The sequence below is a fragment of the Vicinamibacterales bacterium genome (assembly GCA_035699745.1).
GTDB lineage: Bacteria > Acidobacteriota > Vicinamibacteria > Vicinamibacterales > 2-12-FULL-66-21 > JAICSD01.
Map to the genome: position 1 here is coordinate 113977 of DASSPH010000099.1, position 57671 is coordinate 171647.

The following is a 57671-nucleotide window of genomic DNA, read 5'->3' on the forward strand; positions in this document are numbered from 1 at the left end:
GCGGGGCTGGTGCGCGTCTCGCTGTTCGCGAACTACCTCGGGCAGCAGACGATCGAGGCGGACGCCTTCACGGCGGCGTTCCGCATTCCCAATCTGCTGCAGAACCTGTTCGGCGAGGGGGCGCTCTCCGGCGCCTTCATCCCGATCCACTCCGCACTGCGCGCCCGCGGCGAGGAACGGGCCGCGGCGCAGGCGGCACGGACGTTCTTTGCGCTGCTGACCCTCGTGGTCTCGACGATCGTCCTGATCGGCATCCTCGCGACGCCGTGGATCATCCCGGCGCTCGCGCCGGGGTTCACCGGCGCGAAGCGGGACCTCACCATCCGGCTGGTGCGGATACTGTTTCCCGGCGCCGGATTGCTGGTCGCGTCCGCGTGGTGCCTCGCCGTCCTCAACAGTCACCGGAAATTCCTGCTCTCGTACACGGCGCCGGTCGCGTGGAACGCGGCGATGATCGGCTGCCTGCTGCGGTTCGGCGGGCACACCGCGCTGGACACGCTCGCGGTCTATCTCGCCTGGGCGTCCGTGATCGGCAGCTTTCTGCAGTTCGCGGTGCAGGCGCCGCTCGCGTTCGCCCTGTCGCGCCACGACGGCAGCATGGCGCTGACCGATCCGGTACGGCAGGCGGTCCGGAACTTCTTTCCCGTGCTGATCAGCCGCGGCGCCGTGCAGCTGAACGGCTACATCGACGCGATGATCGCCAGCCTGCTGCCGACCGGCGCGGTGGCCGCGATCTCGAACGCGCAGCTGATCTACACGCTTCCCGTCAGCCTGTTCGGCGTCTCGATTTCCGCCGCCGAACTGCCGGCGATGTCGGGCGACGCCGCCACCGGCGACGGCTACGGCGCGCTGCGGTCCCGGCTCGAGAGCGCCCTTCGCCGCCTCGCCTTCTTCGTCGTCCCATCCGCCGTCGCCTTCGCCGCGCTGGGTGACGTCATCGCCGGCGCGCTCCTGCAGCGCGGGCGGTTCACCCCGGAGGACGCGCAGATCGTCTGGATGATCCTCGCCGGGTCGTCCGCCGGCCTGCTGGCATCGACGATGGGCAGGCTGTACGCGGTCGCGCACTATGCGATCGGCGACACGAAGCGTCCGCTGCGGATCGCATTGGTGCGGCTGGCGTGTTCCTCGGCGCTCGGCTACGCGATCGCCGTGGTGGTGCCGCCCCGTCTGGGGCTCGATCGGATGTGGGGCGCGGCAGGCCTGGCGCTGTCGTCCGGATTGGTGGGCTGGCTCGAGTTCATCCTGCTCCGCCGCAGTCTGAACGAACGGATCGGCCGCACCGGCGTCCGCGCCGGTTATGCCACGCGGCTGTGGACGGCAGCGGTCGCCGGAGCGGCCATCGGTTATTCAGTGAAGCTGCTGCTGCCGCCGCTCGATCCGATCCTGCGCGGCGCGCTGGTCCTGCCGGCCTTCGGCGTGGTGTACCTCGGGATGGCGTTCGCGATGCGGGTGCCGATGCCCGGACTCGGAAGGGGTCCGGGGCGGGTCTGAGCGCTTTTACCCGCCGGAGGTCACGCCCGAGCCCTCGACCCACCGGTGCCGCCGCGCGCGCGACACCGCGTCGAGCACCGTCTCCTGCGACAGCGGCTTGCGCAGCAGCAGGAAGACGCCGTACTCCTCGACGCGCTGCAGGCGCACCGGATCCATCACTCCCGTCATCAGGATCACGACCGGCGGGTGCGGCTGCCGCCGCAGCCGCTCGCAGACGGCAAGGCCGTCGGGCGGAGGGATCACGAGATCGAGCAGCACGATGTCGGGACGATGCGCGAGCGCGGACTCGAGGGCCTGCCGGCCGGACGTCGCCGTGACGACGTCGTAGCCCTCGTCTTCGAGCCACATTTCGATCAGCGACACCAGCTGATCCGAATCGTCGACGACGAGCACGCGCACCGGCGGTACGCGCGCGCGTCCCGACGTGCCCGCCGTCAGGTGCACCATCCACACGCGATTACACTTCTCGCACTGGTAGAACGCACGGGCATCCTCATGGCCCGCCGGCACCGCCGGAACTCCGCATCGCGCACAGCGAATGTCCATAAGACGACGGCTCCGGACCGCGTGTGCATCGGGACACTACGGCAGGGAGCGTGAAAGCTGGGGCACCGCCGGAGAGAGCAAGAAAGACGCCGTCGCCTCGATTACACTTGCGTTTCTCAGGAGACCGATCACATGCGCGTATCCAGACGAAAGTTCGTTCAGGCTGCGGCTGCCGCGGGCGCCGCGCTCGTCCCCGGCAGTGCCGCCGAGGCGCAGGGACGCGGCGGCGGGAATCCCGTGCCCACGTCAATCCTCGCGCTCCAGCCGCTGCCCAACCCCGCGCCGCCGATCGCGGATGACGAACGCCGCGCGCGCATCGCGAAAGCCCAGCGGCTGATGGCCGAGCAGGGCATCGGCGCGATCGTGCTCGAGAGCGGCACGAGCATGTCCTACTTCGTAAACGTCCGCTGGGGCCTGAGCGAACGCCCGTTCCTGCTGGTGATGCCGGCGAAGGGGGAACCGGCCTATATCTGCCCGGGGTTCGAGGAGCAGCGGGCGCGCGAGGTGATCCGCTTCTCGACCGACGTCCGCGTCTGGCAGGAGGACGAAGATCCGCTGCGGCTCGTCGGCGGCATCCTGAAGGATCGCGGCGTCGCGACCGCCAGAATCGGCGTCGAAGAGCGCGTGCGGTTCTTCATCGCGGACGCGCTCGGCAAGGCGCTGCCCGCGTCGCAGGTGGTACTCGCCACGCCGATCACCGCGGGCTGCCGCATGTACAAGTCGCCCGCCGAGATCGCGAACATGCAGTACGCGAACGACATCACCATCGCCGGCTTCAAGGCGGGACTCGCCACGCTGCGTGAAGGAATGACGCAGGGAGATCTTGCCGCCAACATCGGCGCCGCGTTCCGGCAGCTCGGCGCCAGCGGCGGCGTCTCGGTCTCGTTCGGCAAGTACACTGCGTTCCCGCACGGCAGCATCGAGCCGCAGCGGCTCAAGGACGGCGACTTCGTCCAGATCGACAACGGCGTCAGCTGGAACGGCTACCAGGCGGACATCACGCGCACGGCCGTCTTCGGCAAACCCACCGCACGGCAGACGGAGGTCTGGAATCTCGAGAAGAAGGCGCAGGCCGCCGCCTTCGCGGCGGCGCAGGTCGGCGCGACCTGCGAGTCGGTGGATGCGGCGGCGCGCAAGGTGATCACCGATGCCGGGTTCGGTCCCGGCTACAAGGTGCCCGGGCTTCCCCACCGCACCGGCCACGGCATCGGGATGGACGGCCACGAGTGGACGAACTTCGTGAAGGGAAACACCACGAAGCTCGCGCCCGGGATGTGCTTCAGCGACGAGCCGATGATCGCGATCTACGGCGAGTTCGGCGTCCGCCTCGAGGACTGTCTCTACATCACGCCGGACGGACCGAAGTTCTTCACGCCGCCCAGCCCGGCGATCGATCAGCCGTTCGCATGAAGCGGCGATTTCTGCTTCACGCGGCCGCCGCGCTCGCCGTGTCGGGCGCCGCGGCGTGCGCCTCTCTCCCGTGGTCGCGGCCGCAGCCGATCCGCGTGCTCGTGCTCAACATGCACGCCGGAAAGGATGCGAAGGGGGCGGACAACCTCGACGGAGTCGCGCGCCTGATCGACGCGGCCCGCCCCGACATCGTCCTGCTGCAGGAAGTCGATCGCGGCACGGCGCGGTCGGGCAACGTGGATCAGATCGCGCGGCTGGCGGAGGCCACCGGCTACGCCGCCGCGTTCGCGCCGAGCCTGGTGAGCTACCAGGGCGGTCAATACGGCATCGCCGCGCTCGCACGGGCGTTCGTCGGCTATCACTCCACGATCCCGCTGGCGGTCACGCCGGTGCAGACGCGCGCCGGCGGCTCGCGCGAGCCGCGGGTCGCGCTGCTCGCCTTCGTCACCGTCCGCGGATCGTCGTGGCGCCTCGTCAACACCCACGTCGATCCGTCCGACGCGGCGGCGCGCGCGCAGGAACTGAAGCAGATCGCGGACCTCGCCCGTCAGCAGCAGGCGGAAGGACGTCCGCTCGTGGTTGGCGGCGATCTGAACGCGACCCCGGACGACGCCGGTCTCGAAGCGCTTCGCGCCGCGGGACTGCGGGACGCGTGGGTGGAGTGCGGCACGGGGGACGGCTTCACGTACCCCGCGGACAAGCCGGCGAAGCGAATCGATTACCTGTGGCTTGCCGGGTCGCTGCATTGCGCGTCGGCGGCGGTGATCGACAGCACGATCTCGGATCACCGGCCGCTGCTGGTGACGTTGAAGTAGCTGAACGGTAACCGGTAACCGGTAACCGGTTACCGGTTACCGGTTACCGGTTGCCGGTTGCCGGTTGCCCGCCGGTTGCGGCTTCAGATGCCTGGCAAAGAAGTCGTCGACTCTCGTCCATGCGTCGCGCAGCACGTGCTCGCGCGTGAAGTAGTGGAGCTCGCCGGGATACGTCATGAACTCCACCAGCGGCCCTTTGTTGTTCTTCAGCAGCGCATCGATCAGCCGCACCGAGTGCAGATACGGCACGTTGACATCCGCTGTACCGTGCAGCACCAGCAGCGGCGTGACCAGCCGGTCCACGTGTGAGACCGGCGAGGCCTGCGCGTAGACCTTCGGGTTCTGCTCCGGCGTGCCGATGCGGCTCACCGTCCACCCGCCGTGATACGGGTCCTCGTAATACATCGCGTAATCGACGACGCCCGCGACGTTCACCGCCGCCTGGAATGCCGCCGGCCGTTCCGTCACCGCGAGCATCGTGAAGAATCCGCCGTAGCTGAGTCCCCAGATGCCGAGCCGGTTGGCGTCCACGTAGGGCAGCGTCTTCAAATAGTCCGCGCTCATCGCCGCGTCCTTGAAGTCGTTGCCCCCCACGTCCATGTAGACGCCTTCGCGCCACGCCGATCCGTAGCCGATGCTGCCGCGGTAGTCCGGGGCGAGGACGACGTAGCCCTTCTGCAGCAGGTACTGGTGGAAGCTGTAGTACACGGCGTAGTTGCGCTGCACGTGCCAGCCGTCGTAGTTCTGGTTCACGCCGTCGCCGTGCACCCAGACGATGGCCGGGTGCTTCCTGGCGCGATCGAGGTTCTTCGGCACGAAGAGATACGCCGGCACCGGTTTCCCGTCCGGGCCGGGATACTGGACCAGCTGCGGCTCGACGAACTGCGAGCGATCGACGCCGGCCGGCATCGAATCGGTCAGCCGTACCGGCCTGGCGTTCGGCGTTGTCGTGTCGATGACGTAGAGGTCGGCGGAGTTCTGTGGATCGGTGTGCTGGTACACCAGCCAGCGGCCGTCGGGCGACCACTGCGCATCCGTGTTGGTGCCGCGCCCGGATGTGACGGTACGGATCTCCTTCCCCGGCGCATCCCCGGCGAGCGACAGGATGCGGATGTGGCGCTGGCCGGGATTCGCTCCTTCATTGGAGTCGAACGCGATCTCCCGGCTGTTCGGGGACCACGAGGGACGCCACGCTTCATACGAGCCCTTGGTGAGCTGGATCGGCTCGCCTCCGTCCGGCTTCATCACGTACAGGTGATCCCACCCGTCGCGATCGCTGAGGAACGAAATCCACTGCCCGTCCGGCGACGCCTGCGAGCCGCCGCGCGCGTCGCCCGTCATGCTCCAGAACTTGTCCTTGACGTCCTCGGTCAGGACCTTCGGCTCGCCGCCTTCGGTCGACCCGAGCAGGATCGCGCGCCGCTTGTAGTCGGGGCTCTGGCGATCGAGGATGAACCGCGTCCGATCGACCCAGCGGGGCCCGCCGCGGCCGCCGAATCCGCCGCCCGGACCGCCGTCGTAGCGGCGGATCTTCCCGTCCGTCAGGTTCAGCACGTACATGTCCGGCGGCGGACCGGGGATCCGCTCGGTGATGGTGTAAATGATCTTCGACCCCGAGTACTCGGGCGTCTGCTCGTGCCGCTTGGTCTCCCCGCGGCCGCCGGCGCCGGTCAGCGCCAGACGGGTGTCGTCGATCCAGGTGATCGCCGTCGGCGGCACGTTCACAGTCGCGATCACGTCGTCGCTGCCCTCGGTGAGCGAGCGGACACGGATGGCGCCGCGATCGCCGACATAGGCGACGCGCGTGCCGTCCCGCGACACGCTCGGGCTGCGAAAGGTGACACCCGGCAGCGGCCGCGCCGCGCCCCCTTCGAGCGGAATCGTCATCAGCTCTCCCTGCTGGAAGAACTGGATGCCGTCGCTCCTGGCGCTCCAGAAATAGCCCTGCGGGGCGTCCGTGTCGGTGAGCGCCCGCGGTTTCGCGCTGCCGTCCGCCGGCACGACGTAGAGATTGGAGACGCCGGCGCGGTCCCACGTGAACGCAATCCACTTGCTGTCGCGCGACCACTGCGGGCCGGACGGGTGCCTGATGTCGATCAACTGATCGATGGTGAGGGTGCGGCTGGCGGGCCGCTGAGCGGCGGGCATGGCGGACACCGCCAGGGTCAGCGATGTCAGCGAGATCGCGAGCAGCGTGCGCATCGGATTCCTCCCGGGTCAGCGTCTACGGTACATCAAAGCGTAGTAACATCCCGCGGCATGAATCCCGAATCAGAGCGGCGCGGCAGTCCGGATCGGCGCCGCAGCCCGCGCGGCGGCCGGCGTCCAGGCGACACCATGGGCTACTCCCCCCTCGTCATGGTGGCGGATGACGACGCCAGCAACGGCGCGCGGTGCGTGGCGATCCTGGCGAAGCTGCGCTTTGCGGTGGCGCCGGCCCATTCCGTGGAAGAAGCGGTGAAGGTCCTGCACGCGCTCCGGCCGAATCTCATCGTCGCGCGCCTGGCCGACGAGCCGGAACTGCGCCGCCAGATGGCCAAGGACCCGGCGCTCGGCCAGATCCCCATCGTCACGATGACGGCCGCCAACGACGATCCCGAGATCCTCATCGAGGAGATCCGCGCCGCGCTGCGCCGCTGACTTCCCATCGGCACACGATGGGCGTTGACTTTTCCCGCTAACCTCCGCATGCTCCCATCGTCTAACGATGGGAATGGCGCACATCATCCGTCTCGTCCGCCGCGTGCGGTACTGGTTGGGCGCCCGCCGCCACGCCGCCGATCTCGCCGCCGAACTGGAAGATCACCGCGCCCGGCTGCAGGCCGCCCTCGAGGCGGACGGCGTGCCCGCGGCGGACGCGCGGGCCCGCAGCCGGCGTGCCATGGGCAACGTCACGCTGGCGCGTGAAGACGCCCGCCACGTCTGGATCGCGTCGGCTGTCGACCGCGTGTGGGCCGACGTGCGCTACGGCGGGCGCGCGCTGCGCCGCGACCCGTCGTTTGCCGTCACGGCCCTGTTGACGCTGACGCTCGGGATCTTCACGACCACGACGGTCCTCACGATTGTCGATGCGGAGCTGTGGAAGCCGCTGCCCTTCCGCGACCCCGAGCAACTCGTCGCCGCCGTTGGCAGGAAGCCGGGTCCCACCGGCGTCAGCGAGCTGATATCGATTCCCGACTTCCGCGACTGGCAGGCGCAAGCGGCGCTGGCCGAGTACGCCGCCGACAGGGGGTTCTTTCGCCGGGTGCTCCGGCGGGGCATCGCGGAATCGGTGATGGTGCGGCCGGTCTCGACCAACTACTTCACGGTGCTGCGGCACGTGCCGCGGCTCGGGCGTGGATTCGATCCGGCTGCCGATGCAGGCGCGGCCGTCGCGGTGCTGAGCGATCGCGGCTGGAACCGGCTGCTGAACGCCGACCCGCACCCGATCGGCCGGGTGCTGAACCTCGATGGCACCGACTTCACCGTCGTCGGCGTCGACGCCGGACACCACTCCCGCCTCGGCGACGAACCGGACGTGTTCGTCCCGCTGGACCACGCCGCGCCGGCGTTCGGCGATCGTTTCGCCCGCACGGTCAACGTCATCGGGAGGCTGCGGCCGGGCGTGACGGCCTCTCAGGCGCAGGCCGAACTGCAGGCCATCGCCGCCCGCATCGCGCAGCTGTACCCGGACGATCATGCCGGCCACCGCGTCGAGCTGACGTCGATGGATCTCCTGTACCTCGGCTACAGCTGGCGGCCATTACTCTTCTTCCTCGCCGCGGCCGCCGTCGTGCTCGCCCTCAGCTGCCTCAATGTCGCCGGCCTGCTGCTGGCGCGGGCGCTGCGCCGTCAGCGCGAGTTCGCCATCCGCGGCGCGCTCGGCGGCGGCCGCGCCGCGCTGGCGCGGCAGCTGATCGTCGAAGGCGCGCTGCTCGCGGTGCCCGGCGCAACCGCGGCGGCGCTGCTCGCCGGGTGGACGGTTCGGATCGTCGGCACGCAGCTGCCCGAGGACTACATCTCGCGCGGCGCGCCCCTGGCGCTCGACGGCCGCATCGTCGCGGCGGTGGCGGCGATCGCGGCAATCACCACGATCCTGCTGTCGCTCGCGCCGCTCTTCTTCGCGCACCGGCTCGATCTGAACGTGACGCTCAGCCAGGGGGCGCGATCGGGCACGTCGCCGCGACACGTCCGGGCGCGCAACGGATTGCTCGTCGCGCAGCTCACGCTGACGCTCGTGCTCGTCACCGCTGCGGGGCTGTTCGTGCAGAGCTTCATGCGGCTGGTCGCGGCGCCGCTCGGGTTCGAGCCCGACGGCCGGCTCAGCGTGCGCGTGACGCTGTCAGGGTCGCGATACGCCGGAGATGCCCCGGTGCGAACATTCGCCGCCGATCTGCTCGAGCGCGTTCGCGCGATCCCGGGAGTCGAGCACGCCGCGATCGACAGCTCGTCACCGCTCGACAGCGGGCCGATCGTCCGTCTCGCCGCCGGCGATGCGCCGCGGCCGCAGCCCGGCACCGAGCAGACCGCCATTCTGCGGGCGGTCTCGCCGGAGTATTTCGGCACGCTGGGCATCGGCCTCGCCGCGGGACGCGCCTTCACGCCGGAGGATCGCGATGGCGCACCCCGTGTCGCGATCGTCAACGAGTACCTCGCGTCGCGGCTGTTCCCCGGGGGGAACGCGGTGGGTCAACGGCTGGATCTCGTGCCCGGCGCGCGCGCCCCGTGGACGCGCCGTCCGGGCATCGTGCTCATCGTCGGCGTCGTGCCCAACATCAAGGACGTTGGCATCAACGAGGTGGAGTTCGGCAATCTCTACCTGCCGTTCGCGCAGGCGCCGGCCCCCGGCCTCGAAGTGCTGGCACACACCAGCATTCCTGCGGGACCCGTCGTCGACGCCATCCGCCGCGCTGTGGCGCAGGTCGATCCCGTCCTGCCGGTGACGCGGGTGCAGACGCTCGACGCGCGCGTCGCCGCAGCGCTGAAGGCCGACCGCTTCAACCTGATGCTGATCGGGTCATTCGCCGCGGCCGGAATCGTCCTTGCCGCCGTCGGCATCTATGGCGCGATGGCGTGTGCGGTGCGGGAACGGACGCGCGAGTTCGGCGTGCGCCTGGCGCTCGGGCAGCCGCCGCGATCGCTGATCCGATCCACCTTGTGGCAGTCGGCGCGGCTGGGACTTGCCGGCGCCGCGCTGGGACTGGGTCTCGTGTTCGTCATCGCGCGGCTCCTCGGCAACGCGCTCTATCTGGTGCGCGGCGAGCACAACGGCATTCTGTACGGCGTCACGACGACCGATCCCCGTTCGCTCGCCGCGGCCGCGGCCGCGCTCGTCGCGATTGCGACGGTGGCGGGGATCTTCCCGGCGCGTGAAGCGACGCGCGTCGATCCATTGATCGCGCTGCGACAGGAGTGAGGGGATCCGCATGGGAGTGACCAACCAGCCGCCCGACCTCCTTCCCGGCACGCTCGATCTGCTGATCCTGCGCACGCTGGTTGCCGGGCCGCTGCACGGCTACGGGATTGCGGATCGCCTGCGGCTGCTGTCGCAGGAGGTGCTGGTCGTCGGCGAGAGCTCGCTGTATCCGGCGCTGCAGCGCCTGCTGCTGAACGGCTGGGTGAAGGCGGAATGGGGCGCGTCCGAGAACAACCGCCGCGCGCGGTTCTACACGCTCACCGCCGCGGGGAAGAAGCGTTTGAGCGCCGAACGCGCCGAGTTCGAACGGCTGGTCGGCGCCATTCAGCGCGTGCTGAATACGGCGTGACCGCCAGCGCGACGCCTACTCGGACCGCAGCGCGATCATCGGATCGACCCGTGTCGCGCGGCGCGCCGGCACCAGCGTGGCGAGCAGCGACACGGCGGTAATCAGCGCAACCACGATCGCGTAGGTCGCCGGATCGGTCGCGCTGACGCCGAACAGAATGTTCTGAATCCCGGCGCCCGCGATTCTCGCGACCGCCAGGGCGAAGCCGAGGCCGAGCACGAGGCCGATGGCGAGCTGCACCGCCCCCTGCCGCAGCACCATCCGCAGGATCCGGCTGTAGTGCGCGCCGAGCGCCATGCGCACGCCGAACTCCTGGCGCCGCTGGTTCACCGAGAACGACATCACGCCGTACATCCCGACCGAGGCGAGCACCATCGCCACCAGTCCGAAGATCGAGAACATCGTCGCGATGATCCGGTTCTGGGCGACGAACCCGTCGAGCTGCGCCTTGGGTGTACCGACGAAGTAGAGCGGCAGGTTGGGATCCACCTTGGCCACCAGACGCCGCAGCGTCACGCCGAGCGCGTCGGCGCGCTGCCCGCCGCGCGGCCTGGCCACGATCGTGGCGAACTGGCTGACGAACGGCTCGGGCTGGACAGGGCCGAACGGGTTCGAGAAGAACGGCACGTAGAACCCGCTCTCGTCGACGTTGGGAGCGTTGAACGGCGGCATCATGCGGATGGTCGAGACGACGCCGACGATCGTGCGCCACGGCCCGGGCTGCTGGCCGTTGTTGCCGATCGTGCGGAACCGCCGGCCGAGCGCGCTCTCGCTGCCGTAGTGCTTCCTCGCGAACGCCGCATTGACGACGGCGACCGGCTGGCGGGCGTCGAGATCGTCGGCGGTGAACGCACGCCCCTCGAGGAGCTGCTGCCCCGTCACGGAGAAGAAGGTGCCGCTCACCTGCTCGAAGTTCGCGATCGGCCGATCGCGGTTCTCCCGGTATTGCCGGCCGTCGATCTCGATCGGTCCGTTGCCCGAGAACACCATCCGGAACCGGTTGGTGAGCGCCACGGACTCGAACTCGGAGACGCTCGCCAGTTCCTGCAGCAGGCGATCGTAGAAGACCTTGCGGGCCGCGGGTGACGGGTAGTCGCCGTCCATCAGTCCCATCCGCGCCGAGATCAGTCCGGCGGTGTCGTAGCCGTAGTCGATCGTCTGCTGGTTGGTGATCGAGCGCACCTGCAGCAGCGAGCCGACGAGGAGCACGCAGGTGACGACGATCTGGAACACCACGAGGCCGCGCGTGACCAGGTTGACGCTGCGGCTGGTGTTGCCGCGTCCCGCGTCGCGCAGCACGTCGACGGCGTTCGCCCGCGAGGACATCACCGCGGGCAGCAGCCCGGAGACGACGGCGGCGGCGAGCGTCGCCAGCACGGTGAAGGCGAGCACCGGCGCGTCGACGTCGAAGGTGATGTAGGCCGGCGGCGGGTTCTCGAGGTTGCGGACCGTCGCCGACAGCCAGTCGATCGAGAGATACGCCAGCCCGATACCGACCACCGCGCCGATCCCGGCGACGAGCAGGCTCTCGGTCAGCATCTGCCCCACCAGGCGTACCCGCGACGCCCCCAGCGACGACCGGACGGCCAGCTCTTTGGCGCGCAGCGTCGCCCGCGCGAACTGCATGTTCATCACGTTCACACAGGAGATCAGCAGCACGCCGACACAGAACGCCAGCATCGTCCACAGCGTGCCGCGCAGCGGCCGCGGCGTGAACGCGTCGAGCAGCGGCTGCACCTGGCCGGTGTTGAACTGCTTGTTGCTCTCCGGGTAGGCGTCGGCGAACCTGCGGGCGAGCGCGCTGGCTTCGGCGTTCGCCTGGTCGAGCGACACCCCCTCGCGCAGGAGCCCCAGCACCGCCGGGCTGTTGGCTGCGGGATCGTTCCTCTGCCGCGGCGGATACTCGTTGAACAGCGCGCTCCAGATCTCCTCGTTGACCGGGAAGGCAAACCCTTTCGGCATCACGCCGATGATGGTTGCGGGCTTGCCGTTCAGGCGGACGCCCTTGCCGACGATGTCGGAGGCGCCGCCGAAGTCGCGCTGCCAGATGCCGTAGCCGATGATGGCGACCTTGCCGGCGCCGGGCCGGTTGTCCTCCTTGGTGAAGTCGCGGCCCATCATCGGCGACACGCCGAGGATGCGCAGGAAATCCTCCGTGACGTAGGCGCCGGTATAGCGCTGCGGGTGGCCGTCGACGGTGACGTTGACCGTCGAGCCGTTGAGATACGCGGCCATCATGGCGAAGGACTGCTGCTGCGGCCGCAGCTCCTCGAAATCCATCGAGGAGACCTGGCCGTTGACCCCGAACAGGTTGGAGCTCGAGGGGTCGATGAAGTTGAAGCTGGCGAGCCGCGGTGCGTTCGGGAACGAGAATCCGCGCAGCATCACGCCGTTCACGACGCTGAACATCGTGGTCACGCCGCTGATCCCCAGCGCGAGGACGATGACCGCGAGCGTGCAGAAGGACTTCTCCTTGACGAGAACGCGCAGGCCGATTTTCAGATCGCGAAGCAGGGTGTCGACTGGCATGACTCATGTTTAGACGCGCGGCACCCGCCGATGTTCCTCCGGGGTGGTACCATCGCCCGCTATGCGCACCAGCAGCAGGCCGATTCTGGCCGCTTTCCTGCTCGTCCCCTCGCTGGTCACCCTCGCCCGGCAGCCCGCCCCGGCGCCCATCACCATCCGCGCCGGCCGTCTGCTGGACGGCCGCGGCGGGTCACAGGAGAACGTCGTCGTGCGCGTCGAGGGATCGAAGATTGTCGGCGTGGGCCAGGCGGCCGGTCCCGTGACCCACGACCTGTCCGGCTACACGCTGGCCCCCGGGTTCATCGACACGCACGTGCACATCCTGTGGCACTTCAACAAGGACGGGCGGTTCGACACGCGCGGCGAGACGCCCGAGGACCGGATCAGCGCCGGACTGGTCAACGCCCGCGAGACCCTGATGCACGGGTTCACCACGGTGCAGAGCCTTGGCGAAGCCGGAGACCTCGCCCTGCGCACGGCACTCGATCGTGGCCCGCGCCTTCTGACCTCCGTCCGCCAGATCAACGAGCGCACCGGCGGCCGCGGCAATCCGGGCGGGGTGGCGACGCCCGATCAACTGCGCCAGGCCGTACGCGAGGCAAGGGCCGGCGGCGCTGACGTCATCAAGCTGTTCGCGTCGGGCAGCATCCGCGACGGCGGAAAGCAGACGATGACGGACGAACAGCTGCAGGCGGCGTGCGGCGAAGCGACGGCGCTCGGCGTGCGCACCGCCGTCCACGCGCACGACGCGGCATCGATCCGCGCCGCAGTTCTCGCCGGCTGCACCCAGATCGAACACGGGACGTTTGCCACCGACGCCGTGCTGCGGCTGATGGCGGAGCGCGGCACCTACTTCGATCCGAACGTGGGGGTCGTCCTGCAGAACTACCTGGAGAACAAGCCGAAGTTCCTCGGCATCGGCAACTACACCGAGGAAGGCTTCGCCTCGATGGAAAAGTCGATTCCCGTCGTCATCGAGATGTTCAGGCGCGCGGTGAAGACGCCGAACCTGAAGATCGTCTACGGCACCGACGCCGTGGCCGGGGCTCACGGGCGCAACATCGAGGAAGCGGTCGTCCGCGTGAGGCAGGGCGGGCAGGCGCCGATGGACGCGATCGTCTCGATGACCTCGCTCGCCGCCGAGTCGCTCGGCTTGAAGGATCAGATCGGCGCGATTGCGCCGGGGCTCGAAGCGGATCTGGTGGCCGTCGAAGGCAACCCGCTCCGCGACATCACCGCGCTCAGGAAGGTGAAGTTCGTGATGAAGGCCGGGGCGGCGATCCGGACGGAATAGGCAGCAGAGCCGGCCGCCGATCAGGTCTGATCGATGAAATACGGCACCGATCGCAGCGACACTGCGGCGACCAGCGCGACCAGCGCGGGAATCGCGAACCACTGGTAAACCGGGACGTCGCGGACGTAGACGCGGCTGACCAGCAGCCCCTTCTCGATTCCGTCGATCGCGCGGGACGCGGCGGTCAGCTCGCGCTCGGAGTCCGCGTCGAAGTACCGGCCGCCGTTGTCCTCGACCGCCTTCATCAGCATCTGAACGCCCGGCCGCTCCTTGACGTCCGACTCCAGATCGACGCCGATCACGTGGACGCGGATCTCGGCCTCGTCGGACTCGGCCAGCACCTCCACCGGCTCCCGCCCGCGGTTGCTCTCGCCGTCCGTGAACAGCACGATCACCTGGTGCCCGCGGGAGTTCGCCGTCGCCTGGCGCGACAGCACGTAGTTCGACAGCGCCAGCCCGTCGCCGATCGCCGTCTGCCCTTCCCCCTGCAGGATCTTGTCGTCGACGAAATCGATGTAGTGCAGCAGGTATTCGTGATCGAAGGTCAGCGGACTGATCACGTAAGGGTTGTCGGAGAACACGACCAGCCCGATGCGATCGTCGCGGCGCATGCGGATGAACGTCTTCACCGCGTCCTTGACCGCGTCCAGCCGCGTGCGCGCGCCCGGCACGACCGTCGTGCTCGTCGTCCGCTGGCCCGATCCCATCTCCTCCTGCATGCTCGACGACAGGTCCATCAGCAGGACGATGTCGAGCCCTTTCGACTGGAGCGTGGCCTGGGAGTACGGGATCACCGGCTGCATGATGGCGAGGGCGGTGAACGCGGCGGCACACGCGAGCACGAGGAACGGCAGCCGGCGCGCCATCGAGGCGCGGAACGGGAAGCGCCGCGACGGCAGCACCGCGGTGAACGCGGCGAACCGCCAGCGGACGCCCGATTTCAGCAGCGCGATGACGAGGAACGCCGCGAGCAGCCACCAGCCCAGCTCGGGGTAGAGAAAGCGCACGTCACCGCCCCTCGAGGATCGCCTCGGCGGTGTCGAGCGCCTCGCGGCAGTCCTGCGCCGAAGGCACTGCGGCGGGCGGACCGTACCGCGCGCGATCGGAGGCGGTGAGCAGCGACAGCACCGCTTCGCGCGGCAGCCGTCCGCGCGCCCCCGGCCTGCGCGAGCGGTGCGGCCCGGCCGCCTCCAGCACCGCGTCGAGCTCCGGGGCGGTGAGGCTCGACGCGGGCACATGGGCGGCGGCCTCGACGTGGTGGCGCACGGCGGCGCTGATTTCGTCGTAGGCGCGGCGGCGCTCCTCTTCGGTGCCGATATCCAGCCGGCGCAGGCGCTCGAGCGTGTCGCGCTTCTCCTTCCGGACCTCTCGCGCCGAGCGCCGGCCGGCCGTCCGGGCGGTGCGGCGGCGCACCGCGGCCGCGGCGATCACGACGGCGGGCGCCAGCGAGACGACGATCAGCGCCAGGCCGAACGACCGCATGCGGACGAACCAGGGACTGCGCTCGGACGCCGCCCGCCGATCCCGGAGGCCGGGCGCCGGCGGCGCGTCCGGCAGCGTGCTGCGGTACGCCACGGCGGCGCCGGGCACCACGACTTCGCCGGCCGGCGCCATGTCCTGCAGCCGCTGCCCCGGCCGCCGCTGATAGTAGCGGACCGGGATGGGCTCGATCGACAACGACGGCGTATCGACGCGATAGGTCGTCAGCACGTAGCGCAGCCGGTGCGACGTCTTCTCGTTCGCATCGGTCGTCTGCGCCGAGTCGGTGCCGACGACCTCGAGCCCGTTGACGCGCAGCTTCTCCTTCGCGAGATCGTCGAGCAGGATGTCGACGCCGCGATCGCAGACGATGTCGACCGTATACGTCAGCCGGTCGGCGACCCACATCGCGGTGCGGTCGACGGCGGACGAGACGCGCACCGGCGGGTCGGCGGCGAAGACAGGACGGGCGGCCAGCAGCACCACGGCCAGCACGAATAGACGGGGCGTCACGCTTTCCTCCTGGCAAACAGCGACAGCACCGGCAGCACCGGGCTGCCGGCCGTCGGCACGAACACGTGATCCATGGGCACGCGATAGAACGCGCGCGCCAGCTCCTGCCGGCGCTGCTCGATCGCCGCCGTATAGCCGGCGCGCGCCTGCCGGCCGAGGCCGACCGCGACGCGGCGCCCGGACTCGACGTCGCGCATCTGCACGTAGCCCGCCCCCGCAGGCAGCTCGGTCTCGGACCGGTCCTCGGGCACCACGGCGATGACGTCGTGCCTGGCGGCGAGCAGCGACAGCTCCGGACTGGTCAGCGGCTCGTCGCCGGTGACGAAATCCGAGACGATGAAGATGACGCTCATCCGCTTCAGCGCGGTGATCAGATGGCGGATCGCGGGCAGCATCAGCGTCTGCCGCGCGGGCGATTTCAGCGCCCAGGCCTGCTCGAGCGCCGTCCACGCCGATTCGCGGGTGCGTTTCGGCGGCGTCGACAGCAGCACCCGATCCGCGAAAGCCAGGAACCCGGCGTTGATCTGGTCCGCGATCGCCGAGAACAGAATCGAGCCCGAGATGTAGGTCAGCGCCTCCCGCTTGGCGTGCGCCGCCGATCCCAGCGTCATCGATCGCGACACGTCCATCACCACCATCACGTTCATCTCGCGCTCGGCGTGGGTGTGCCGCACGAACGGCGCCCCCATGCGCGCGGTCACGTTCCAGTCGATCCGCCGCACGTCGTCGCCAGGGCGGTACGGCTGGTGCTCGTCGAAGTCGAACCCGGGGCCGCGCATCGGACTCTGGTAGGTCCCGACGCGCTGGTTGCGGATCTTGCGGGCGGTCGCCACCTCGATGTAGCGCAGCTCGCGCATGACGTGCTCGGGAATCATCTTCTTCCGATGTTCGTCATGGGATCGGCACCGATCGCAGCAGCTCGTGGACGATCTCGTCGGCGTGGACGTTCTCCGCCTGCGCCCGCACCGTGCGCGCCAGGCGGTGGCGCGTGGCGTCGGTGAAGACTTCCTTGACGTCCTCCGGCAGCGCCCAGGTGCGGCCGTGCAGGAACGCGGTCACCCGGGCCAGCGCGAGCAGGTGCTGGTACGAGCGCGGCGAGATGCCGAGCGCGAGCAGCTCGCGCAGATCCCCCCGGCCGACGCTGCCCGGATCGCGCGTGGCGCGGCCGAGACGGACGATGTACTCGAGGATCTTCGGATCGATGTACACCGCCTGCCCGATGAAGTCGCGCAGCACGGTGACGTCGGACGGCGAGACGCGGTGCGCGATGCTCTGGCTCATGCGCTTCTGCAGCATCTCGACCTCCTCCCCTTCGCTCGGGTAGCCGACGCGCAGCATCATCGAGAAGCGATCGAGCTGCGCTTCCGGCAGCGTGTACACCCCCTCCTGCTCGACCGGGTTCTGCGTCGCGAGCACCCAGAACGGGTCGTCGAGCGGGAACGTGGTGTCGGCGAGCGTGACCTGGCGCTCCTGCATCGCCTCGAGCAGCGCGCTCTGGGTCTTCGGCGTGGCCCGGTTGATCTCGTCCGCGAGCAGGATGTTGGTGAAGACCGGCCCCTGCTCGATGCGGAAGGTCGCCGATTTCGCGTCGTAGATGCGCGTGCCGATGATGTCCGCCGGCAGCAGGTCCGGGGTCAGCTGGACGCGCTGGAACCGCGCCGAGATCGCCTTGGCGATCGTCGTCGCCGTCAGCGTCTTGGCGACGCCGGGCACGCCTTCCAGCAGCAGGTGCCCGCAGCCGGTGCGGGCGCGCCCCTCCGAGACCGCGAAGGGAATCGCCGCGAACAGCGCCGTCAGCATCCGCCGGATCAGCACGTGCTGTCCGACGATCACCTTGCCGATCTCCTGCTCGAGACCGGTGACGATCTCCGCCGCCGTCTGTGCGTTCAACAAGGTCTGTTCCGTCATCTGATCGCCATCGGGGGTCATAAGAGCAGCCAGAGGCCGGCGATGCCGAACGCCGCGAGCGCCAGCGCAGCGGGAAACAGGTCGCGATACTCGGTGGTGGTGCGGTAGCCGACCAGCGTGCGCTCTCCGGCCTCGATCTCGTGGAGCGCCCTGGCGAGATCGCCGCCGCTGCGCGATCGCAGGTAGCGCCCGCCGGTCGCGGCCGCGAGATCGCGCAGCATCGACTCTTCGAAGCGGGTGCGGACGATGCGGCCCCCCTCGTCGCGGAGCGGAATCTCGCGGCCGTCCGGCAGCAGTTCGGGGACCGGCACCTCGTTGTCCGACCCGATGCCGATGGTGTTCACGTGGTGCCCCTCCTGGCGGTAGACGCCGAGCTGGCGGTTGACTTCGCCGCCGTAGTCCTCGCCGTCGGAGAGCAGCACGAAGATCTTGCGGGTCCGCCGATCGTCCTTGCGGGCGACCTCCAGCGCGTTGCGCAGCGCCGCGCCGATGTTGGTGCCCATCAGGTTCTGCGGATCGTTCTCGATCCAGTCCAGATAGAACGCCACGGTGTCGAGGTCGCGCGTCAGGTACGACAGGATCAGCGAGCTCCCGGCGAAGCCGACCAGCCCCACGCGATCGATGTTCTCGGGCTTGTCCTTGAGGAACGTGCGGATCTCCTGGGTGGCGCGCGAGAACCGCGACGGCGCGACGTCACGCGCCCGCATCGAGGCCGAGCGGTCGAGCATGATGATGAGATCTTCACGCTCGTACTGCGGCGTGCGGATGCTGAGCGGCGCCTGCGGCCGGACCAGCGCGAACACCAGCGCGCCGCCGGCGATCGCCGCCAGCAGCAGCGCGCCCGCTTCTCTCTTCCAGGTGGATCGCCGCGACAGCGGCCTGAAGCGCGCCGCGATCGGCGACAGCCGACGCTGCCGCTGCAGGTAGAGAAACCGGACGGTCAGTGCCGCGAGCAGCACCGGGAGGATCTGCCACCACGTCGCGAGCTCCGGCCGGAGGACGCGCACGCTAGCCGGTGCGCCGCGGAGTCTTGCTGCCGGGCGTGGGCGGCCGCAGCAGCTGCATCAACTGCCTGGGCGGAGTGTTCGGCTGCTTGCGCAGCTCGGCGGACAGCCGCGACGTCAGCTCGAAGTTGTACTTGGTGTCCCAGTCGCCGGGCGCGGCTTCGACCGCCTGGCGAAACTCCTCTTCGGCGCGGCTCAGCCAGCCGAGCCGCGCCTCGGGCTTCTCTTCGACGCTCGCCTTCTGGAAGAATGCGCAGGCCGACCAGAAGTGGGGCGCCGCGTCGGCCGGCGCCTTCTGCGCCAGGTCGATCACCTCGTCGAAGCGCTGCAGCCGATAGAGCGCCCAGAGGTGGTTCGAGACGACGCGCGCGTGCTCGCGCGGCACCATCTGCTTGACCGCGGGCAGCGCCTCGAACCGCGCTTCCGCGATCTGATAGTTCGCCACCGCCGACTGCAGCTCGCCGTTCGCCAGATCGCGATCCGCGGCGCCGATCGCGCCCGACCAGCGTGCGTAGCCGAGCAGCGCCAGTCCCGTGGCGAGCAGAATCACGACGACCGTGGACCCGAGGACCTTCATGGGAGGAACGACGATTCTACCGTGACGCGGGCGCCGCCGCCTTCGGAACTTTGCCGAGGCTGATCAGATTCGCCATCAGCTGGTAGGCGCCGACGGTGCCGTACGGGAGCTGGCGCCAGAGACCCAGCCCGACATACAGCCACCGGCCCTTGCCAAACCGCGCTTCGACAAGCGCCCCGCCTTTCGTCCCAGGGTTGTACTCGAACGGATCCTGGAGCTGGACGAGGTCCTTGTATTGCGCGTCCTTCTCGCCGAGGAAGTAGAGGCCGCGCTCCTGCACCCAGCCGTCCCAGGCATCCTGCCGGATGCGGTTCGGGTAGGTGAACGCGTGGTGCTCCTTCTCGAGGATCTGCACCGGCGCGGTCTCGTCGGTGACGCGGTTGCTGCTGACCAGCGCCGGATAGGGACCGTACTGCGCCTGGTTGAACTCCGCCGTCTTGTTGTACTGGACGATCAGCGTGCCGCCGTCCTGCACGTACTTGATCAGGCGGTGGTTGTAGGCCTTGAGATCCTCGCGGCGCTCGTAGGCGCGAATGCCCAGCATGATCGTGTCGAACCGCGACAGGTTGCCGTAGGCGAGCTCGTCGCTGTCGATCATCGTCACCCGCACGCCGAGCTGATCGAGCGCCTGCGGCACGAGATCGCCGACGCCCATCACATATCCCATGCGGATGTTCGGCGCGACGCCGACGTCCACGACCTTCACCGTCGTCGCCGCCGGGATCACCTTGTGCCGCCGCTGGATGTGCGGGTACTCGATCACCTGGTACCCCTCGGTGAACTGCTCGGCGCCGGTGAGGTCGGGCGCCTTCGCCCCGGTGGCGCGCGCCTTCAGCGCGAACTGCCCCGGCGCGGGCCCGGCGGGCGGCGTCACCGTGAAGCGCACCGTGCTGGTCTCCCCTTCCGCCGAGAGCGAGATCGGCGCGGAGGCCGGCGCGACCCGCCAGCCGGCCGGAACCTCGAGCGCGATGCTGGCGGTCGCCGCCCCCTTGGTGTTGTTCTCGACCGTGACACGCACGTCCTTGCGCCGATCGACGCCCGCCGCGACCTTCACCGGGACGATCATCACGTTCGGGGAGACGGTCAGCGACAGGCCGGGCACGACCTTCAGCTCCATGCGCTTCTCGCCCGTCGCGAGATCGCCGGCGTAGCGATACTGCACCGGCATCTCGTGCGTCACGCCGACCCCCTTGACGTCGAACTCGAACTGCGCGCGGAACGGCGTCGGCCGGAACGGCAGTCCGTACGGCGAATCCGGCTCCAGCTCGGCGCGCCCGGACTCGGGCAGCCGGACCCAGTACGGGTTGGTCAGCTTCGCGTTCGCCGGGATCCTGACGTCGGACGCGCAGGAGAACGCCGGCGCGCTGCGCAGCGGACCGAGGTTCTGGCACGCCGCGCCGCCGTCGAAGCCGGTGAGCGTGACGCTCTTGATCGAGGCGCCTTCCGGTCCGCGATTCGCGACGCTGGTGGTGACGCGAACCGGCTGATTCCCCATCACGATCCCGTCGTCCGCAATCGCGTCGATGCGAAGTCCCTGCGCCAGGACGATCGCCTGCTGGTACTGCTGCTCCTTCTGCGCCAGGCGGAAGTCGATCTCGTACCTCGCGAGGTCGCCCAGGCCCATCCCGCCGAGCCCCGACCGCAGCGCCCGCACCGCGGTCAACCCCTGCAGCAGCGAAGGCAGCGTCACCGACGGATCCTGCGAGCCCATGAACGCCTTCTGCGCGTCGAGGCCGTGATTGGTGATCTGCGCCAGTCCCTCGCGCAGACCCGCCGGGGCGTTCGCGCCGGCGTACTGGGAGAGGCTGGCAAGCGTGGTGTCGATCCCCTCGAACAGCGACGTCTCGTCCTTGTTCCTCTGCGACTCGATCGTCGTCAGCGCCAGGCGGTAGCGCGCGCCGCTGGCGCCGCCGAAGTTCTGAATCGGCGACCGCCCCTGGCACTTGTGCATGCTCGCGGCCACGCTGCCGACCTCGCCGATCGTGCAGCCGATCAGCGGGTCGTACATCGACGTGTCGATGGTCGCGTACTTCGCGTTGGGATCCGGTGGAGGTGGAGCCGGGAGATCACCGCCAGCCGGCGGCTGTCCCGCCGCAGCCCGACCCTGGCCGGCGGGCGGAGGCGGACCGCCCCGTCCTCGTCCGCGTCCCCCAGGCCCGCCGGGCCCGCCCAGCCGGCCGCCGAATCCACCGCCGCCCGGCTGATACAGCTTCTTGATCTGCCAGGGGCGCAGTCCTTCTTTCAGCTGCTCCGGATACTTCGTGGGATCGGCCGCCGCGGCGAACGCTTCCGCGGTGAGCGTCGCCGACACCATGTGGTGCTGCCCGCCGCCGGTCCCCGTCGGGTTCAAGGTGACGACCACGTCGGGGCGGATCGTGCGGATCATGCGCACGAAGTCGCCGAGGATCTCGTCGTGCCCCCACTTCTGGAGCGTCTCCTGCGGGCTGAACGAGAAGCCGAAGTCGACGGCGCGCGTGAAGTACTGCTCCGCCCCGTCCCAGCGGTGCGCCTGCAGCAGTTCCTCGGTGCGCAGCACGCCGATGGCGTCGAACAGCTCCGGGCCGATCTCGTTCTGGCCGCCGTCGCCGCGCGTCGCGGTCAGCAGCGCGACGCGCATGCCCTGGCCGCGTGCGTGGAGGGCGAGGATCCCGGTGTTCTCGTCGTCGGGATGCGCCGTGGTGTGCATGAAGGTGCCGACGGTGGTGAGCCGCCGCAGCGCCAGGCCGAGCCCCACCTGCCCTCGTGCGTCCGTCAGCGGCTCGACGAAGAACTGCGGCGAGCGCTGCTGCGCTCTCGCACCGAAAGCCAGTGCCGAGACGGAAAGGGCCAGGACGCCCGACGCCAGAACGGACCGGGGAGCTTTCATGAGCATGCCTAGAACGCGAACTTGAACCCGAGCTGGAACTTCCGCTGCTCGTAGCCGTTCAGCGGCAGGAAGTCCTTGCCTTCGGCCGGCAGGCTGGTCAGGGACGAGACGACGGTGCCGAACACCAGCGGCGAGAGCACGTTGCCGGCGGTGTCGACGTTGACGCCGTTGCGGACGCCCGAGGTCTGCACGATGTTGAAGATGTTCTTGAACTCGCCGAGGATCTCGACGCGGCGGGTGCCGCCCAGCGGAATGAACCGCGACAGCCTCGCGTCGACGTTCCACCGCGCCGGCAGATAGTACGAATTGCGTCCGACGTTCAGCGGTCGATCGTTGTTGTTGCCATCGCCGTTGAGGTCGCGGTTGCCGGTCAGCGTGAACGGCAGCCCGCTGTTGAACTGCAGGATGACGCCGACCTGGTTGTCGCTGAGCAGCCGGCGCAGCGCGCCCGGGCCGCGGGTGACGCGCGACATCGCGACGATGCTGCCGTTGAACGAGTGGCGCGTGTCGAGGGCGTTCGGACCCTTGTCCCGCTCGAGGTTCTGCGGATCGGAGCGCGGCTGATCGCCCTGGACCGACAGCGTGGCGCCCGCGAGCGGCGCCGTGTCGATGCCCTTGCCGAGCGTGTAGTTCAAGTCCCACTGCACGCCGCTGGCCGAGCGCTTGCCGAAGGTGAGCAGCAGCGCCTTGTAGGTCGACTCGCCCGGCGACTGGACGACGTTGATGTTGTTGAACCGCGGATCGAGGCGCGTGCCGGCGTTGACCGTCGTGCTGTAGATGCCGCGGCCGTCCGCCAGCGTGCCGATCGGGTTGATCGGATTGATATTGGTGATGACCGGCAGGTTGTAGCCGCGGTTGTAGACCACGCCGATCGAGCCGTTGTACGCCTTGCCAAACCCGCGCGCGTACTGCGCGCTGTTCTGGATGTTGTAGGCCAGCTCGAGATCCGGATCGGGCGCGAAGATCGACTGCGCCGGGAGCACCGCGCCGGCCGGCAGGTTCGACAGCGTGCCCGGGAACGCCGGCGCGCCGATGCCCGTCGCCGCCACCGAATACGTCGTCCGGGCCGGCAGGCCGTTCTGCTGGATCGCGTTCTCGTAGACGGCGAGCAGCGGCTGGTCGTACATGATGCCGGTGCTGGCGCGCACGACCTGGTCCTTCTTCTCGCCGAGCGTCCACGCGACGCCGAGGCGCGGCCCCCACTGGTGGGTGTGATCCTTGAAGCTTCGCGAGTACGCAAACGGCGCGCTGCCGTTCGCCTCCGGGTAGAAGTAGGAGTCGTAGCGGACGCCGTAGAGGACCTTCAGATCCGACGTGAGCCGCCAGTCGTCCTGCCAGAACGCGCTGAACAGCTGACTGTTCATCTTGAAGTTCGGATCGCCGATCACCTGCGCGAACGTGGTGTAGCCGCGCGGATTGGTGCCGTTCACGGCCGCCAGATAGGCCGCCACCGTCGGGAACGTGTAGGTCGTCGTCAGCGCCACCGCGCGCGTATCGGCGACGAACTGGTAGTCGATCCCCGCCTTGAAGCTGTGGCGCCCGCGGATCAGCGTGAAGTTGTCGAGCACCTGCGTGATCCCCTGGACGAAGTCTTCGCCGTCCGACGTCGGGCGCCCGAAGTTGATCGCGTTGCTGATGTTCACCGAGATGCCGGTTGGCGCCCCTTCGTGCGCGGTGCGCGACTGATGCCGCCGCGCGTACTGCACCCGGAGCTCGTTCAGCCGGTTGGCGCCCCAGTTCGACACGAACTGCGCCGCCGTCGAGCTCATGCGATCGGCGAAGTCGAAGCCGCGCTCGATCGCCGTGATGCCGCCGGCGCCGCCGTTGTACGGATTGTTGTTGGAGAACAGATTGGTGCGGAGGGTCAGCCGGTGTCCCGCGGCGAGCTGCGCGTCGATCTTGCCCAGGAAGAACCGCACGTTCTGATACGCCGGCACCGAGTTCGGCTGCGCCGGCAGCCCCACCTGCGCCACCAGCGCCGGCGTGAAGGTGAAGGTATTGGTCATGTCGCGGTACGTCCGCTCGAACCCGGCGTAGTAATGCACGCGATCCCGGACGACCGGCCCGCCCGACGACGCGGTGACCGTATTGACGACGTCTTTCGGCTTGTTCTCGGCGGTCCGCGGGGTGATCGTGGTGTAGAAGGGATAGGCGCTGAACGGCGTGCGGCGGAAGCGGTAGCTCACGTCGCCGCGCAGCCTGTTCGTGCCCGACGGCGTGATCGCGTTGTAGACCAGCCCCATCGTCTGGCCGAATTCCGGCGCGTAGCCGCTGGTCGTGACCTTGACTTCGCCGATGGCGACCTCCGACATCGGCATCAGGCGCAGCCCGGCGCGGTCCTTCTGCGTGTTGGTGTTGCCGTCCATCTGATAATTGATGCGCAGCAGCGAGCCGTTGGCGCTGAAGCGCGGCACGCCGAACTCGGAGTTCTCGAGGCCGCTGACGCCGGGCTGCAGCAGCGCGAAGTTGTACGGGTTGCGCGACACCAGCGGCAGATTGTGGATCTCGCGCTCGTTCAGATTGCGCCCCACGTCGATCTTGCCGAGATCGACGACCGCGGCCTCCGACTGCACCGAGACGACCTCGGTGATCCCGCCGATCTCCATCTTGATGTTGACGACCGCCGCCGCGCCCGCGGTGATCGGGATGCCGGTCTGCTCGTGCTTCTTGAAGCCGGCGAGTTCGGCCGCCACCGTATACGCGCCGAGCGGCAGGAGCGGCGCGCGATAGAGCCCGTTCGCGTCCGTGACGACGACGCGCTCGGCGCCGGTGTCGGTGTTGCGGATCGTGACGGTGACGCCGGGAAGCAGTCCGCCGGATGCATCGGTAATGGTCCCCTCGATGGTGCCGTTCACGGCCTGCGACTGCGCGCCGGCGGTGCCCGCCAGCATGAGCAGCGACAGGACCAGCACGGCCACTCGACGTGTTCCGCCTGCGACGTTCATTCGTCCTCCCGATATCCGGAATGGGTGTGCCGCCCGTTACGACCACTCGCGGCGAATTGTTTACCCTTTTTCGCGAGCCCCGGCGCGCCGCGGTGCACGCGCGCGGTGGACGAACGGTCCGAATTCGAGAGTGTAGTCGATGCGCGGCGCGCACGGGGCGCAATCGCGGGGCAGGAACCAGAAGGAAGGCGGCGACGCACGCATTGCGCGTCGCCCGGAGTCGACGATGCGGCGGGTGATCCCGCGGACCGCGTCAGCGGCGCAGCAGCGCGACGATGCCGACGACGACGACCGCCGCGATGACGATGCCGACCCAGAAGCCGGCCTTGAAGATCCCGCCGACCACCTCGCAGCCGGCCAGCGAAACGGCCAGCAGCACGACGAGCAGCAAACGAGCGCTATAACTCAACATTGCAGCACCATCCCCGCTCCGGTTCTTTCACGACTCGTGCCGTGGCGGGCGCGCCGTTTGCGTCCGGACACACCGATGAGCGACTTCAACCATCGCATCCTCGACGACACCTCGCACCGGCCGTGGCCGATGCCGGCGGGACCGTGGCTGATGACGCAGACCTGGAACGACCTGCTCTTCGCGCACTGGCCGGTCGACGTCCGGGCGCTGCGCGACCGGGTCCCGCCGTCGTTCGAGCTGGATCTGTTCGACGGGCAGGCCTGGCTGGGGATCGTGCCCTTCCACATGACCAACGTCGCCCCGCGCCTGGTGCCCCCCCTGCCGTGGGTCTCCGCGTTTCCTGAGCTGAATGTCCGAACCTACGTTCGGATCGGCGATAAGCCCGGTGTGTACTTCTTCAGCCTCGACGCCGGCAACCGGGTCGCCGTGGGGGCGGCCCGTACGCTCCTGAACCTGCCTTACTACACGGCCGAGATGGCGGTCACGGCCGACTCGGGCCGGATCCGGTACGAAAGCCGCCGCCCCGACCCGCCGGCCGAGTTCCGGGCGACGTATCGCGGGCTCGGAGGTCCCCGGCCGCCGCAGCCGGGCACGCTCGAATACTTCCTGACCGAACGCTATTGCCTCTACGCGGTCAATCACCGGCACGTCGCCTACCGTCTCGACATTCACCATCCGCCGTGGCCGCTCGAAGCAGCGGAAGCGGAGATTCCGCTGAACACGATGGCCGGCGCCGCAGGGATCCGGCTGCCGTCGATGGCGCCGCTCCTCCACTTTGCGAAGCGCCAGGACATGGTCTGCTGGGCGCCGGAGATGCTGAGCCGGGACCGCGCGTTCTGATAAGGTTCGCCGATGGTACGAATGGTCGGCATCGCGGCAGCCGTCGTCCTCGTCGCGCAATCTGGAGCCGCGTCCTCTACGACCGTGCCGCGATGGTGACGCGATGACGACGATGTTGTGCATTGCGACGTACCGAAAAGGAGACGAGTTCCTGAAAGAATGCCGGCGCCAGGGCTGCCGCGTGCTCCTGGTGACCGACGAGACGCTGCGCGACGCGGACTGGCCGCGCGAGGCGATCGACGCCTTCTACTACGTGCGGCGCGACATGCCGGCCGGCGACATTCGCAAGGGGGCGGCATATCTGGCGCGCACCGAACGGCTGGATCGCATCGTGGCGCTGGACGACTTCGACGTCGAGACCGCCGCCATGCTGCGCGAGTACCTCCACGTGCCGGGCATGGGAGAGACGACGGGCCGTGCGTTCCGCGACAAGCTGGCGATGCGGTCGCGGGCGCGGGCGGCGGGGATTGCCTGTCCGGATTTCGTCCACGCGGTGAATCAGGATGCGATCCACGAGTGGACGGCGCGCGTCTCCCCGCCGTGGGTGCTGAAACCGCGCGCCCAGGCCGCGGCGATCGGGATCAAGAAGATCGAATCGGCGGACGAACTGTGGAGCATCCTCGACACTCTCGGCGACGCGCGCCCCGAGTTCGTGCTCGAGCAGTTCGTGCCCGGCGACGTGTATCACGTCGACTCCCTCGTGCTCGATCGGACGGTCGTGTTCGCGCAGGCGAGCCGCTACGGAACGCCGCCGTTCGCGGTGGCCCATCAGGGAGGCATTTTCGTGACCCGCACGCTGGGCGCGGACGATCCGGTGGCGATCGCGCTCGAGGACATCAACGCGCGGGTCCTCGTCTCGTTCGGGCTGCAGCGCGGCGTGTCGCACACCGAGTTCATCCGCGCCGCCGACGGCACGATCCACTTCCTCGAGACGTCCGCGCGCGTCGGGGGAGCCTACATCGCGGACGTCGTCCATGCGGCGACGGGGATCAACCTGTGGCGCGAGTGGGCGAAGATCGAGATCGCCGGCGAGCACGGCCGCTACACGGTGCCGCCGGCGGCGGATCGATACGCGGGCATCGTGCTGTCGCTCGCGCGGCAGGAGCATCCCGACATGCGCGCGTACGACGATCCGGAGATCGTGATGCGGGTCGACAAACGCCATCACGCCGGCCTCATCGTCGCGTCTCCCGACGAGGCGCGGGTGCGCGCGCTGCTCGACGCCTACGCGTCGCGGTTCTATCGGGATTTCCACACCTCCGCGCCGGCCCCCGAGAGAGCGCACGATTGACGCACGCCGCTACTTCGCGGCCGGCAGGAACTCGAGCGCGACGACGCGCCTGGTCGAGGGCGTCCAGGTCAGATACACGCGGTCCGGCGGCGTGCGGCCGCCGCAGCTGACAGGGCCGCGAAACGACGGGGTGTGCGCGATGTATTCCACCGAGCCGAGGGTGGGAGCGGTGAACTTGACCGGCGTCTTGTCCGGTTTCTGCAGCACGAAGGTGACGGGGCGCCCGGGGGGACACTCGATGCGCCGCAGCAGCCCTTCGACGCGCACCTCCCCCGCCTTCGGCACACGATAGATCGTACGCGTTTCCGGCTCGGCGCCCGGCGTGACGCGCACCGGATCCTGACTCGTCAACAACGCGAGCACCACGGCGGCAATCATCGGCAGCATCCTACTCCCCTAGACGTCCGACAAGGAACGCGCTAAGCTCGAGCCGCGGTGCCGGATGCGAACGCGGCGAAGGCGCTGCTCGCGAACGATCCGTTCGTCAAGGCCGGCGTGATGGTCCCGGACCGTGTCAAGGACGTCGCCGCCGCGACCGCGCTGGCGGCGGAAGATCCGTCGGTGAAGGCGGGACGGTTGAAGCTGGAAGCTTGTCCGTGGATGACCTTCAAGGGCATTCTCAAGTAGGCCGCGGCGCGAGCACGAACTCGAACTTCGGCAGCGTCCGATCCCTGGCGCCCGGCATCGGCGCCGGCACTTCGCCAATCCGCCGTGCGCCGAGCCGCTCGTAGAAGCCGCTGGCGAACGGGTCGGACAGCAGTTCGACGGCGCTGACGCTGCGGCGCCTCGCCTCCGTCAACGCGTGCAGCACCAGCGCGCGGCCGACGCCGCGGCCGTGCCTCGCCGGCTCCACCCAGACGTGCTCCAGGTTGCAGCGGTCGCCGCGGTCCTCGAGCGCGCACATCCCGACCACCGCGCCATCCTCTTCCGCGACCCATACGTCGTGCAGATCGAGATACCCGGGAATGATGGTGAGCTGGGCGTCCCATTCGCGCATCCAGTGTGCCGGATAGCCCCAGTGCGCCTTGGCCCGGTGCGCCAGGTCCGACAACGCGTCGGCATCGTCCGCCGCGGCGCGCCGAATGAGCATGCACCAGTTGTATCATGCGGGCCTGCCTCTCCTCCTCCTGGGCGTCTTCATCGTCCTCGCCTTTATCGCGCTGATTCCGTTCTCCCTGATCCAGCGGTTCCGGATGGGGACGATGCGCCGGCGCGCGCTCGGCTGGGTGATTGGCCTGAACGCGTTCGGGACCTTGCTGTCGGTGCTGTTCTTCCTGGTCAGCGCAGCGATCGCGACCCGCTGGGTTCCCGGCACGCTGACCTACACCGCCGCCGGCATCGGCGGCGGCGCGGCCGCGGGTGCGCTGGGGCTGGCGCTGACGCGCTGGGAGGCGGCCGCGGGACGGCTGTACTACACGCCCAACCGGTGGCTGGTGCTCGCGATCACGCTCGTGGTGACCGGACGTTTGTTCTACGGCTTCTATCGCAGCTACGAGGCGTGGCAGGCGACGCTGGATCGCATGACGTGGGTGGCGGTCTCGGGCGTGGCGACGTCGATGTCCGCCGGCGCCATCGTGCTCGGGTACTACCTGGTCTACTGGTTTGGCGTGCGGCGGCGCCTGCGGCGCGTTTCGTGATATAGCCTCAGGTCGATGAGCTACACTCCCGACCCGTCTCACAAGTTCACGTTCGGCCTCTGGACCGTCGGCAACCGCGGACGCGACCCGTTCGGCGAAGCGGTCCGTCCCGCGCTCGATCCCGTCACTTCCGTGCACAAGCTGGCGGAACTCGGCGCCTACGGGATCAACCTGCACGACAACGACCTCGTTCCAATCGACGCGACACCCGCGGAGCGGGACGCCATCGTCCGGCGGTTCCGCCAGGCGCTCGAGGCGACAGGACTGAAGGTGCCGATGGCGACGACCAACCTGTTCACCGATCCGGTGTTCAAGGACGGCGCGTTCACGTCGCACGATGCTTCGGTCCGCGCCTATGCGGTTCAGAAGACGATGAGCGCGATGGACCTGGGCGTGGAGCTCGGGGCGCGGACGTACGTGTTCTGGGGCGGACGCGAGGGGGCGGAGGTCGACGCGGGCAAGGATCCCATCCAGGCCATCGCCCGCTTCCGTGAAGCGATCGACTTCCTCTGCGAGTACGCGATCGATCGGAAGTATCCGCTGCGGTTCGCTCTCGAAGCGAAGCCGAACGAGCCGCGCGGCGACATCTACTTCCCCACCACGGCGGCGTATCTCGGCTTCATCCCGACGCTGGCGCATCCCGACATGGTCGGCGTGAACCCCGAGGTCGCGCACGAGCACATGGCGGGGCTGAACTTCTATCACGCCGTCGCCCAGGCGCTCGAGGCCGGCAAGCTCTTTCACATCGATCTGAACGATCAGAAGCCCGGCCGGTTCGACCAGGATCTGCGCTTCGCCTCCGAATCGATCAAGCCGCTGTTCTTCCTGGTGAAGCTCCTGGAAGAATCCGGCTACGACGGGCCGCGCCATTTCGACGCGCACGCCTACCGGACGGAGGACGAACAGGGCGTGTGGGACTTCGCGCGCGGCTGCATGCGCACGTATCTCATCCTGAAGGAGAAGGCGGAGCAGTTCCGCGCGCACGCGGAGATTCAGGCGCTGCTCGCGGAGCTCGAACCACAGGGGCAGGAGCCGCTCGGTCCGTACTCGGCGGATCGGGCCGCGGGCTTGAAGGTGCGGGTATTCGATCGTGAGGCGCTGGCGGCGCGCCGGCTGCCCTACGAGCGCCTCGACCAGCTCGTGGTCGAGCTGCTGCTGGGCGTCTGAGCCGGCGGAGCCCGGCCCGGCATAGAATCCAGCGCATGTCGACGCACCTTCGCTTCGCGGCGGCCATGGCCGGCCTTGCGTTCCTCACTGGCGCGGGCGCACTCGCGCAGTCCCGCGCCGGCGACTGGCCAAGCTGGCGCGGCCCCGACGGCGGCGTCTCTCCGGCCGCGTCGCTGCCGACGCGCTGGAGCGCGACCGAGAACGTCGCGTGGAAGGCGGCACTCGCCGGTGCGGGCGTGTCGACGCCGATCGTCAGCGGCGACCGCGTCTACGTCACCTCGCAGATCGGCGCCGGCGTCCGCCGCGAAGGCAACCACCCGCGCCTCGTGCAAGGCGCGGATGCCGCCGCCCAGGGCGAGCGCCCGCTCGGCGCGGCGAGCGCGCCCGACCCCGGCAGGACGACGTTCGTCGTCGAGGCGTTCAATCGCGCGGACGGCACGCGCGTGTGGGAGCGCCGCATCGACGCCGAGGGGGATCTGACCCCCGTTCACGACAAGCACAACCTGGCGACGGCGAGCCCGGCCAGCGATGGCTCGATGGTCGTGGCGTGGTTCGGCACCGGGCAGGTGGTCGCGCTCGATCGCGCGGGCGGCGTGCTGTGGCAGCGGAACCTCGCGCGCGAGAACGGGGCGTTCGACATTCAGTGGGGACACGGCAGCTCGCCGGTGCTGCACGGGGACACGGTGCTGCTGCTCTGCGACCAGCCCTCGCGGTCGTATCTGCTGGCGATCGACAAGGCGACGGGCAAGGATCGGTGGAAAGCGGATCGCGGCACGGGACGCGCGTCGTACAGCACGCCGCTCGTGGTGCAGGGGCCGTTCGGCACCGAGATCGTCGTCAACTCCACCGAACGGATCGACGCCTACGACGCCGCCAGCGGCACGCTGCTGTGGCACGCCGGCGAAGCGAGCCGGTTCGCCGTGCCGACGCCCGTGTTCCATGGCGGCGTGATCTATGCCAGCCGCGGCTACCGCAGCGGCCCATACATGGCGCTGAAGCCGGGCGGGCGCGGCGACGTGAACGGCACGCACACACTCTGGCGCGTCGCCACCGGCGCGCCGTACGTCTCCTCGCTGCTCTTCTACGAGGGGCTCGTCTATATGGCCAACGACGTGGGCGTGCTCACCGCCGTCGACGCGGCGAGCGGCCAGCGGGTCTGGCAGGAGCGGGTGGACGGCGTGTTTTCGGCCTCCCCGGTGGGCGGCGGCGGGCACGTCTATTTCGTCAGCGAGAACGGCGAGACCGTCGTCGTCAAGGCGGGACGCACGCCGCAGATCGCCGCGCGCAACCCGCTCGGCGAGCGCGCCATTGCGTCGCCGGCGATCGCCGGCGGTCAGATCTTCCTCCGCACCGACCGGCACGTGTTCGCGATCGGCCGCTAGCGTGACCTGGAGCGTGCGCTCGGCGGTCGTCATCGCGGCGTGCGCGGCGCTGGCGCCGCAGCCGCAGCCGCCGGCGCCGCGGCCGTCCCCATTCGCCGCGCAGATCGCCGCCCTGTCGGAGGCGCCCGGCTACTTCGACACCGACAACCTGATCTCCAACGAGCGCTCGTACCTGCAGGTCCTTCCGGAACTGCAGCGGCGCAACATCCGCGGCGGCGCCTACATCGGCGTCGGCCCCGATCAGAACTTCTCCTACATCGCCGACCTGCGTCCCGCGCTGGCGATCATCGTCGACATCCGCCGCGACAATCTGCTCCTCCACCTGCTCTTCAAGGCGCTCTTCTCGCTGTCGCGCACGCGGGTCGAGTACCTGGCGCTGCTGACGGGGCGTCCGGTTCCCGCAGCGCTCGACGGCTGGCGGACCGCGCCGGTCGAGCGGCTCGTCGCATACATCGACAACACTCCGGCCGCCCCGAGGCGAGTGGATGACGCGGTCAACCGCATCGGCGTGCCGCTGTCGGCGGACGATCGGGCGACCATCGGCCGCTTTCACGGGCGGTTCATCGCCGAGGGGCTGTCGCTGCGCTTTCAGAGCACCGGACGCCCGCCGCAGTCCTATAACCCCACGCTCCGCGATCTGCTGCGTGAGACCGATTCGGCGGGACGCCAGGCCAATTACCTCGCCTCGGAGGAGGGGTTCCAGTTCGTCAAGGATCTGCAGGCGCGCGATCTGGTGATTCCGGTGACGGGCGATCTGAGCGGCCCCTCGGCGCTGATCGCCATCGGCCGGCTGATTGCGGCGCGCGGCGAGCGGCTCTCGGCGTTCTACGTCTCGAACGTCGAGTTCTACCTGTTCGGCGCCGGGACGTTCGGGCGCTTCGCGGCCAACCTGGAGCGCCTGCCGCGGACGCCGAACAGCGTGCTGATCCGGTCGGTCTTCGGACGCTTCGCCGCGCCGGCGCGCAGCGGCGACGCCAGCAGCCAGCACCTGCAGCCCGTGGTCGAGCTGCTGCGCGAGCACGCCGCCGGACGGATCCGCAGCTACGGCGACATCGCGGCGCGCTAGCGGGTTACCATGAGGGCATGCCCCTCGACGAGCGCTCGCTGTTCACCGACAAGCACGAGACCAGGCCGGGACGTTTCCAGTGCCCGAAGTGCCGCCGCACCGGCGAATACAGCATCCGGTGGGTGCGCCGCACGAAGAAGGACCGGCTGCCGCCCGGGGCCGACGAGGTGGATCGCGCCAAGTTCGCCAAGCTGCGCAACTATCTGCTCAGACTGGACGACGAAGTCACCTGCAAGACCTGCGGCAGGAAGTTCGAGATTCCGTCGCAGCAGTCGATGATCTTCGTCGACCAGCTCGCCGGGCTGCCCAACGAGGAGGATCTCGAGCGCGAGATCGCCGCCGCGTCCGGCGAATCCGAGCCCGAGCCGCCGAAGAAGCCGAAACTGCCGGACCGGTTCACCCGCACCCCCAGCGGCTGGAAGTAAGACAGCAGCGCCGTCCTGGGAAGGAATTTGCCGAGACACGGAACCTTTCTCTCCCCGGGGGCAGACCTTTTCACCGGCAATCGCGGGTTTTCCGGCGCATTTCGCTGGAACCGATGTTGCTCCGGTGGAAGGCGTGCCTCTTGACGTCGCCATCGGACGCGCGCTCGCATGGTGCGCTCATCCTTACCTTTCGTGGCGGCGTCTGCCGGCATCCGGTCGCGTGCTGCTGGTGGCTGCGTATGTCAGTGCCGGCTACGTGACCGTGTTGACGCTGCTGCTGGTCTCCTGATCGGTCGCCGCGGCCGCGTCACACCGGTCTGCCGTCATGACGCCGCCGGCCGGCGGCCGGTGGTCGGTTCCGTCCTTCGGGGTGGGTCCGTGGCGCGGGCGGATGTCCCGCAACTCGGGTCCAGATCTCCCCGGCCGATCACCGGGCGCCGGCCGCCGTCGATCCCGCCTCCGCGTCAGAGCGATGCCCTCGGACATGTGAACGCCTCCCCCCTGACGATAGCGGGCCGGCGTGACAACGGGGAAACGCGTGCGTTTCAGGAAGGTCAGGGATTGGCGTCGGTCGTCGCCGTGAGGCGGCGCCGCATGTTCACGTCGCGGTTCTGTTCGATGTAGTCGACGCCGTCGGCGGTGATCGCCAGCCGCGACTGATCGTCGCGGGTCACCAGCTTCCGCTGCGTCAGGTACCAGATCGTGAACTCGAGGTGCTCGCGAGGCTGGCCTGTCAGCTGCGACAGCTCGTAGTTGGTGAACGCCGGCGACCCCGGCTCGGCCCGTCGGCGCGCGTAGAGGATCTCGAGAATCGTGCACCGGAGCTGCTGTTCCAGCTCGAAGTCGCTGGCGCCGCTCGCCGTCGCCGCGAAGCGCCACCGCTCCTGCCGCAGCGCCTGGTGATGGACGTCGTACTGCGCCCGCTTCTCGGGCACGCTGAGCACCGAGTACGCCTCGTGCAGCGCGCGGAAGCGATCGGCGTCGCCGGTCTCCTTGTTGTCAGGATGGAAGCGCTGCGCGAGCAGCCGGAACACCCGCTGAACGGTGTCCGGATCGGCGTTGGGGCTGATCTGCAGCGTCTCGTAGTAGTCGACGGGGTGACCCTCTGACATGCACGTCCTTTCCGCTGGCCGCAGATGATCGCCGAAACCCTGCCGCGAGCGCAAGGCGGACGTAGAATCGCGCCGGAGGTCCGCACATGACCAGAGGCCGTCAGGAGATGGCGATCGCGGCAGGACTGGTGGCGCTGCTGCTGTGCCGCAGCTCCGCACAGACCGGCATCCGATTCACCGTGGTGCCGATCGATCCCGGCGCCGCCGAGTCCGTTGCGGTTGCGGACGTGAACAACGACGGCCGCCTCGACATCGTGTCGGCGGAGAGCTGGTACGAAGCCCCGGCATGGACCAGGCGCGCCATCCGCGCGATTCCCGTCGCCAGCGGCTACGTCGATTCGTTCAGCGACCTGCCGCTCGACGTCGACGGCGACACCTTCACCGACGTGATCCAGATCGGCTACTTCGCGCGGCGCATCGTCTGGATGAGGAACCCCGGACGGAGCGGAGAGGCATGGACGGAGCATCTCATCGACGCGGTCGGGCCCACGGAGTTCGCCTTCCTCGTCGACCTGGACAACGACGGCAAGGCCGACGACCTGCTGCCGCAGTTCACCGGCGCGGCGCAGGCGCCGCTGACCTGGTACGACCTCCAGGACGGGAAATGGATCAAACACGCCGTCAGCCAGCGGAGCTACGGACACGGCATCGGCGCCGGAGACGTGAACGGCGACAAGCGCAACGACATCCTGACGCCGCAGGGCTGGCTGGAGGCGCCCGCGGATCCGCGCGCGCCCGGCGACTGGACGTTTCACGCCGCCGACTGGCAGCAGCGCGCGATTCCGCCGCCGGTGAAATCCGGCGCCGCCTCCGCGAACGCCCCGCCGCCCATCGCTGTTCCCCCGACGACGGAGCCGGCCCCGTCGCCGCGCGGGGCCGAGTGGGGATTCCTGCATGCGATCGACGTCAACGCCGACGGCCGTACCGACGTCCTCACGACCAGCGCGCACAGCTACGGGCTCTGCTGGTTCGAGCAGCGGGCTGACGGCACCTGGCAGCAGCACGTGATCGATCACAGCTGGTCGCACGCGCACGCGTCCGCGCTTGCCGACATGGACGGCGACGGGCGCCTCGATCTGGTCACGGGCAAGCGCTTCCAGTCGCGCAACGTGGCGGCGGCGGGCGACGACGAGCCGCTGGGAATGTATTGGTATCGATTCGAGCGCACGCCGGGCGGGCCGGTCGCCTGGTCGCGCCATACCATCGACTTCGGCGGCAAGGCGGGCGCCGGGCTTCAGATCGCGGTGCGCGACATGGACGGGGACGGCGACCTGGACGTGGTCAGCGCGGGCAAGTCGGGACTGTATCTTGCACGAAACGAGAACCGATCGCGTTCTCGTCGATGACTGCTTCGCGTCCGGCCCGGCTCGTCGTTATCGCGTGGGTCCTTACCGGGATCGCCCTCGGGCTCGGCACCTATACATTCGCCTACGCGAAGGGGTATTCGTACCTGACCAACGATCCCGCGGCGTGCGCCAACTGCCATGTCATGCGCGACCACTACGCCGCCTGGACGCGCTCGAGCCACCGCGCCGTCGCCGTCTGCAACGACTGTCACACGCCGCCAGGCGTCGTCGGGAAGTACACGACCAAGGCGCGCAACGGTTTCTGGCACTCGTTCTATTTCACGACGGGGCGGTATCCCGATCCGCTGCGGATCACGCCGCGCAACCACGAGGTGGCCGAGATCGCCTGCCGCAAATGCCACAGCGAGCTGACCGCCTCGATTGATCCGGCACACATGGAGACAGGGCGCGGCGGCCTCTCCTGCACCAGGTGCCACAACGACGCAGGACACATCGAATGAAGCGCCCGATCCCAGCGCCGGTCCTCATTGCCGCGTTTGCCGCGATCGCCGCGATTGCGGTCACGGCGCTCCTGGTGAACATCTTCAGCCGGCAGCAGGAAGGGCGGAACCCTTTCTACCGCGTCGTCGAGCTCGACGACCAGACGGTTGATCCCGCGGTGTGGGGCAGGAACTTTCCGCTGCAGTACGACAGCTACCGCCGGACGGTCGATCAGGTCCGGACGCGGTACGGCGGCAGCGAGGCGGTGCCGCGGGCGCCGACGCAGGCCGATCCGCGCAGCGTCGTCGCGCAGTCGCGCCTCGCCGAGGATCCGCGGCTGAAGACGATGTGGGCGGGATACGCGTTCGCGCGCGACTTCCGCGAGGAACGCGGGCACGCCTACATGCTCGAGGACCAGACCTTCACCGAACGCCAGATCGCGTCGCAGCAGCCCGGCACCTGCATGCATTGCCACGCGTCGGTCTACGTGCCGTACAAGCAGCTCGGCGGCGGCGACCTGATCAAAGGGTTCGAGACGATGAACCGGATGACGTATCAGGAGGCGCGGACGAAGGTGACGCATCCGGTCGCGTGCATCGACTGCCACGATCCATCGACGATGCAGCTGCGCGTGACCCGGCCCGGGTTCCTCGAGGGGATTGCGAAGGTGAAGGCGGCGCAGGGGGCCGCCGGCTACGACGTCAACCGCGACGCCACGCGGCAGGAGATGCGCGCCTACGTCTGCGGCCAGTGCCACGTCGAGTACTACTTCAAGGGTCCGGAAAAGCGCTTGACCTATCCATGGGACAAGGGGCTCAAGGCCGACGAGATCCTCGCCTACTACGAAGAGTCAGGCTTCAAGGACTGGACGCACGCCGAGAGCGGCGCGCCGGCGCTCAAGGCGCAGCACCCCGAGTTCGAGATGTGGAACCAGGGCGTGCACGCGCGATCCGGCGTCGCCTGCGCGGACTGTCACATGCCGTATCAACGCGTAGGGGCGATGAAGGTCAGCGATCATCACGTGCGCAGTCCGCTGCTCAACATCAACCGCGCCTGCCAGACCTGCCACCGCTGGCCCGAAGAAGAGCTGAAGGCGCGCGTCGAAACGATTCAGGACCGGACGTTCCAGGTGCGCAACGTCGCGATGGACGCGCTCGTCGCGCTGATCGGCGACATCAAGGGCGCGCGGGCGGGCGGCGCTGCCGACGGCGCGCTGGAGCAGGCGCGGCGCCACCAGCGGCGCGCGCAGTTCCTGCTCGATTTCATCGAGGCCGAGAACTCGATGGGATTCCACGCCGACCAGGAAGCGATGCGGATCCTGGCGCTGTCGCTCGACGAGACGCGCCGCGGCCAGCTCGCGCTGCCGGGGCGATCGTCCGGGGGCGGCACTCGCTGATTCGAGCAACCGAAGCGGCGCGATCAGCGGCGCGCCGGCACCTCGGCACCGACAGTGCCGACGATGCCCTGGTCGTCCGAGAACGTGATGACCACTCGCAGCGCGGGGAATGCCGTGCTGCCGCCGCTGCCCGGGGCGCAATAGCCAAGCCACGCCGCGCCGGTATCCGTGTAGAACGTATCGAGTTCGCCGCCGGCCGGAACCCGCAGCTTGTCTCCCCAGCAGCTGGGCGCCGTTTCGTCCGACCCCGCTGGACCGTACACCACGACTCGCTGGATCGTCGCGCCGCTCGTCCCGCCCGCTTCCCTCAGCAGGAACCGCACCTCGTAACCGAATCGGGGCGTCCCGGCGTGCACGATGGCGAATGGCTGCTCGATCAGGATCGAGGCACTCGATGGATTGGCTGACGCGGGCGCGGGCGGAGGCGTGGTCGTCGTGACCGTTGATGGCCTCGACGGAGATCCGCCGCATGCCGACAGGAACCAGAAGCCGACGACTGCGCCTCGCCAGGCGGAAGTGTTACGCGTCATGCTGTGCCTCGGCTGTGTCGAAGGCAAACCCGCCACCGTCGAGCCTGGGATGCAGGCGCGCGTATTCTAGCCGGTCCGCAGGCCGGAAGTCACCTCTGATCCGGACCGGCGCCGTTCCCCTGCTGGGCGAATACGTCCGCGATCTTCAGGGCAATCGTGTGCGTGTCCGCGAACGACGTGTTCGACAGGACGGCGACGACAATGCCGTATTCCGGGAACGTCACCAGCGAAGACACGCGACCGCCGCGCAATGCTCCGTCGTGGCCGACGGTGCGCGTTCCCTTGCCCGCGGCCGTGGCGGTTTCGAGGTCCCAGCCAAGTCCGTACCCCGTCTCTTCTCCGGAAGACAGCCGCTGTGACGCCTGGAGCATCTGTACCGTCGCGGGCTTCAGCAGCTTGCCGCCGTTGACGGCCAGCGCGAAGCGCACCAGATCCGACGGGGTCGACAGGAACGCGCCGGCGCCTGCGGAGCAGGACACGTCGAGCGGCTCCGGCTCCTGCGGCCCATACCGCGGGTCGGCGCCGAACCTCGGGAAATAGTAGGTCGCCAGATCGGGCACGGCATCGGTGGTTGAATCGGCCGCCGTGTCGCGCATGCCGAGCGGCTCGAATACCTGCTTCTGCACGACGGCGAAGAACGGCTCCTTCGCCGCGGCCTCGATCGCAGCGCTCACCAGGACCCAGCCGTAGCTCGAGTGCTGGTAGCGCGCGCCAGGCTCGAACAGCAGCGGCCGGTCGGCGAACCGCTTGAACGCGTCCGCGGTGCGCTCGCAATGCTCCACGGTGGGCTCCTCGTCGCCCGCGTCGTTCCGGATCCCGGCGGTGTGCGCCATCAGATGCCGCAGCGTGACCGGCCATTGCTTGTCCGGGAACGATGGCACGTAGGTCTGGATCTCCGACTCGAGATGGAGCTGCTCCCTCTCGAGCAGCAGACCGGCGGCCGCGGACGTCAGCGCGATCGACGCGCTCCCGATCTTGAAGCGCATGGCCGGTCCGACCGGCACCTGGTTCTCGACGTCCGCCCAGCCGAGCCCCTCTGCCCAGACCAGCTCGCCGGCGGCGCCGACGGCGACGGACAGCCCGGGGAGATTCTGCGCCACCAGGCCGGCGCGGGCGATCTGCCGCGCCTGGGCGGCAGCCGCCGACCACCTCGCCGGCGGCGACGAGAGCATCCGCGACGGCACGTGGCCCGGATCCTGATGGATCGGCCTCGCGGTCGCATTGACGTAGAGGAACAGGCCGACGACGAACGCGGCGATCAGCATCGGCGGGACGGCGAGCCAGACGAGCCACTTACGATGGTTCAGCACGGCGCCAGCGTATCACGGCGACTTTGTCACACAAAGCTCTGCCGGTCGCGCGCCATCGAGCGCCCCGTCAAATCAGCCCCGCTCGCTTCACGGCATGGTAGCGGTTCACCAGCTCGACCCCCAGCCACTCCGGCTCGGCGTCTGCCATCAGGGCGTCGTTGGCGGCCAGCCGGTTGAACGCGTTCCGGCGCGCCTGCTCGTACAGATGCGCGGCGGCGATGTCGATCGGATCGGCGTGCTCGAACGGTTGCCGGATCATCTCGCCGACGACGCGCTCGCGGAGGCTGGCGAGCAGCACGAGGTGCCGGTGCCGCAGCAGGCGAAGCGCCGCCGCCAGCTCCGTGCTGTCCTCGTCGCGGAAGTTGGTGATGACGATCACCAGGGCACGCTTGCGCTGCCGCAGCAGCAGCGCGCGCGCCGCGGCCAGGTAGTCCGAATGCGTCGCGGTCGGCTGCACGTCGTACATCTGGCCCATCAACGCGTTCAATGCGTGCTTTCCCTTCCGCGGAGGAAACGAGCGCTCGCCGCCCGGCGGCGTCCCGAACGTCATCGCGCCGACCGCATCCCCCTGCCCGAGCGCCACGTACGAGAGCAGCATGACGGCGTTCAGCACCTGATCGAAGTGCGCGGTGCCGGCCGACGCCGTGCGATCGTCCGCGCGCATCCGCCGGCCGCAATCGACGAGCAGCATCACGCATTGATCGCGTTCGTCCTGGAACTCGCGCACGATCGGCTTGTTCGCCCGCAACGTCGCACGCCAGTCGATGTGGCGGACGTCGTCGCCGAGCCGGTACTCCGACAGCTGCTTGAAGTCGGTGCCCTGCCCGCGCAGCTGATAGGTCTTGACGCCGATCTCCTGCAGCCGCCGGTCCCCGGCCAGCCAGGCATAGCGCGCCACCTGCGCGAAGTCGGGAAACACGCGGCGGCGTTCGGCCGGACCGAGGCGCTGCTGCACCTCCCAGAACCCCCACCGCGAACGGATCCGCACGTCGGCCGGCGCGAATGTCACGTCGCCGCGCATCGTCGGCGTCACGGTATAGGTGACGTCGACACGCTTGCCGCCCTGGATGGCCAGCCGCCGGATCGGCAGCCCCTCGACCGCAAGCGTCGCGTCGGCGTGGTCGTGGAGGTCGCCGCGCCATGTCGCCGTGCCCTGCGCCTCGATGGCCACGCGGATCGGGCGCTTGACGCCGATGGCGAAGGCGGCGGGAAGGTCGCGGGTCAGCATGGGGGACGCCGCGCGCCAGCCTCGAAGCGTCAGCACGAGGTCCACGGCGGCGACCGCCGCGAGCAAGGCGGCCGCGGCGAGCGTGACCCGGCTCACCGCCGGCGCGGTCGCGCCGGCCACCAGCGCGAGCAGCGCGGTCGCGGCAAGCGCGGCCAGGCCGCTCAGCATCGTTCGCCCCGGAAGCGCACGCGTCATGGCCATGCTCCGCCCGGTCTACGCGCGCGGCGCAGCGACCGTCCCGATGATCTCGGTCAGCAGGTCGTTCGCGGTGCGCCCTTCCAGCGAGGCGTCTGGCGAGAGCGCGATGCGGTGGCGCAGCGCCGGCAGCGCGATGCGCTTGACGTCGTCGGGGGTCACGTAGCCGCGGCCGTCGAGCACCGCCACGGCGCGGCCGCCGCGGACGAGCGCCAGCGCGCCGCGCGATCCGCTTCCCATCGCGACGCCGGCATAGTCGCGCGTGGCGCGGACGATCCGGACGGCATAGTCGACGACCTGCTCGTCGACGCGCACACGCGCCGCGAGCTGCTGCAGCGCCAGGACCCCGTTTCCGTCGAGACACGGCGTCACGCCGCCGAGCGGCAGCTCGTCGCCCGTCTGGTTGGCGGTGACGCGGACGACGACCGCCGCCTCGTCCGGCGCCGACGGATAGCCGATCTCGATCTTGAACAGGAACCGATCGAGCTGCGCCTCGGGCAGCGGATACGTGCCTTCGGTCTCGACCGGGTTCTGCGTCGCCAGCACCATGAACGGCTTCGGCAGCGGAATCGTCCGCCCCTCGATCGTGATCTGGTACTCCTGCATGACTTCGAGCAGCGCGCTCTGCGTCTTGGCCGGCGCGCGGTTGATCTCGTCGGCGAGCAGGATGTGCGTGAACGCCGGACCGCGCACGATGCGCAGCTCGCGCGTCGAGGGATCCAGCACCGAGTGGCCGGTGATGTCGGACGGCATCATGTCCGGCGTGAACTGCACCCGCGCGTGCGCGAGCGACAGCGCCTGCGACATCGAGCGCACGAGCAGGGTCTTGCCGAGGCCGGGGACGCCTTCGATCAGCACGTGTCCCGACGCGGCCAGCGCGATGAGGACCTGCTCGATGACGTCCGACTGTCCCACCATCGCGCGCTGGATCGTCGCGCGCAGCCTGGCGAAGACGTCGGCGGCGTTGGCCAGGGCGTCCGTATCAACGTGTTCCATGCTGACCCTTCGTGTGAATGGCGAGAAGTTCGCGCCGCGCCGCTTCGAGCAGGACGATGGCGCGCCGCAGGTCCCCGGCCGCGGATCGGCCGGAGTGGTGAACGGCCGCCGCGAGCGCGCCGGCATCGAAGCCGGTCGCACGCGCGAGGGCGGCGAGCCGCTGGTCGCCGGACAGAACGGCGTAGCCGCTGATGCGGCGGCCGGCGGCCTGCTCGAGAGCGCGCAGCGATGCGGCGTGCAGCGACTCGCCGCCGCCGTGCTGCAGCGCGAACCGCCCGGTGCCGCGGATCTGATCGGCCAGCGACCGCCGCGCGGCGGCGGACGGCGCGGCGAGCGGCCCGAAGCGGCTCGCGCCTCGCCACAGCAGCGCCGCGAGCAGCGTGAGCCCGAGTGCGACGACCGGCGCTCCATGGCGCCAGATCAGCGCCGGCAGCGAGGGAAACTCCTCCTCCGACAGGAAGCGCACCTCGTCGCCGCGCCGCAGCTCGGTCGCGGCGGCGAACAGGCGGCCGTGCTCCCCTTCGAACAACGTGCGCTCCACGAACGGCGCCGCGTTGATCACGGTGACGCGTCCGCGGCCGATCCGCATCCGCATCGCCTGGATTCCACGGTTGTCGCGGAGCGCCCACTCGGGGACCCGCGTGCTCTCCAGCCACGTCATGCCGAGATCGCACAGCCACAGGACGTTCGGACTCGCCGCCGGCCGGCCGCTCACTTCTTCAGTGACCTTGCGGCACGCGGGATCCGGCTCGCCCTTCCAGTTCTTCCAGTCGGGATAACGGCGTACGATCCCGGTCCAGTTCTCGAACGCCTCGTCGGCTTCGACCAGACGGTTGTCGACGACGAGACGGCCGCCCGATTCCACCCACCGCTCGAGGGCGGCGCGGCGGTTGCGCGTCAGGCTCCAGTGCCACGTCGAGATCACGAGCACGGCGTTCGAGTCCGGCACCACGAGCATGCGATCCCATGCCGTCCTGGCGCCGAGCCGCTCCGCGAACCGCTGCGTCGCATAGAACGGATTGACGAGCGCCTCCCCCTTCGGCGGCATCGGGACCTTCACTTCTTCCCAGTACGTGTGATTCGCCACCCAGCCTGCCAGGAGCGCCAGCGGAACGGCCGCCAGGAGCGCGGTGACGATGCGCCTGCGCGTCATGCCGCCTCCGGCGCCGGCGCCGCACCGGCGGAAACCGGACGCAGCGCGGACGCGAACTCGTCGCAGAGCGCATGCACGGTCGTCGTGTCGATCGGCTCGCGTCCGTAGCCGAAGCGCTGCCAGACGCGCACCAGACGGGACAAGTACTCGGCTCTGTCGGGCAGCCGCGCGGCCGCGAGCGCGAGGCAGTCTCCTTCGGTGCTGGACTCCCGGATCGGCACGCCGTGAACGTGTGCGAGCCGCGAGAGCATGCCGCGATACAGCAGCGCGAGCGCCGCCCGCTGCTCGCCGCGATCCCAGAGCTGCCGCGCGGCCGCCCCGACATCGTCAGGCAGCGTCTCGGGCCGGATGTCCAGGTCGCGCACATGCGTGGGCACGACGAACGCGCCGTCCGCGGGATCGGCGAGCCGCGTGCGGGCGACGCGCGTGAGATAGACGACCAGCAGTCCGGCCAGGCCCGCGGCCCCCACCCACACCAGCACCCGGGCCGATTCGCCCACCCAGGCGAGCAGTCCCGAGATCCACGACAACCAGCCGGGCGCACGCCACGGCTTCGACGGAGACGAGTCCCTCCAGCGAAGCGCCTTGATCGTCCGCTCCGTCGCCAGGTTGGGATCCGTTTTGACCGCCTCGATCGCGCGCGGGATTTCGGCGGGGTCGGGAGCCGGCGCGGATGCCGCGGACGCCGGCTGCGCGGCGAGTGCCGCAAGCGGCGGCGCGCTCAGCGTCGCCACCAGCGCCGCGAGCCGGACCCCTCGCTCAAGCCGCGAAGGCACGCCGGAACTCCTGCTCGATATCCCAGGCCTCGAGCTCGGCGCGCCGGTTCAAGTACATCCCGAAGCCGGCGGCGACGTAGAAGGGCTCCACGAACAGCACTGCGAGCGCGTAGCCGATCGGGATGGACAGCATCAGCCACGCCGGGGCCTCCCCCATCACCAGCGCCTCGAACTGCGGCGCGCGCCCTGCCGGCGCGAACCAGAACACGAGCGAGCAGGCGGCCAGCCACAGCGCGATCTCCGCGAGGCTGAATACCGACGTGATCATCAACGCCGGCCCGGCAATGCGGTTGCGGATCACGCGCATGCGCTGCCGCGCGCCGAGGATGGAGAACCCTTCGAGCTGGTAGATTGGCTCGGTCAGCGTGCGCCACGGGGACAGCCGGCGGGCGGTCCACGTGAACGCGCACTGCCGCCACCAGACGGCGCGCTGCGCGCCCCAGACGTCCACGGGCCTGGTCGGCTGGCCGAACGCCGCCCGTGACAGGACGAAGAGGACCGTGCGATCGAGCCAGGGCTTCGCCCACCAGATGACGAAGCCCGGCAGCCACGCCGCGATCTCGTACGACGCCAGCCCGAGGACGATCACGGGCAGCGCGACCATGGCGTAGCAGCCATAGACCGATCGCGCGGCGCTCTGGCACAGGCGGACGCCGAGGTCCGCCCCTTCGAGCGCGGTGCGCGGACGCAGCCGGACCGCCAGCGTGTCAAGCTGCACGGCGCCCCTGCCGGATGAAATAGGTGAACACCGCGATCCAGCACACCGCCGCGACGCTGTACTTGAGCGAGGGCGCCAGCCACTGCGCCGACGACCAGAACGCCTCGATCGCCGCGGCAATCAGCAGCATCATGGCGACGCCGTAGAGCACGACGGCGGAATCGCGCGTCGCGCCGACCAGGGCCTGCCCCCGCGTCAATCGTCCCGGCGCGAGGAGGGCATGGCCGATCCGCAGGCCCGCGGCGCCCGACAGCACGATGGCGGTCAACTCGAACGCCGAATGCGTCGCGACGAACGAATAGAACGTCGGCGCCATGCCGCGCTCGGTGAGATACCCGGCAATCGCGCCGCCGAACGCGCCGTTGTAGACCAGGAAGAACACGCTTCCGAGCCCTGCGAACAGGCCGCCGGCAAAGCACTGGAACGCCACGCCGATGTTGTTCCGGACATAGAACGCGAACATCACCCAGTCGGTCGTCGCCTCGCGTACGCGGCCGATTGCTTCGGCGGACGGCGAATACATCCGATCGAAGGACGACGCAGTGTCGGCGCTGACGACCGAAAGGATCAGCTCCGGCTGGCGGTACACCACCAGACCGACGGCGATGGTCGGCAGCAGGAAGAGCGCCGCGGCGGCGGCGACGTAGCGGGCCTGCGCTCTGACGGCGCGCGGGAAGTCCGCCAGCAGCATCGCCTTCACACGCGCGGCACCGAACTCGTGCTGACGGTAGATCACCTGGTGGCCGTCTGCGGTCAGCCGCTCGAGGCGATCGACCAGGTAGGCCGGATACGATCGGGCCCGCGCCAGCGCGAGCTGCTCGCACGCCCGCCGATAGAGCGCCGCCACGCGGTCGCCCGGCACCTCCTCGCGCGCGCCGGATCGCCGGCCGGTGCGGCCGAGCACGCGGTCCAGCAGCGCTTCGAGCTCCGTCCACTCGGCTTCGTAGAGCGCCTCGAACTGCAGCGGAGTCATGCGCGCCGTCCCAGCGACCAGTGCGCGACGCCGAGCACGCGCCGCGTCACGTCCGGTCCGCGGCGCCCTGCGTCCCCCGACACTACCGCCGCGAGCGCCGCCAGCTCGTCGAGACGCTCGGACGTCAGCCGTGGTGCCCGCGCCGCGAGCGCGATGAGCGCGGCCTGATCGTCGGCGCTCAGCGGCACGACCGGCACGACCGGTTCGACCGACCCCAGCGCCATCCGCGGCGCTCCGCGCGGCTGATGGATCACCAGCGTCCCGGCGGCAATGTCGCCGAGGCGCTGGCAATCCCGCCGCAGCAGCATGCTCACCACAGCAAATCCGTAGCCGAACGGCAGGAAGTCCGCCACGCGCAGCAGATTCCGGGTGAGCGCCGCCGCCGCGGTCACCGGCAGGCCGTTCTCCATCACGACCCTGAGCGCGAACATGCGCTTGCCTGGCGTCGCGCCGCCCGGCATCAGCTCGAACACGACCGGATAGAACCACTCGAGCGCGAAGATGATGATCAGCCACAGCGCGAGGCCGAGCTGCCCGAAGAGGGCGAGGCCGATCGCCGCGGCGTAGATGATGGCCAGCCGGATCACGCCGTCGACCGCAAAGGCGTAGAACCGGACGCTGAGGCCGGCCGGGCGCAGCTCCAGCAGGATGCCTTCCGGAGTCTCCGTGGTGACGACGGTGTCGAGGACCCCGCCGCGGGCCGGCAGCCCCTCAGGCTTTGATGACGAGGGTGTCGGCAAGGTGATCGTGGATGCAGCGCCGCGACTCCCCGAAGATGAAGAGCGCGTCGATGATTCCGTACATCGGGACCACGGCGAGGATCATGTTGACCACGTTGCGCAGCCAGATGACGCGCGACAGCGACACCGGCGACCCGTCGGACCGGACCATCTTGATCCCGCAGGCCTTCTTTCCGATCGACTGGCCGTCGGCCTTCAGACACTTGATGGTGAGCCACAGCCACGCGGCGAAGCCCACCAGCGCCAGCGCCAGGGCGATGCCCATGCCCGTGTTGCCGGCGTCGTCACTGCCCTGGGCCTGCGCGGAGCCGCCGATGAACGCACCGGCAAAGAGCGGCAGATAGACCATCACCCCGACGATCAGCCCGTCGAGCAGGGAAGCGCCGAGCCGGGTGGAGCGATCGGCCAGCAGGATGCCGGCTGCCGGATCCGCGACATCGAGGACGACTGCCTGGGGCGGAGCGTACGGATTTGTCATCGAATCACGATTCCTGTGAGTACGGCGGCGCGCGCCTGGCGATTCTGCATCGGCATTGGCGCCTTCGCCACCACTTTTATCGGATGATGGCGCCGGCTGTGCACGCCCCGTTCCGCGGTTCGCTGGGTCGATCGTGCACACCCGGCGCTCGGAGCGGGTCAGCGCGGCGGCGCGTCTCCGTTGCGACGCTGGAACTCGCGCAGGAAGCCCATCACACCCGCCGACAGCGCGTCACCGCTCCCGGTCACCATGATGTCGGGCACGAAGCGGCTCGGGCTCTTGACCAGCTCGGCCACCACGTTGACCGCGGAGGTCGCTTCCGGCCCGATCGCCTGCGACTGCGCCGCGAACCCCTTCGCGCGGGCCAGGCCGATCGCTTCGATCTCCGCGCCTCGCGCGCGGCCGGTCTGCTCGATGAACGCCGCCTCTCCTTCCCCTTCCGCTCTGCGTGCCCGGGCGCGGTTCTCCTTGATGATGATCTCCACCTCCGACCCGGCGAGATCCCGCTGCCGGTCGGCCAGGCCCCCCTGCTTCTCCATGTCGATGCGGGTGAGCTGCGCTTCGCGCTGCGCCAGGAAGGTGGCTTTCTCCTGGTTGGCGATCTCGCGCTGCGTCAGCACCCGGACGATCTCCTCCGGCAGCACCACGTCCTGGATGTACACGCCGCGCGTCTCGACGTTGTACTTGCGGATCTGGTCGGCGATGTAGTTCTGCGCCTTACTCTGCAGCGCGGCCCGGTTCTCGATGAACTGGACCGCCGCCATCCCCTGCAGCGTGTCGCGGAAATAGTTGCCGACCACCGCCTGCAGCACCTCGTTCACCAGGTTCTGCATCGTCCCCACCATCGAGATCACTTTCGGCGCGAGCTTGTCCGACACGTGAATCTGCACCTGCAGGTCGATGTTGAAGACGAAGCCTTCCTTCGACTTGGCGACGATCTGTTTCAACTGCTTGTCCAGGTTGTGCGCCTGCGACGCCGCTTCGGCCCAGTTCAGCGTGAGAATCGCCGTCGGCACCATTTCCGCCTGGTAGATCCGCGGGTTGATCGCGTACTTGCCGGTGCGGAGCGGTTCTTCCCAGATGCCGCGATGGCCGGGCCGCACGATCGAGCCGAACTTGAACTCGTCGCCGGAGGTGTCTTCCGTCGGCTGTCCGACCGCGGCCTTGATCACCGCGACCTCGCCCTGCCTCACCACCAGCATCGGCGCGGTCTGCACGCGGACGAGATACGGATTCAGCGCGTACGATCCGTACAGCAGCGGATCGTGCTGCAGGCCGATGCGCCCGCCGCTGTCGAGAAACTTCTGGTAGTCCTGGTAGTTGTTGTGCCGCTCGTTCTGGTTGCCGATCAGCACGTCCGCAATCTCGGCGTCGCTCCGCCCCTCGACCTCCATACGCCGCACGTCGTCGAACCGCCCTATCCTGCAGGCGATGTCGCCCGACGGCAGCGGCTCGCCGTCCAGCGTCTCGACGATGCCGACGACGTCGACGACCCTGTCGGTGCCCTGCTCGTGCAGGCGCGCGGGCGCGATGACTTTCAAGGTCAGTTGATCGGGTTCGAGGCCGAAGAGCGCCGGTCCGAAGCGCTCGCGGTACTCCGCGTTGACCGGCAGCCCGAAGCTGCGGCTGCGGGTGAGCACGAGGAACGCGACCGGGTGGAGCGGCAGAATCGCTCCGGGAGGCAGCACCGGGCGCTGCACGCCCTGCTGCCCTCCCTCGGCGACGAAGGTGCGCACGTCGGTGAACTGGCCGAACACCGGCTTGTAGACGCCGGATTTCCAGCCGGTCGGCAGCGGCGCGCCGACCTGCGCGATCACGAGGCCGATTTCGCCCGTGGGGATCTGCACCCACGGATGTTTCTCGACGCGGTTCACCGGCCAGAGACGCACGGCGACGCCGGGCATCAGCAGATCCGCCTGGTATCCGGCTTCGTTCTGAAACGCGACCGGACCGCCTTCCGCGCGCCGGGGCCCCCAGCGGCGGATCACGAGCCCGACCTGGTTGGGGCCGATGCGGTGCACGGAGAGGACGGCGACGACGGCGAGGAGTACAGCCAGCGGGACGGCGATCGCGATCGCCGCCTGAACGGGCGAGCCAGCAAACACGGCAAGCCTCCAAGTGCCGGCGGGGTTAGCTGACGGGCTCGAGGTTGGAGTCCTCTACCCACCTTCGCTCGCCTTGCGAGCTACGGTGGGATGCGCCCCGTGGCGCGGATATCGCGCCGGTGGTTCCCCCGCGACGCCGGGTCTGGCCGGCGTCTTAGGCTGATTCCACTATACGCCCGCGCCCGGGGGAGTCAAATCGTGAGCCGACCGGCGCGATCGAGTCACGATCAACCGGCGAGCTTCACCCAGCTTGCGGTCGTTCGGTTGTAGCAGTGCAGGCCGCAGCCCCTGGCGCACCAGTGGTAGTAGTCGTATTCCAGGCCGTCGATGCGCCCGCGCTCGATCCACTCGAGGGCAGTTCCGCAGGCCGGACACGCGCGCCGACGATGATCCGCGGCCGCCGCGTTGATGGCGTCGGCACGCGCGATCAAACGCGACGAGCGCTCGAGGAGGCCCTCGGCGCCCCGGCGGACGCTCTCGGCGCGCTCGCGCAACCCGCGCGAGCGGAGGACGGTCCACAGGTTCTGGAGGAGGATGTCCGGCGCGACCCTTTCTTCCAGACAGAGATCCGCTTCCCTCGCCGTCCGCGACGCCACGCGGTCGTCGCCGATCAGCACCACCGGGATGTCCCGGGTATCGGGCCGCGACTTCAAGAGGTGAACGATGTCGCGCCCGAGCGGCTGCCCATGAAAGTGGGTGGCATGTAGCGCGAGTGCTGCTGCAGCCGGGGAAAATCGTCGTCTGCGAGCAGCACGATGGGGGGAACAGTCGAAGCGGCCTGGAGTGTGCTCGTCGTGCTCATTGGATCACGCACCTGACAATGCAACCCGCTTTCCAGCGAAAAGAGCGGCTGAGGCGGTCTGGACCGAACGATAGAGCCGTGATCCTGCGAATGCTGCCGGCGGTTCACGTCGACGAGCCTTCTGCTACACTCTCGCGCCAATGACACGTGCCCTGCGCGCCAGGTCCGCCTCTCTGCTGACCCGCGTCTGACCTGAAGCCGCAGCGACTTCCTGCCCCCCACCATGGAACCCGAGGCGATCACGTTCGCGGATCGTGCCACGGCAGTTCGCGACCCTGCTGTTCTGGCGGCGCGCCGCTCCGCAGCGGGACGCACCTACCGCGTCGCCGCGCTCATCGGGCTGTTCGTCTTCGTGGTGCTCAATGCGAACGGGCGCGAGATTCCCGCGTCCGACAGCCAGGCGGCCAAGTACGCCAGCGTGGCGCTGGCACGCCGCGGTGCGCTGACGCTCGACGGTCTGGTGGGTCGTGTGCCGCAGTATGGAGAGCGGCTCGCGTTCCAGCGCGATCGCGAAGGACACTGGCGGAACGCGTACCCGTTGCCGCCCGTTCTGGAAGGCGCGGCCGTCGCGGCGATCTTGAAGGGGCTCGGACTCGTCCAGCTCGACGCGCGTCTGGCCCCGGCCCTCGTCGCCAAACTCACCGCCTCCGCGCTCGTCAGCCTCGCCAGCGCGATCGCCTTCGTCATTGCGGTCCGGTTCTGCCGTCGCGGACCGGCCGCGCTCGTCGCCGTGGGATTTGCCTTGGCCTCCGGCCTCTGGCCCACCGCCAGCCAGACCCTGTGGCAGCACGCCACGGTCGTCTGGTCGGTCGCGCTCGCCGTCTGTCTCTGGGTCAGCAGAGCGGATCGCGACGGCCGCATCCCCTACCATCTCGCCGCCGGCCTGCTCCTCGGCTGGGCGGCGTCCGCCAGACCGCAAACGCTTCCGATGCTGTTGATCCTCTCCGCGGGGATCCTGTGGCGGTCCCCGGCACCCCGCCGCATCGCGTTTGCGATCGCGTTTCTCCTGCCGTTGACCGTTTTTGCCGGCCTGAACGTGCGGTGGTTCGGTGACCCGTTCGGCAGCCTGCACGCATTCGAAGCCGCGAGCCTCGCGGCCCATCGCGTGGAGAGCACGTGGCAGTTCCCGCTGGCAGGCGCGGTCGGCCTCCTCGTGAGCCCCAGTCGAGGCTTGCTCGTCTTCAGCCCCATCGTCTTGATCGTGCTCGGCGCTCGGCCGCGGGACCCGGCGGAGCGCACGGTGCTGCGTGTCACGATCGCGGCGGCCGCCGTCCAGCTGATCGTCTACGCGTCGTTTTCCGTCTGGTGGGGCGGGCACACCTACGGACCGCGGTACATCCTCGACGGGCTGCCTCTCCTCATCCCGGCCGCGGCGCTGGGCGTCGCGCGGATCGGCCGGGCGCCGCACCTCGTCGCAGCCGGCGCGGTGGCCGCCCTGCTCTGGTCGATCGCCACCGGCGCGACGGGGGCGTTCTGCTATCCACACGACGGGTGGAACACGGATCCGGCGAGCGTCGACCATTTCCACGAGCGGCTGTGGGACGTCCGCGACAGCCAGATTCCGCGCTGCTGGGCACGCGGACCGTCACCCCAGAACTTCGCGCTGTTCACCCGCGACGCCTGGCGCCGGAACTAGTGTCCCGGCGCTTCCGCTCCGAACTCCGGTCCGTCGAGCGGACGCACTTCGCACTCGATCTCCCACTGGTCGCCGTGCACCCGCAGGAAGCGCTTGGTCAGCTCGATGGCGGCCTGCATCGAGGGGGCCTCGAGGATCGCGAAACCGCCGATGACTTCCTTGGTCTCGGCGAACGGCCCGTCGACGACGGAGAGCTGCCCTTTGCGCAGGCGCACACGCCGGCCCTCCCTGGTGGGGCGCAGTCCGGCAGTTCGGATCAGCACCCCCTCGCGGGTCATCTCGTCCATCAGCTTGCCCATGTCCTGCATCAACTGCTCGCTCGGGGCCTGGGCGGTCCGTTCGTCCAGGCGGATCATCGAAAGAAATCGCACGGTTACTCTCCTTGGGGCGGCCGCCATGACCGCGTTCTGATGGCTGGTCGAATGCGTGCCGCGCGGATCGACAAAGTCGCACCGCGGAAGCACCTGTCATACACTCCAGCGCACGACATGAAGCTCATCGTGGAGCCGGAAGGGGGCATCGGCCCGATTCTGAGGGCGATCGCCCAAGCGAAGAGCGCGATCGACATCGTGATCTTCCGCCTGGACTGCCGCTCGGTGACGCGCCACCTCGAGGACGCGGTGCGCCGCGGGGTGCTGGTCCGGGCGATGATCGCCCGGAAGCACCGCGGGCATTCCCGCGATCTGCGCAAGCTCGAGCGCCGCCTGCTGCGGTCGGGCGTCATCCTCTCCCGCACCGCCGGCGATCTCGTGCGCTATCACGGCAAGATGATGATCGTGGATCGGCGCATCCTGCACGTCTACGGGTTCAATTACACCCGCCGCGACTACGAGAGCCGCAGCTTCGGCATCGAGACCACGGATCCCGCCCTGGTGCGCGAGGCGCTGAAGCTGTTCGACGCCGACGCGGCGCGGCGGCCCTATCGCCCCGGTCACCGCGATCTGGTGGTCAGTCCGGCGAATTCGCGCGAACGGCTGGCGGCGTTCATCCGGGGCGCGCGCCGGCAGCTCCTCATCTACGACCCGCGCTTCAGCGATCGCGACATGCACGACCTGATCGCCGAGCGGTCCGGCGCGGGGGTCGACGTGCGCGTCATCGGCAAGGTGCGGCACCTGCGATCGCCGCTCGCCATCGAGAAGTTCCCCGGCTTCCGGCTCCACGTCCGGGCGATCATCCGGGACGGGACGCACGCGTTCGTGGGCAGCCAGAGTCTCGGCCCGATCGAGCTGGATCGGCGCCGCGAGGTCGGCGTCATCGTCCGGGACGCCGCCATCGTCCGGCGCATGCGGTCGGTGTTCGAGGGGGACTGGTCGCAGACCGGCGCCGCGAGAGCCGCCGGGTAGCGCCCAGCTCCCAAAATCGCTCACCCAAAATCCCTCACGCCGGTGGCCTCCTGTTGACATTCGACCCGAGTAGGAGCAGACTCCTGTCGCATGTCTACCCAAGACGATAAGGAGCGGATCGCCCTTCTGCAGGGAACATTGGATCTGCTCATTCTTCGGGTATTGATCTTTGGGGGCCAGCACGGCCAGGGCATCGCCCGGGCAATCGAGCAGCAAACGGACGGGACACTACTCGTCGACCACGGGTCTCTTTATCCCGCCCTGCAGCGCCTTGAGCGCCGCGAGTGGATCGAGGCGGAATGGGGCACGTCGGACAACAACCGGAGGGCTCGCTTCTACCGGCTCACGCGCGCCGGACGCAAGCGGCTGACTGCAGGTACGGGCCAGTGGTACCGGCTGAGCGCGGCCATCGCACGAGTCCTCGGACCTGAACAGGCCTAGTTATGGCGCGTCGCCACGACCCTTCGGATGACGAGTTTCGGGAAGAAGTCGAGTCGCACGTCGCGCTCGAGACCGACCGCCTGCTGGCCGAGGGCGTCAGCCCAGAGGAAGCCGCAATGGCGGCCCGGCGAAAGTTCGGGAACGTCACCCGTGTCCGGGAGAACTTCTACGAATCGCGGCGCGTGATGTGGTTCGAGGACCTGCGACATGACACGCGCTTTGCAGTGCGCTCCTTGCAACGCAGCCCCGCGTTTACAGCCGTGGCCCTTTTGACTCTGGCAATAGGCCTGGGCGCAAATACGGCGATCTTCAGCGTCGTCAATGCGGTTCTGCTGCGCCCACTTCCGTATAACGCGCCTGACCAGTTGGTCCTGCTGGAGCATCCGCCGCTTGGCGGGAGCCCCGCCTGGTTAAGAGACGCCTGGCACGCGCGATCGCGCACGCTGACGGAGTTCGCCGGCATCGAGCCGTCCGCGCCAGCGACACTCGTCGCCGGAATTCAGCCGATGCCTGTCAACGCTGCGCACGCCACGGCGAACTTCTTCGCACTGCTGGGCATCAAGGCTTCGCTCGGAAGGATCTTCGCCGAGACAGATACCCAGCCTGGGGCGCCGGCGGTCGCGGTGCTCAGCCACAGCTTCTGGATTCGGCAGTTTGATGCCAGTGCCGACACCATCGGCAAGAGCATCACGCTGACGGATGTAACCTTGACGGGCGAGCCGCGCGTTATCATCGGCGTGCTCCCAGCCGATTTCCGCTTCCCCGTTGCGGACCCGCCTGGTGAAGCACCGATATTCGCGAGGATGCAACCAGATGTCATCGTTCTCTCCCGGGATGACGCGTTTCAGCAGGTGATTGGAAGGCTCGCTCCCGGAACGACAGCGGCGAAGGCCTCAACCGAGTTGTCCGGCATCTTTGCCCAAGAAGCGTCCGCACGTTTTTCGGCGCGTTTCGTTGAGCGCACGCGTGTCATCGCAATGCCTCTTCAGGATCGCCTCGTCGGCAATGCCCGGTATCGGCTGCTGCTGCTCATGGGTGCCGTGGGCTGTGTTCTCCTCGTGGTGTGCGCCAACATCGCCAGCCTTCTGTTGGCGCGCATCACCGGACGCGGACCCGAGTTTGCCGTCCGCGCGGCGCTCGGCGCGCGGACCGGCCGCCTTGTACGCATGATCCTGACAGAGAACGTCCTCCTCGCCATTTTCGGCGGCGCAGTTGCACTGTTCCTCGCGTACTGGAGCAATGACGTGCTCCGCTCGCTGCTCGCAGGTCGTGTCTCCTACGTCGAAACCGTCGCACTTGACTGGCGGGTGTTGGCCTTCAATCTCGCCGTCGCCGCGGCTATGGGTGTGGTCTGCGGGCTCGCATCTCTCGCGACGATTTGGTCGACCCGGCACGCAGGGAGCACGACCGCAGCTGGTCGATCCATCACCCGACGCCCGCGCCTAGGTTTGACCCTTGTGGCCGGGGAAGTCGCCGTCGTGTTCGTCTTAGTCTTGATGGCGGCGCTGTTGTCTCAGACGCTCTGGAACCTTCGTCACACCAGGCGAGGTTTTGACGCGAGCGGACTGCTGACCGCCGGGGTGATGCCGGGAGCGTCCGGCACCATTCCCGAGTTGCAGAACCTGACCGTGACGTTCTTCGGCACGATCGTCGATCGCATCGCTCGAGAGCCGAATGTGGAATCGGTAGCGGCAGCGTCAACCGTGCCGTTCAGCGGTCCGGCTATGGGGATGTCCGGCGTGTCGGTCGTGGGCCGCCAGGCACCCGACAAGACCCCGCCAGTCTCTGTCGCGGCCGTCACACCGGGCTATTTCGCGACGATGCGGATCCGGTTGATAGGTGGCCGTGATTTCAACAGGGGGGATGTTCCGTCGCGAGACCGCGTCGCCATTGTCAACGAGGCTTTCTTGCGAGTGATCGCGTCGGCCCTGACACCTGGCACAGAGATCCAGTTTGGCCGCTCTCGCCTGACAGTAATCGGCATCGTCGAGAACACACCGGACACGTCGCTCCGGCGACCGGCTCGGCCGTTTGTGTATCTCCCAATGGCTCAGACCATCGGCAGCCAATTCGCTTTCGGCCGGTTGATGATCCTAGTGCGCGCGCGTAGTGGCGACCCGGCCGCGCTGATCCCCACCCTGCGCAACACCGTCTGGAGCCTCGGACACGACATCGTGATAGATGACGTCAGCACGATGGACGAACGGGTCGGCGCGGCAGTGCGCACGGAGCGGGACAGCGCGCTGTTGTTTGGAGTGCTAGGCGCCATCGCACTAGTCGTTGCCGTCGCCGGTGTGTACGGTGTCGTCGCGTACTCGGTTTCGCAGCGCACTCGGGAGATCGGGATTCGAACGGCTATCGGTGCGACTCATCGTCAGGTGGTGGCCGGCATCGTCCGAGAGTCGGTTTGGCCCGTCGCAATCGGGATAGGAATCGGGGCTGCCACCGCGGTCGTCGTCGTGCGCGCGATCGCGGGACTTCTTTTTGAAATTAGGCCCACGGATCCGCCGACCTACGTCGGGACGGCCGTCGCTCTGACTCTTACGGCCTTGGCGGCAGCGTGGATTCCCGCACGGCGGGCTGCTGGGGTCGATCCGGTCACGGCACTTCGCGCTGAATAGCCCGCGTGCCGATGGTTCGCCTCGGGACGTGAACCTCGGCCCTTGTAGACCCCCTCTGAAGCGACCTCAATTCTGAGTATACGCGACTGGGGTATATTGTTATTGTATATAATGCGGCGAGATGCGCTATATCAACTATCATAATATACCCACATGGCTGCAGACGATCGGAAGGTGGTCGCCGCGCTCGCGAGAGCCGCAAAAGGCGGTGTGGTCTCTCTACCCGCCGCACTTCACGCAATTGACGGCCCGCCCGCAAAGGCGGCGCTTCGACTTCGCCGGCTCATCCGCCACGGTTGGATCGAACGGCTGCGGCGGGGCCTTTACTTAGTCAAGCCGCTCAGCGCGGCTCCCGACCAAGCGGCTATCCCAGAGGACCCGTGGGTGCTGGCTCGCGAGGTCTTCTCCCCCTGTTACATCGGCGGATGGAGCGCAGCCGAACACTGGGAGCTGACCGAACAGATTTTCCGATCGACGTTGGTTGTGACCGCTGTGCCTGCTCGAAAGACCGAGCTGCGTATTGGGGGCTACGACTTCCGCGTGTTCCGCGTTCACCGAACTCGTCTCGCTGCCGGAGTCGTCAACGTCTGGCGAGGGCCCGAACGGGTCCAGGTCTCTGGACTCGAGCGGACAATCGCGGACGGTCTCCGAGATCCGGAGCTTGTCGGCGGAGGTCGCCATCTGGTGCAGCTTCTCCGCGCATACGGAGAGCATAAGGACCGCAATTTCGTCCGCTTGCTTGATGTCGCCCGACATACTGCTTCCGGCGCGGCTTGGAAGCGGCTGGGGTTTCTAAGCGAACGCCTCTGGCCCGCAGAAGTCAAGGTCGTCACCGCCGCCGGCCGCCATCTCACGGCAGGCTACGTCCGTCTCGACCCTGGCAATAGACACCATGGAAAGCTCTCCAAGCGGTGGCGGCTCTGGATCAACGTGCCGGTTTCTGACCTGACATCCGAGCCGGCCGCTTCATGATTGCCAAGCAAGACATCCTCGATCGCGCTGCCGAATGGCACTTGCGCCCGGAAGTGGTCGAAAAGGACTACGTGCTCGGATGGCTGCTCGCAGGCGTTGCCGCCCTGCCGACTCTCTCTGGATTTTCAAGGGCGGCACATGCGTCAAGAAGTGTTTCTTCGAGACATATCGTTTCTCGGAGGACCTGGACTTCTCCCTGCGGCCGGATGCGCCGTATACGCAGGACGAACTCGTGGCGCAGCTTCGAGAACTGACTGCGCACGTCGCAGAGCTGACCGGCCTGGAGTTTCCGGCTGACCTCGTCGATGTGAAAACGAGGCAGAACAAGCAAGGGCTACCGACGTTCGAGGGTCGCGTCGCCTATCGCGGTCCCCTCGAGTATCCAGGCTCTCCCAAGATTCGCTTCGACATCACGCGACACGAGCCGGTCATCGACGATCCGGCCGAGCGGCCGATTCTGCATCCCTACCCTGACGCGTTGCCCGAGGGCGTCGCCGTGCTCACGTATTCGTTCGAGGAGTTGCTCGCCGAAAAGACTCGCGCTTTGCTCGAGCGATCGCGGCCTCGCGATTTGTACGATGTCGTTCACCTTCTCGAGAATGCGCCTACGGATCTCAATCTGGTCGACGTTCGCAGGCTGTTCGCAAAGAAATGCGCGGGCAAAGCCATCGCGCTGCCTTCGTCGATCGAATTGATCGGCATCGTTGCCGGCGACGCCGAACTGCGATCCGAGTGGGCGAGTATGCTTGCGCACCAATTGCCAGCATTGCCGGACTTGGACGCGATGCTCTCGAGGCTGCCTGCGGTTCTTGGCTGGTTGGATGCTCCGTCAAAGCCCCTTCCCGAGACGCAGCTGCCTCGAGTGCCCGTTGGCGAGGGCCTTAGCCCAATCGTTGCACCGGGGATTCGGTACTGGGGCGCCGGCTCGCCACTCGAGTCGATCCGGTTCGCGGCGACCAACCGTCTCATGCTCGAGTTCGAATACCACGGCAAGCACCGGCAGGTGGAACCGTATTCG

Annotated in this window: 53 protein-coding genes and 1 riboswitch (2 of these 54 only partly in view); of the genes, 24 read left to right on the forward strand and 29 right to left on the reverse strand. The window is 68.8% G+C overall.

The window, feature by feature from the left end; genetic code table 11:
• Positions 1–1491 carry the 3' portion of a murein biosynthesis integral membrane protein MurJ gene (murJ, locus tag VFK57_23020; protein HET7698606.1) on the forward strand. The gene continues 45 nt to the left of window position 1, outside the view, so only the last 1491 of its 1536 coding nucleotides appear in the window; its start codon lies beyond the left edge, outside the window; the stop codon is at positions 1489–1491.
• A gap of 6 nt (positions 1492–1497) precedes the next feature.
• Here murJ and VFK57_23025 read toward each other — a convergent pair whose 3' ends face one another.
• Positions 1498–2001: a response regulator gene (locus VFK57_23025; protein ID HET7698607.1), complete on the reverse strand. Its 504-nt coding sequence runs from the start codon at positions 1999–2001 to the stop codon at positions 1498–1500.
• A gap of 168 nt (positions 2002–2169) precedes the next feature.
• Between VFK57_23025 and VFK57_23030 the strand changes: the two genes are divergently transcribed.
• Together VFK57_23030 and VFK57_23035 are read left to right on the forward strand one after the other, a co-directional pair.
• Entirely contained in the window at positions 2170–3447 is a 1278-nt protein-coding gene (locus VFK57_23030; GenBank protein ID HET7698608.1) for a Xaa-Pro peptidase family protein, read from the forward strand.
• Positions 3444–4262 carry an endonuclease/exonuclease/phosphatase family protein gene (locus VFK57_23035; GenBank protein ID HET7698609.1) on the forward strand — a complete coding sequence of 273 codons (819 nt, stop codon included), beginning with the start codon at positions 3444–3446 and terminating at the stop codon, positions 4260–4262. Before VFK57_23030 ends, VFK57_23035 begins: the two co-directional genes overlap by 4 nt.
• 36 nt (positions 4263–4298) lie before the next feature.
• On the opposite strand, the gene VFK57_23040 is transcribed toward VFK57_23035, so the two are convergent.
• On the reverse strand, positions 4299–6464 hold the full coding sequence (locus VFK57_23040) for a prolyl oligopeptidase family serine peptidase (protein ID HET7698610.1): 2166 nt from the start codon (positions 6462–6464) through the stop codon (positions 4299–4301).
• A gap of 57 nt (positions 6465–6521) precedes the next feature.
• On the opposite strand from VFK57_23040, the gene VFK57_23045 reads away from it, so the two are divergent.
• The 3 genes from VFK57_23045 (at position 6522) to VFK57_23055 (ending at position 10006) form a co-directional block, all read left to right on the forward strand.
• Positions 6522–6902: a hypothetical protein gene (locus VFK57_23045; protein HET7698611.1), complete on the forward strand. Its 381-nt coding sequence runs from the start codon at positions 6522–6524 to the stop codon at positions 6900–6902.
• A gap of 73 nt (positions 6903–6975) precedes the next feature.
• Positions 6976–9657: an ADOP family duplicated permease gene (locus VFK57_23050; protein HET7698612.1), complete on the forward strand. Its 2682-nt coding sequence runs from the start codon at positions 6976–6978 to the stop codon at positions 9655–9657.
• Positions 9658–9667: 10 nt separating this feature from the next.
• Positions 9668–10006 (forward strand): PadR family transcriptional regulator, encoded by a 339-nt coding sequence (locus VFK57_23055; protein ID HET7698613.1) that lies wholly within the window; start codon positions 9668–9670, stop codon positions 10004–10006.
• 15 nt (positions 10007–10021) lie between these two features.
• On the opposite strand, the gene VFK57_23060 is transcribed toward VFK57_23055, so the two are convergent.
• Positions 10022–12535, reverse strand: a complete 2514-nt coding sequence (locus tag VFK57_23060; GenBank protein HET7698614.1) for an ABC transporter permease — start codon at positions 12533–12535, stop codon at positions 10022–10024.
• Positions 12536–12596: 61 nt separating this feature from the next.
• Here VFK57_23060 and VFK57_23065 point away from each other — a divergent pair, with 61 nt between their 5' ends.
• On the forward strand, positions 12597–13829 hold the full coding sequence (locus tag VFK57_23065) for an amidohydrolase family protein (GenBank protein ID HET7698615.1): 1233 nt from the start codon (positions 12597–12599) through the stop codon (positions 13827–13829).
• Between the two features lie 20 nt (positions 13830–13849).
• On the opposite strand, the gene VFK57_23070 is transcribed toward VFK57_23065, so the two are convergent.
• From VFK57_23070 to VFK57_23110, 9 genes are all read right to left on the reverse strand, one after another.
• On the reverse strand, positions 13850–14836 hold the full coding sequence (locus VFK57_23070; protein ID HET7698616.1) for a VWA domain-containing protein: 987 nt from the start codon (positions 14834–14836) through the stop codon (positions 13850–13852).
• 1 nt (position 14837) lies between these two features.
• Entirely contained in the window at positions 14838–15821 is a 984-nt protein-coding gene (locus VFK57_23075; protein HET7698617.1) for a hypothetical protein, read from the reverse strand.
• Entirely contained in the window at positions 15818–16696 is an 879-nt protein-coding gene (locus VFK57_23080) for a DUF58 domain-containing protein (protein ID HET7698618.1), read from the reverse strand. The genes VFK57_23075 and VFK57_23080 overlap by 4 nt, the downstream gene beginning before the upstream one ends.
• Before the next feature lie 16 nt (positions 16697–16712).
• A complete protein-coding gene (locus VFK57_23085) occupies positions 16713–17729 on the reverse strand; it encodes an AAA family ATPase (GenBank protein HET7698619.1) in 1017 nt (338 codons plus the stop codon).
• Positions 17730–17746: 17 nt separating this feature from the next.
• On the reverse strand, positions 17747–18736 hold the full coding sequence (locus VFK57_23090; GenBank protein ID HET7698620.1) for a VWA domain-containing protein: 990 nt from the start codon (positions 18734–18736) through the stop codon (positions 17747–17749).
• 1 nt (position 18737) lies between these two features.
• Positions 18738–19310 carry a hypothetical protein gene (locus VFK57_23095; GenBank protein HET7698621.1) on the reverse strand — a complete coding sequence of 191 codons (573 nt, stop codon included), beginning with the start codon at positions 19308–19310 and terminating at the stop codon, positions 18738–18740.
• Positions 19311–19326: 16 nt separating this feature from the next.
• Positions 19327–22176, reverse strand: coding sequence for a PIG-L family deacetylase (locus VFK57_23100; GenBank protein ID HET7698622.1), 2850 nt, complete (start codon positions 22174–22176; stop codon positions 19327–19329).
• 8 nt (positions 22177–22184) lie between these two features.
• Positions 22185–25121 carry a carboxypeptidase regulatory-like domain-containing protein gene (locus VFK57_23105; GenBank protein HET7698623.1) on the reverse strand — a complete coding sequence of 979 codons (2937 nt, stop codon included), beginning with the start codon at positions 25119–25121 and terminating at the stop codon, positions 22185–22187.
• Positions 25122–25374: 253 nt separating this feature from the next.
• On the reverse strand, positions 25375–25512 hold the full coding sequence (locus VFK57_23110) for a hypothetical protein (protein HET7698624.1): 138 nt from the start codon (positions 25510–25512) through the stop codon (positions 25375–25377).
• Positions 25513–25608: 96 nt separating this feature from the next.
• Here VFK57_23110 and VFK57_23115 point away from each other — a divergent pair, with 96 nt between their 5' ends.
• Positions 25609–26373 (forward strand): DUF2071 domain-containing protein, encoded by a 765-nt coding sequence (locus VFK57_23115; GenBank protein HET7698625.1) that lies wholly within the window; start codon positions 25609–25611, stop codon positions 26371–26373.
• 103 nt (positions 26374–26476) lie between these two features.
• Positions 26477–27664, forward strand: coding sequence for a hypothetical protein (locus VFK57_23120; GenBank protein HET7698626.1), 1188 nt, complete (start codon positions 26477–26479; stop codon positions 27662–27664).
• A 9-nt stretch (positions 27665–27673) separates the two neighbouring features.
• Here VFK57_23120 and VFK57_23125 read toward each other — a convergent pair whose 3' ends face one another.
• Positions 27674–28051, reverse strand: coding sequence for a hypothetical protein (locus VFK57_23125; protein HET7698627.1), 378 nt, complete (start codon positions 28049–28051; stop codon positions 27674–27676).
• A 48-nt stretch (positions 28052–28099) separates the two neighbouring features.
• On the opposite strand from VFK57_23125, the gene VFK57_23130 reads away from it, so the two are divergent.
• A complete protein-coding gene (locus VFK57_23130; protein ID HET7698628.1) occupies positions 28100–28291 on the forward strand; it encodes a hypothetical protein in 192 nt (63 codons plus the stop codon).
• Here the strand turns inward: VFK57_23130 and VFK57_23135 are convergent.
• Positions 28284–28754, reverse strand: a complete 471-nt coding sequence (locus VFK57_23135; protein HET7698629.1) for a GNAT family N-acetyltransferase — start codon at positions 28752–28754, stop codon at positions 28284–28286. The two genes, VFK57_23130 and VFK57_23135, sit on opposite strands and share 8 nt — an antisense overlap.
• On the opposite strand from VFK57_23135, the gene VFK57_23140 reads away from it, so the two are divergent.
• The 5 genes from VFK57_23140 to VFK57_23160 are packed head-to-tail and all read left to right on the forward strand — an operon-like array spanning position 28753 to position 33341.
• On the forward strand, positions 28753–29301 hold the full coding sequence (locus VFK57_23140) for a hypothetical protein (protein ID HET7698630.1): 549 nt from the start codon (positions 28753–28755) through the stop codon (positions 29299–29301). The two genes, VFK57_23135 and VFK57_23140, sit on opposite strands and share 2 nt — an antisense overlap.
• 15 nt (positions 29302–29316) lie before the next feature.
• Complete coding sequence (gene xylA / locus VFK57_23145; GenBank protein HET7698631.1) at positions 29317–30468, forward strand: xylose isomerase; 1152 nt, start codon at positions 29317–29319, stop codon at positions 30466–30468.
• Between the two features lie 35 nt (positions 30469–30503).
• Positions 30504–31850: a PQQ-binding-like beta-propeller repeat protein gene (locus VFK57_23150; protein HET7698632.1), complete on the forward strand. Its 1347-nt coding sequence runs from the start codon at positions 30504–30506 to the stop codon at positions 31848–31850.
• A gap of 1 nt (position 31851) precedes the next feature.
• A complete protein-coding gene (locus tag VFK57_23155) occupies positions 31852–32916 on the forward strand; it encodes a hypothetical protein (protein HET7698633.1) in 1065 nt (354 codons plus the stop codon).
• A 17-nt stretch (positions 32917–32933) separates the two neighbouring features.
• Positions 32934–33341 (forward strand): hypothetical protein, encoded by a 408-nt coding sequence (locus tag VFK57_23160; protein ID HET7698634.1) that lies wholly within the window; start codon positions 32934–32936, stop codon positions 33339–33341.
• A gap of 252 nt (positions 33342–33593) precedes the next feature.
• Here VFK57_23160 and VFK57_23165 read toward each other — a convergent pair whose 3' ends face one another.
• Together VFK57_23165 and VFK57_23170 are read right to left on the reverse strand one after the other, a co-directional pair.
• Positions 33594–33743 (reverse strand): hypothetical protein, encoded by a 150-nt coding sequence (locus VFK57_23165; GenBank protein HET7698635.1) that lies wholly within the window; start codon positions 33741–33743, stop codon positions 33594–33596.
• Positions 33744–33895: 152 nt separating this feature from the next.
• Positions 33896–34453, reverse strand: coding sequence for a DnaJ domain-containing protein (locus VFK57_23170; protein HET7698636.1), 558 nt, complete (start codon positions 34451–34453; stop codon positions 33896–33898).
• A gap of 86 nt (positions 34454–34539) precedes the next feature.
• Between VFK57_23170 and VFK57_23175 the strand changes: the two genes are divergently transcribed.
• From VFK57_23175 to VFK57_23185, 3 genes are read left to right on the forward strand one after another with little or no spacing between them, the layout of a single operon-like run.
• Positions 34540–35799 carry an FG-GAP-like repeat-containing protein gene (locus VFK57_23175; protein HET7698637.1) on the forward strand — a complete coding sequence of 420 codons (1260 nt, stop codon included), beginning with the start codon at positions 34540–34542 and terminating at the stop codon, positions 35797–35799.
• Positions 35796–36260, forward strand: coding sequence for a cytochrome c nitrite reductase small subunit (gene nrfH / locus VFK57_23180; protein ID HET7698638.1), 465 nt, complete (start codon positions 35796–35798; stop codon positions 36258–36260). The genes VFK57_23175 and nrfH overlap by 4 nt, the downstream gene beginning before the upstream one ends.
• The gene (locus VFK57_23185) at positions 36257–37636 is read left to right on the forward strand and encodes an ammonia-forming cytochrome c nitrite reductase subunit c552 (GenBank protein ID HET7698639.1); all 1380 of its coding nucleotides are present in this window, start codon (positions 36257–36259) and stop codon (positions 37634–37636) included. The genes nrfH and VFK57_23185 overlap by 4 nt, the downstream gene beginning before the upstream one ends.
• A gap of 23 nt (positions 37637–37659) precedes the next feature.
• Here the strand turns inward: VFK57_23185 and VFK57_23190 are convergent, their stop codons facing one another.
• The 12 genes from VFK57_23190 to VFK57_23245 form a co-directional block, all read right to left on the reverse strand.
• On the reverse strand, positions 37660–38166 hold the full coding sequence (locus tag VFK57_23190; protein ID HET7698640.1) for a hypothetical protein: 507 nt from the start codon (positions 38164–38166) through the stop codon (positions 37660–37662).
• Positions 38167–38255: 89 nt separating this feature from the next.
• Positions 38256–39476, reverse strand: a complete 1221-nt coding sequence (locus tag VFK57_23195) for a serine hydrolase domain-containing protein (GenBank protein HET7698641.1) — start codon at positions 39474–39476, stop codon at positions 38256–38258.
• 67 nt (positions 39477–39543) lie between these two features.
• Complete coding sequence (locus VFK57_23200; GenBank protein ID HET7698642.1) at positions 39544–40899, reverse strand: DUF58 domain-containing protein; 1356 nt, start codon at positions 40897–40899, stop codon at positions 39544–39546.
• Positions 40900–40917: 18 nt separating this feature from the next.
• Positions 40918–41895, reverse strand: a complete 978-nt coding sequence (locus tag VFK57_23205; GenBank protein ID HET7698643.1) for a MoxR family ATPase — start codon at positions 41893–41895, stop codon at positions 40918–40920.
• Positions 41882–43048 carry a DUF4350 domain-containing protein gene (locus tag VFK57_23210; protein HET7698644.1) on the reverse strand — a complete coding sequence of 389 codons (1167 nt, stop codon included), beginning with the start codon at positions 43046–43048 and terminating at the stop codon, positions 41882–41884. Before VFK57_23210 ends, VFK57_23205 begins: the two co-directional genes overlap by 14 nt.
• The gene (locus VFK57_23215; protein HET7698645.1) at positions 43045–43824 is read right to left on the reverse strand and encodes a DUF4129 domain-containing protein; all 780 of its coding nucleotides are present in this window, start codon (positions 43822–43824) and stop codon (positions 43045–43047) included. The genes VFK57_23210 and VFK57_23215 overlap by 4 nt, the downstream gene beginning before the upstream one ends.
• A complete protein-coding gene (locus VFK57_23220) occupies positions 43808–44542 on the reverse strand; it encodes a hypothetical protein (GenBank protein ID HET7698646.1) in 735 nt (244 codons plus the stop codon). The genes VFK57_23215 and VFK57_23220 overlap by 17 nt, the downstream gene beginning before the upstream one ends.
• On the reverse strand, positions 44532–45515 hold the full coding sequence (locus VFK57_23225; protein ID HET7698647.1) for a stage II sporulation protein M: 984 nt from the start codon (positions 45513–45515) through the stop codon (positions 44532–44534). The genes VFK57_23220 and VFK57_23225 overlap by 11 nt, the downstream gene beginning before the upstream one ends.
• Positions 45512–46255: an RDD family protein gene (locus VFK57_23230; GenBank protein HET7698648.1), complete on the reverse strand. Its 744-nt coding sequence runs from the start codon at positions 46253–46255 to the stop codon at positions 45512–45514. Before VFK57_23230 ends, VFK57_23225 begins: the two co-directional genes overlap by 4 nt.
• Positions 46227–46874 (reverse strand): RDD family protein, encoded by a 648-nt coding sequence (locus VFK57_23235; GenBank protein ID HET7698649.1) that lies wholly within the window; start codon positions 46872–46874, stop codon positions 46227–46229. Before VFK57_23235 ends, VFK57_23230 begins: the two co-directional genes overlap by 29 nt.
• A 17-nt stretch (positions 46875–46891) precedes the next feature.
• Entirely contained in the window at positions 46892–48838 is a 1947-nt protein-coding gene (locus VFK57_23240) for an SPFH domain-containing protein (protein HET7698650.1), read from the reverse strand.
• Positions 48839–48840: 2 nt separating this feature from the next.
• Positions 48841–49009, reverse strand: a riboswitch (cyclic di-AMP (ydaO/yuaA leader).
• Between the two features lie 56 nt (positions 49010–49065).
• Positions 49066–49491, reverse strand: a complete 426-nt coding sequence (locus tag VFK57_23245; GenBank protein ID HET7698651.1) for a hypothetical protein — start codon at positions 49489–49491, stop codon at positions 49066–49068.
• A 372-nt stretch (positions 49492–49863) separates the two neighbouring features.
• Here VFK57_23245 and VFK57_23250 point away from each other — a divergent pair, with 372 nt between their 5' ends.
• Entirely contained in the window at positions 49864–51276 is a 1413-nt protein-coding gene (locus VFK57_23250) for a hypothetical protein (protein ID HET7698652.1), read from the forward strand.
• On the opposite strand, the gene VFK57_23255 is transcribed toward VFK57_23250, so the two are convergent.
• On the reverse strand, positions 51273–51647 hold the full coding sequence (locus VFK57_23255) for a YciI family protein (GenBank protein HET7698653.1): 375 nt from the start codon (positions 51645–51647) through the stop codon (positions 51273–51275). The genes VFK57_23250 and VFK57_23255 overlap by 4 nt on opposite strands.
• Positions 51648–51764: 117 nt before the next feature.
• Here VFK57_23255 and VFK57_23260 point away from each other — a divergent pair, with 117 nt between their 5' ends.
• From VFK57_23260 to VFK57_23280, 5 genes are all read left to right on the forward strand, one after another.
• On the forward strand, positions 51765–52619 hold the full coding sequence (locus tag VFK57_23260) for a phospholipase D-like domain-containing protein (GenBank protein ID HET7698654.1): 855 nt from the start codon (positions 51765–51767) through the stop codon (positions 52617–52619).
• A 90-nt stretch (positions 52620–52709) separates the two neighbouring features.
• Positions 52710–53060 carry a PadR family transcriptional regulator gene (locus VFK57_23265; GenBank protein ID HET7698655.1) on the forward strand — a complete coding sequence of 117 codons (351 nt, stop codon included), beginning with the start codon at positions 52710–52712 and terminating at the stop codon, positions 53058–53060.
• A gap of 2 nt (positions 53061–53062) precedes the next feature.
• Positions 53063–55681 (forward strand): ABC transporter permease, encoded by a 2619-nt coding sequence (locus tag VFK57_23270; protein ID HET7698656.1) that lies wholly within the window; start codon positions 53063–53065, stop codon positions 55679–55681.
• A 153-nt stretch (positions 55682–55834) separates the two neighbouring features.
• Positions 55835–56653 (forward strand): type IV toxin-antitoxin system AbiEi family antitoxin domain-containing protein, encoded by an 819-nt coding sequence (locus VFK57_23275; protein HET7698657.1) that lies wholly within the window; start codon positions 55835–55837, stop codon positions 56651–56653.
• A 79-nt stretch (positions 56654–56732) separates the two neighbouring features.
• Positions 56733–57671: the 5' portion of a nucleotidyl transferase AbiEii/AbiGii toxin family protein gene (locus tag VFK57_23280; GenBank protein ID HET7698658.1), read on the forward strand. The gene runs 375 nt beyond the window's last position; the window shows 939 of its 1314 coding nt (coding positions 1–939); its start codon is at positions 56733–56735; the stop codon falls past the right edge of the window.

Bases quoted from the DNA above. Each gene is read 5' to 3' on its own strand.
- VFK57_23030 (HET7698608.1), top strand. From the start codon at position 2,170: ATGCGCGTATCCAGACGAAAGTTCGTTCAGGCTGCGGCTGCCGCGGGC.
- VFK57_23035 (HET7698609.1), top strand. From the start codon at position 3,444: ATGAAGCGGCGATTTCTGCTTCACGCGGCCGCCGCGCTCGCCGTGTCG.
- VFK57_23040 (HET7698610.1), bottom strand. From the start codon at position 6,464: ATGCGCACGCTGCTCGCGATCTCGCTGACATCGCTGACCCTGGCGGTG.
- VFK57_23045 (HET7698611.1), top strand. From the start codon at position 6,522: ATGAATCCCGAATCAGAGCGGCGCGGCAGTCCGGATCGGCGCCGCAGC.
- VFK57_23050 (HET7698612.1), top strand. From the start codon at position 6,976: ATGGCGCACATCATCCGTCTCGTCCGCCGCGTGCGGTACTGGTTGGGC.
- VFK57_23055 (HET7698613.1), top strand. From the start codon at position 9,668: ATGGGAGTGACCAACCAGCCGCCCGACCTCCTTCCCGGCACGCTCGAT.
- VFK57_23060 (HET7698614.1), bottom strand. From the start codon at position 12,535: ATGCCAGTCGACACCCTGCTTCGCGATCTGAAAATCGGCCTGCGCGTT.
- VFK57_23065 (HET7698615.1), top strand. From the start codon at position 12,597: ATGCGCACCAGCAGCAGGCCGATTCTGGCCGCTTTCCTGCTCGTCCCC.
- VFK57_23080 (HET7698618.1), bottom strand. From the start codon at position 16,696: ATGATTCCCGAGCACGTCATGCGCGAGCTGCGCTACATCGAGGTGGCG.
- VFK57_23085 (HET7698619.1), bottom strand. From the start codon at position 17,729: ATGACGGAACAGACCTTGTTGAACGCACAGACGGCGGCGGAGATCGTC.
- VFK57_23095 (HET7698621.1), bottom strand. From the start codon at position 19,310: ATGAAGGTCCTCGGGTCCACGGTCGTCGTGATTCTGCTCGCCACGGGA.
- VFK57_23100 (HET7698622.1), bottom strand. From the start codon at position 22,176: ATGAAAGCTCCCCGGTCCGTTCTGGCGTCGGGCGTCCTGGCCCTTTCC.
- VFK57_23105 (HET7698623.1), bottom strand. From the start codon at position 25,121: ATGAACGTCGCAGGCGGAACACGTCGAGTGGCCGTGCTGGTCCTGTCG.
- VFK57_23115 (HET7698625.1), top strand. From the start codon at position 25,609: ATGAGCGACTTCAACCATCGCATCCTCGACGACACCTCGCACCGGCCG.
- VFK57_23120 (HET7698626.1), top strand. From the start codon at position 26,477: ATGACGACGATGTTGTGCATTGCGACGTACCGAAAAGGAGACGAGTTC.
- VFK57_23125 (HET7698627.1), bottom strand. From the start codon at position 28,051: ATGCTGCCGATGATTGCCGCCGTGGTGCTCGCGTTGTTGACGAGTCAG.
- VFK57_23140 (HET7698630.1), top strand. From the start codon at position 28,753: ATGCACCAGTTGTATCATGCGGGCCTGCCTCTCCTCCTCCTGGGCGTC.
- VFK57_23135 (HET7698629.1), bottom strand. From the start codon at position 28,754: ATGCTCATTCGGCGCGCCGCGGCGGACGATGCCGACGCGTTGTCGGAC.
- xylA (HET7698631.1), top strand. From the start codon at position 29,317: ATGAGCTACACTCCCGACCCGTCTCACAAGTTCACGTTCGGCCTCTGG.
- VFK57_23150 (HET7698632.1), top strand. From the start codon at position 30,504: ATGTCGACGCACCTTCGCTTCGCGGCGGCCATGGCCGGCCTTGCGTTC.
- VFK57_23160 (HET7698634.1), top strand. From the start codon at position 32,934: ATGCCCCTCGACGAGCGCTCGCTGTTCACCGACAAGCACGAGACCAGG.
- VFK57_23170 (HET7698636.1), bottom strand. From the start codon at position 34,453: ATGTCAGAGGGTCACCCCGTCGACTACTACGAGACGCTGCAGATCAGC.
- VFK57_23175 (HET7698637.1), top strand. From the start codon at position 34,540: ATGACCAGAGGCCGTCAGGAGATGGCGATCGCGGCAGGACTGGTGGCG.
- nrfH (HET7698638.1), top strand. From the start codon at position 35,796: ATGACTGCTTCGCGTCCGGCCCGGCTCGTCGTTATCGCGTGGGTCCTT.
- VFK57_23185 (HET7698639.1), top strand. From the start codon at position 36,257: ATGAAGCGCCCGATCCCAGCGCCGGTCCTCATTGCCGCGTTTGCCGCG.
- VFK57_23190 (HET7698640.1), bottom strand. From the start codon at position 38,166: ATGACGCGTAACACTTCCGCCTGGCGAGGCGCAGTCGTCGGCTTCTGG.
- VFK57_23200 (HET7698642.1), bottom strand. From the start codon at position 40,899: ATGACGCGTGCGCTTCCGGGGCGAACGATGCTGAGCGGCCTGGCCGCG.
- VFK57_23205 (HET7698643.1), bottom strand. From the start codon at position 41,895: ATGGAACACGTTGATACGGACGCCCTGGCCAACGCCGCCGACGTCTTC.
- VFK57_23210 (HET7698644.1), bottom strand. From the start codon at position 43,048: ATGACGCGCAGGCGCATCGTCACCGCGCTCCTGGCGGCCGTTCCGCTG.
- VFK57_23225 (HET7698647.1), bottom strand. From the start codon at position 45,515: ATGACTCCGCTGCAGTTCGAGGCGCTCTACGAAGCCGAGTGGACGGAG.
- VFK57_23250 (HET7698652.1), top strand. From the start codon at position 49,864: ATGGAACCCGAGGCGATCACGTTCGCGGATCGTGCCACGGCAGTTCGC.
- VFK57_23260 (HET7698654.1), top strand. From the start codon at position 51,765: ATGAAGCTCATCGTGGAGCCGGAAGGGGGCATCGGCCCGATTCTGAGG.
- VFK57_23265 (HET7698655.1), top strand. From the start codon at position 52,710: ATGTCTACCCAAGACGATAAGGAGCGGATCGCCCTTCTGCAGGGAACA.
- VFK57_23270 (HET7698656.1), top strand. From the start codon at position 53,063: ATGGCGCGTCGCCACGACCCTTCGGATGACGAGTTTCGGGAAGAAGTC.
- VFK57_23275 (HET7698657.1), top strand. From the start codon at position 55,835: ATGGCTGCAGACGATCGGAAGGTGGTCGCCGCGCTCGCGAGAGCCGCA.